This is a genomic window from Tenacibaculum todarodis (assembly GCF_001889045.1).
Classification (GTDB): Bacteria; Bacteroidota; Bacteroidia; order Flavobacteriales; family Flavobacteriaceae; genus Polaribacter; species Polaribacter todarodis.
The window spans coordinates 1,422,398-1,480,068 of the sequence record NZ_CP018155.1 but is presented as its reverse complement, the minus strand read 5'-3'; the positions used below and the strand labels follow the sequence as shown (position 1 = coordinate 1,480,068).

General features: G+C 29.1%; 45 protein-coding genes and 2 tRNA genes (1 of these 47 cut by a window edge). 35 read left to right on the top strand and 12 right to left on the bottom strand.

Annotated elements, in window-relative coordinates:
* The 31 genes from LPB136_RS06710 to LPB136_RS06560 form a co-directional block, all read left to right on the top strand.
* Positions 1 to 661, top strand: the 3' portion of a protein-coding gene (locus LPB136_RS06710) for an anhydro-N-acetylmuramic acid kinase (protein ID WP_072555385.1). Its footprint begins 407 nt before the window's first position; the window shows 661 of its 1,068 coding nt (coding positions 408-1,068); the start codon falls outside the window, past its left edge; the stop codon is at positions 659 to 661.
* A gap of 165 nt (positions 662 to 826) precedes the next feature.
* Positions 827 to 2,059: a Glu/Leu/Phe/Val dehydrogenase dimerization domain-containing protein gene (locus LPB136_RS06705; RefSeq protein WP_072555384.1), complete on the top strand. Its 1,233-nt coding sequence runs from the start codon at positions 827 to 829 to the stop codon at positions 2,057 to 2,059.
* A 10-nt stretch (positions 2,060 to 2,069) separates the two neighbouring features.
* Positions 2,070 to 3,473, top strand: coding sequence for a sodium:proton antiporter NhaD (gene nhaD, locus LPB136_RS06700; RefSeq protein ID WP_072555383.1), 1,404 nt, complete (start codon positions 2,070 to 2,072; stop codon positions 3,471 to 3,473).
* A gap of 214 nt (positions 3,474 to 3,687) precedes the next feature.
* Positions 3,688 to 4,377 carry a MotA/TolQ/ExbB proton channel family protein gene (locus tag LPB136_RS06695; RefSeq protein WP_072555382.1) on the top strand — a complete coding sequence of 230 codons (690 nt, stop codon included), beginning with the start codon at positions 3,688 to 3,690 and terminating at the stop codon, positions 4,375 to 4,377.
* Between the two features lie 90 nt (positions 4,378 to 4,467).
* On the top strand, positions 4,468 to 4,860 hold the full coding sequence (locus LPB136_RS06690; protein ID WP_072555381.1) for an ExbD/TolR family protein: 393 nt from the start codon (positions 4,468 to 4,470) through the stop codon (positions 4,858 to 4,860).
* Positions 4,861 to 4,902: 42 nt separating this feature from the next.
* Complete coding sequence (locus LPB136_RS06685) at positions 4,903 to 5,739, top strand: energy transducer TonB family protein (RefSeq protein ID WP_072555380.1); 837 nt, start codon at positions 4,903 to 4,905, stop codon at positions 5,737 to 5,739.
* Between the two features lie 80 nt (positions 5,740 to 5,819).
* On the top strand, positions 5,820 to 7,031 hold the full coding sequence (locus LPB136_RS06680; protein WP_072555379.1) for a bifunctional folylpolyglutamate synthase/dihydrofolate synthase: 1,212 nt from the start codon (positions 5,820 to 5,822) through the stop codon (positions 7,029 to 7,031).
* Positions 7,032 to 7,090: 59 nt separating this feature from the next.
* Positions 7,091 to 7,165: transfer RNA gene (locus LPB136_RS06675), tRNA-Val, on the top strand.
* Between the two features lie 38 nt (positions 7,166 to 7,203).
* Positions 7,204 to 7,278 (top strand) — tRNA-Val (locus LPB136_RS06670).
* A gap of 109 nt (positions 7,279 to 7,387) precedes the next feature.
* The gene (locus tag LPB136_RS06665) at positions 7,388 to 8,371 is read left to right on the top strand and encodes an SDR family oxidoreductase (protein WP_072555378.1); all 984 of its coding nucleotides are present in this window, start codon (positions 7,388 to 7,390) and stop codon (positions 8,369 to 8,371) included.
* 4 nt (positions 8,372 to 8,375) lie between these two features.
* Positions 8,376 to 9,659, top strand: a complete 1,284-nt coding sequence (locus LPB136_RS06660; protein WP_072555377.1) for a nucleotide sugar dehydrogenase — start codon at positions 8,376 to 8,378, stop codon at positions 9,657 to 9,659.
* Positions 9,660 to 9,690: 31 nt separating this feature from the next.
* Positions 9,691 to 11,007 carry a UDP-glucose dehydrogenase family protein gene (locus LPB136_RS06655; protein ID WP_072555376.1) on the top strand — a complete coding sequence of 439 codons (1,317 nt, stop codon included), beginning with the start codon at positions 9,691 to 9,693 and terminating at the stop codon, positions 11,005 to 11,007.
* A 46-nt stretch (positions 11,008 to 11,053) separates the two neighbouring features.
* Positions 11,054 to 12,025 carry a Gfo/Idh/MocA family protein gene (locus LPB136_RS06650; RefSeq protein ID WP_072555375.1) on the top strand — a complete coding sequence of 324 codons (972 nt, stop codon included), beginning with the start codon at positions 11,054 to 11,056 and terminating at the stop codon, positions 12,023 to 12,025.
* A gap of 44 nt (positions 12,026 to 12,069) precedes the next feature.
* The gene (locus LPB136_RS06645; protein WP_072555374.1) at positions 12,070 to 14,475 is read left to right on the top strand and encodes an SLBB domain-containing protein; all 2,406 of its coding nucleotides are present in this window, start codon (positions 12,070 to 12,072) and stop codon (positions 14,473 to 14,475) included.
* Positions 14,476 to 14,485: 10 nt separating this feature from the next.
* On the top strand, positions 14,486 to 15,574 hold the full coding sequence (locus tag LPB136_RS06640; protein ID WP_072555373.1) for a Wzz/FepE/Etk N-terminal domain-containing protein: 1,089 nt from the start codon (positions 14,486 to 14,488) through the stop codon (positions 15,572 to 15,574).
* Between the two features lie 68 nt (positions 15,575 to 15,642).
* A complete protein-coding gene (locus tag LPB136_RS06635) occupies positions 15,643 to 16,626 on the top strand; it encodes a type I phosphomannose isomerase catalytic subunit (RefSeq protein WP_072556938.1) in 984 nt (327 codons plus the stop codon).
* 135 nt (positions 16,627 to 16,761) lie between these two features.
* The gene (wecB, locus tag LPB136_RS06630) at positions 16,762 to 17,880 is read left to right on the top strand and encodes a non-hydrolyzing UDP-N-acetylglucosamine 2-epimerase (RefSeq protein WP_072555372.1); all 1,119 of its coding nucleotides are present in this window, start codon (positions 16,762 to 16,764) and stop codon (positions 17,878 to 17,880) included.
* A gap of 4 nt (positions 17,881 to 17,884) precedes the next feature.
* Positions 17,885 to 19,096 carry a UDP-N-acetyl-D-mannosamine dehydrogenase gene (gene wecC / locus LPB136_RS06625; protein ID WP_072555371.1) on the top strand — a complete coding sequence of 404 codons (1,212 nt, stop codon included), beginning with the start codon at positions 17,885 to 17,887 and terminating at the stop codon, positions 19,094 to 19,096.
* A gap of 21 nt (positions 19,097 to 19,117) precedes the next feature.
* Positions 19,118 to 20,350: a lipopolysaccharide biosynthesis protein gene (locus tag LPB136_RS06620; RefSeq protein ID WP_072555370.1), complete on the top strand. Its 1,233-nt coding sequence runs from the start codon at positions 19,118 to 19,120 to the stop codon at positions 20,348 to 20,350.
* Between the two features lies 1 nt (position 20,351).
* Positions 20,352 to 21,533, top strand: coding sequence for a polysaccharide pyruvyl transferase family protein (locus tag LPB136_RS06615; RefSeq protein ID WP_072555369.1), 1,182 nt, complete (start codon positions 20,352 to 20,354; stop codon positions 21,531 to 21,533).
* Positions 21,520 to 22,965 carry a hypothetical protein gene (locus LPB136_RS06610; RefSeq protein WP_072555368.1) on the top strand — a complete coding sequence of 482 codons (1,446 nt, stop codon included), beginning with the start codon at positions 21,520 to 21,522 and terminating at the stop codon, positions 22,963 to 22,965. Before LPB136_RS06615 ends, LPB136_RS06610 begins: the two co-directional genes overlap by 14 nt.
* The gene (locus tag LPB136_RS06605) at positions 22,958 to 24,016 is read left to right on the top strand and encodes a hypothetical protein (protein WP_072555367.1); all 1,059 of its coding nucleotides are present in this window, start codon (positions 22,958 to 22,960) and stop codon (positions 24,014 to 24,016) included. The genes LPB136_RS06610 and LPB136_RS06605 overlap by 8 nt, the downstream gene beginning before the upstream one ends.
* Positions 24,009 to 25,310, top strand: a complete 1,302-nt coding sequence (locus tag LPB136_RS06600; protein ID WP_072555366.1) for a chondroitinase-B domain-containing protein — start codon at positions 24,009 to 24,011, stop codon at positions 25,308 to 25,310. The genes LPB136_RS06605 and LPB136_RS06600 overlap by 8 nt, the downstream gene beginning before the upstream one ends.
* 57 nt (positions 25,311 to 25,367) lie before the next feature.
* On the top strand, positions 25,368 to 26,423 hold the full coding sequence (locus LPB136_RS06595; protein WP_072555365.1) for a glycosyltransferase family protein: 1,056 nt from the start codon (positions 25,368 to 25,370) through the stop codon (positions 26,421 to 26,423).
* The gene (locus LPB136_RS06590) at positions 26,424 to 28,538 is read left to right on the top strand and encodes a bi-domain-containing oxidoreductase (RefSeq protein ID WP_072555364.1); all 2,115 of its coding nucleotides are present in this window, start codon (positions 26,424 to 26,426) and stop codon (positions 28,536 to 28,538) included.
* A 22-nt stretch (positions 28,539 to 28,560) separates the two neighbouring features.
* Positions 28,561 to 30,441: an alginate lyase family protein gene (locus LPB136_RS06585; RefSeq protein WP_072555363.1), complete on the top strand. Its 1,881-nt coding sequence runs from the start codon at positions 28,561 to 28,563 to the stop codon at positions 30,439 to 30,441.
* The gene (locus LPB136_RS06580) at positions 30,438 to 31,682 is read left to right on the top strand and encodes a glycosyltransferase family 4 protein (RefSeq protein ID WP_072555362.1); all 1,245 of its coding nucleotides are present in this window, start codon (positions 30,438 to 30,440) and stop codon (positions 31,680 to 31,682) included. The genes LPB136_RS06585 and LPB136_RS06580 overlap by 4 nt, the downstream gene beginning before the upstream one ends.
* 1 nt (position 31,683) lies before the next feature.
* A complete protein-coding gene (locus tag LPB136_RS06575) occupies positions 31,684 to 32,895 on the top strand; it encodes an O-antigen ligase family protein (RefSeq protein WP_158009614.1) in 1,212 nt (403 codons plus the stop codon).
* Between the two features lie 2 nt (positions 32,896 to 32,897).
* Positions 32,898 to 33,503 (top strand): sugar transferase, encoded by a 606-nt coding sequence (locus tag LPB136_RS06570; protein ID WP_072555360.1) that lies wholly within the window; start codon positions 32,898 to 32,900, stop codon positions 33,501 to 33,503.
* The gene (locus LPB136_RS06565; RefSeq protein WP_072555359.1) at positions 33,496 to 34,113 is read left to right on the top strand and encodes an acetyltransferase; all 618 of its coding nucleotides are present in this window, start codon (positions 33,496 to 33,498) and stop codon (positions 34,111 to 34,113) included. Before LPB136_RS06570 ends, LPB136_RS06565 begins: the two co-directional genes overlap by 8 nt.
* The gene (locus LPB136_RS06560) at positions 34,106 to 35,239 is read left to right on the top strand and encodes a DegT/DnrJ/EryC1/StrS family aminotransferase (RefSeq protein WP_158009613.1); all 1,134 of its coding nucleotides are present in this window, start codon (positions 34,106 to 34,108) and stop codon (positions 35,237 to 35,239) included. Before LPB136_RS06565 ends, LPB136_RS06560 begins: the two co-directional genes overlap by 8 nt.
* A 72-nt stretch (positions 35,240 to 35,311) precedes the next feature.
* Here LPB136_RS06560 and LPB136_RS06555 read toward each other — a convergent pair whose 3' ends face one another.
* From LPB136_RS06555 to porU, 7 genes are all read right to left on the bottom strand, one after another.
* A complete protein-coding gene (locus LPB136_RS06555) occupies positions 35,312 to 36,943 on the bottom strand; it encodes a LysM peptidoglycan-binding domain-containing protein (protein ID WP_083426191.1) in 1,632 nt (543 codons plus the stop codon).
* A gap of 42 nt (positions 36,944 to 36,985) precedes the next feature.
* The gene (guaA, locus tag LPB136_RS06550) at positions 36,986 to 38,521 is read right to left on the bottom strand and encodes a glutamine-hydrolyzing GMP synthase (protein WP_072555357.1); all 1,536 of its coding nucleotides are present in this window, start codon (positions 38,519 to 38,521) and stop codon (positions 36,986 to 36,988) included.
* Between the two features lie 62 nt (positions 38,522 to 38,583).
* A complete protein-coding gene (locus tag LPB136_RS06545; RefSeq protein WP_072555356.1) occupies positions 38,584 to 39,651 on the bottom strand; it encodes a 3-oxoacyl-ACP synthase III family protein in 1,068 nt (355 codons plus the stop codon).
* A gap of 121 nt (positions 39,652 to 39,772) precedes the next feature.
* Positions 39,773 to 40,156 carry a group III truncated hemoglobin gene (locus LPB136_RS06540; protein ID WP_072555355.1) on the bottom strand — a complete coding sequence of 128 codons (384 nt, stop codon included), beginning with the start codon at positions 40,154 to 40,156 and terminating at the stop codon, positions 39,773 to 39,775.
* Positions 40,157 to 40,639 carry a cytidine deaminase gene (cdd, locus tag LPB136_RS06535; RefSeq protein ID WP_072555354.1) on the bottom strand — a complete coding sequence of 161 codons (483 nt, stop codon included), beginning with the start codon at positions 40,637 to 40,639 and terminating at the stop codon, positions 40,157 to 40,159.
* Positions 40,640 to 40,715: 76 nt separating this feature from the next.
* Entirely contained in the window at positions 40,716 to 41,765 is a 1,050-nt protein-coding gene (gene porV / locus LPB136_RS06530) for a type IX secretion system outer membrane channel protein PorV (RefSeq protein WP_072555353.1), read from the bottom strand.
* 43 nt (positions 41,766 to 41,808) lie between these two features.
* Positions 41,809 to 45,210, bottom strand: coding sequence for a type IX secretion system sortase PorU (gene porU, locus LPB136_RS06525; protein WP_072555352.1), 3,402 nt, complete (start codon positions 45,208 to 45,210; stop codon positions 41,809 to 41,811).
* Between the two features lie 191 nt (positions 45,211 to 45,401).
* On the opposite strand from porU, the gene gldJ reads away from it, so the two are divergent.
* Positions 45,402 to 47,105, top strand: a complete 1,704-nt coding sequence (gldJ, locus tag LPB136_RS06520) for a gliding motility lipoprotein GldJ (RefSeq protein WP_072555351.1) — start codon at positions 45,402 to 45,404, stop codon at positions 47,103 to 47,105.
* A 66-nt stretch (positions 47,106 to 47,171) separates the two neighbouring features.
* On the top strand, positions 47,172 to 48,428 hold the full coding sequence (locus LPB136_RS06515) for a UDP-N-acetylmuramoyl-tripeptide--D-alanyl-D-alanine ligase (RefSeq protein ID WP_072555350.1): 1,257 nt from the start codon (positions 47,172 to 47,174) through the stop codon (positions 48,426 to 48,428).
* On the opposite strand, the gene LPB136_RS06510 is transcribed toward LPB136_RS06515, so the two are convergent.
* Entirely contained in the window at positions 48,421 to 49,272 is an 852-nt protein-coding gene (locus tag LPB136_RS06510) for an N-acetylglucosamine kinase (protein WP_072555349.1), read from the bottom strand. The genes LPB136_RS06515 and LPB136_RS06510 overlap by 8 nt on opposite strands.
* A gap of 150 nt (positions 49,273 to 49,422) precedes the next feature.
* Here LPB136_RS06510 and LPB136_RS06505 point away from each other — a divergent pair, with 150 nt between their 5' ends.
* Positions 49,423 to 50,163 carry a tyrosine-protein phosphatase gene (locus LPB136_RS06505; RefSeq protein WP_072555348.1) on the top strand — a complete coding sequence of 247 codons (741 nt, stop codon included), beginning with the start codon at positions 49,423 to 49,425 and terminating at the stop codon, positions 50,161 to 50,163.
* Here the strand turns inward: LPB136_RS06505 and LPB136_RS06500 are convergent, their stop codons facing one another.
* The 4 genes from LPB136_RS06500 to LPB136_RS06485 form a co-directional block, all read right to left on the bottom strand.
* On the bottom strand, positions 50,164 to 52,062 hold the full coding sequence (locus LPB136_RS06500) for a nucleoside-diphosphate sugar epimerase/dehydratase (RefSeq protein ID WP_072555347.1): 1,899 nt from the start codon (positions 52,060 to 52,062) through the stop codon (positions 50,164 to 50,166).
* 82 nt (positions 52,063 to 52,144) lie between these two features.
* On the bottom strand, positions 52,145 to 52,660 hold the full coding sequence (locus tag LPB136_RS06495; protein WP_072555346.1) for a hypothetical protein: 516 nt from the start codon (positions 52,658 to 52,660) through the stop codon (positions 52,145 to 52,147).
* A 56-nt stretch (positions 52,661 to 52,716) separates the two neighbouring features.
* A complete protein-coding gene (locus LPB136_RS06490; RefSeq protein WP_072555345.1) occupies positions 52,717 to 55,932 on the bottom strand; it encodes a cytochrome c biogenesis protein CcsA in 3,216 nt (1,071 codons plus the stop codon).
* Positions 55,933 to 56,073: 141 nt separating this feature from the next.
* Complete coding sequence (locus LPB136_RS06485; RefSeq protein ID WP_072555344.1) at positions 56,074 to 56,490, bottom strand: hypothetical protein; 417 nt, start codon at positions 56,488 to 56,490, stop codon at positions 56,074 to 56,076.
* A 355-nt stretch (positions 56,491 to 56,845) separates the two neighbouring features.
* On the opposite strand from LPB136_RS06485, the gene yaaA reads away from it, so the two are divergent.
* On the top strand, positions 56,846 to 57,604 hold the full coding sequence (yaaA, locus tag LPB136_RS06480) for a peroxide stress protein YaaA (RefSeq protein WP_072555343.1): 759 nt from the start codon (positions 56,846 to 56,848) through the stop codon (positions 57,602 to 57,604).
* The last annotated feature ends 67 nt before the right edge of the window (positions 57,605 to 57,671 follow it).

The following is a 57,671-nucleotide window of genomic DNA, read 5'->3' as shown; positions in this document are numbered from 1 at the left end:
AGAACTTGGTGGTCAAGGTGCACCTTTAGTACCAATTGGAGATGAGTTATTGTTTGCTGAATATGATTATTGTTTAAATCTTGGAGGGTTTGCAAATGTTTCTTTTAAGCAAGACGATAAAAGAATTGCTTTTGATATTTGTCCTGTAAATATTGTTTTAAATAGATATGCTCAAAAATTAGGTTTAGAATATGATGATAAAGGAATAACTGCTTCAAGAGGAACATTTTTAATGCAACTAGAATCCAATTTAAGAATGTTAGATTATTATAAAGTAAAACCACCAAAATCTTTGGGTTTAGAGTGGGTTTTAAAAGAAATTATACCAAGATTAGAATCTTCAAGCAGAAAACCACAAGACATTTTAAGAACTTTTACAGATCATGCAGCTTGGGCAATTGCAAAAGTGTTTCCTAAAAATGCAACAGTTTTAGTTACAGGAGGTGGTGCTTTTAATGAGTATTTAATCAAAAAAATCAATCAAAATAAAAATATTGAAATGATTATTCCATCTAAAGAGCTAATTAATTTTAAAGAAGCATTGGTTTTTGCTTTTTTAGGTTTGTTACGTGTTGATAATCAGGTTAATTGTTTAATGAGTGTAACTGGAGCTGAAAAAAATCACTCTTCTGGTAAAATATTTACACCAAAAGAATTTTAAAGTAAATTATTTGAACCTTCATTTTTTTACAGTAAGTTTGTTAGGAACAAAGTAAATTAACCAAAATCATTTTATAGCATGAATCAACTTTAACTTTTTTAGGTAAGAAATAAATAATTGAAAGAGAAGAAAAACTAAAGTTGAAATAATCATCAAAATTTAAAAATGAAAGAATTACTTAAAAAATACGAAAACAAACAACCAGAAATAGTTTTTAATTGGAAAGATCCAGAAACAGAAGCAGAAGGTTGGACTGTAATAAATTCTCTACGTGGTGGAGCCGCAGGTGGTGGAACACGTATGAGAAAAGGCTTGGATATGAATGAAGTTTTATCTTTAGCCAAAACAATGGAGGTTAAATTTACCGTTTCTGGACCAGCAATTGGTGGAGCAAAATCAGGTATTAACTTTGATCCAAATGACCCAAGAAAAAGAGGTGTTTTAGAACGATGGTACAAAGCTGTAACTCCGTTACTTAAACATTATTACGGAACAGGAGGGGATTTAAATGTAGATGCCGATAAAGATGTAATTCCAATTACGGAAGATTGTGGTGTTTGGCATCCACAAGAAGGAATTTTTAACGGTCACTTTAAACCAACTGAAGCTGATAAAATTAATAGAATTGGACAGTTACGCCAAGGTGTAATTAAAATTATAGAGGATAAGAAATTCTCACCAGATTTAAGTAGAAAATATACAGTTGCAGATATGTTAACCGGTTACGGTGTTGCCGAAGCTGTTAAACATTATTATAACATTTACGGAGGAAATATTGTTGGTAAAAGAGCAATAGTACAAGGTTTTGGTAATGTTGGTTCTGCGGCAGCATATTACTTAACACAATTAGGTGCAAAAGTTGTTGGAATTATTGATCGCGATGGTGGTTTAATAAATGAAGAAGGCTTTACAATGCAAGAAATGACTGATTTGTTCTTAGGAAAAGACGGTAACAAATTAGTTGCAGATAACATGATTTCTTTTGAAGAAATAAATGAAAAAATTTGGTCTTTACCAGCAGAAATTTTTGTTCCAGCTGCAGCTTCAAGGTTAGTTTCTGAAAATCAAGTTCAACAAATGATTGACACTGGTTTAGAAGTAATTTCTCCAGGAGCAAATGTACCTTTTGCAGACAAAGAAATTTTCTTTGGACCAATTATGGAATATACCGACAAACATTTAAGTTTATTACCGGACTTTATATCTAACTGTGGTATAGCTCGTGTTTTTGCATATTTTATGGAATCAAGAGTAGCATTACCAATGATAGATCAAGAGATTTTTGATGATACATCAGAAACTATTAGAAAAGCTTTGGTTAAAACACATCAAAAAAACAATAGTAAACAAGAAATCTGTAAAACAGCTTTCGAAATAGCATTAAAACAACTAATCTAAACAAACACAAATGGAAGCATTTATTATTTTAATTTTTGTACTTGGTTATTTAGCCATTACATTAGAACACAATTTAAAACTAGACAAATTGATTCCAGCTTTAGCAATGATGGCTATTTGTTGGGCAATGGTAGCAGTTGGCGTAGATGGTTTTACTCAATGGTTCGATTCTAGCAGTCATAGTTTACTAACAGATGCATACACATCATTAAACCATGATGGTAAAATGCACTTAATGGAAGAAACATTATTGCATCATTTAGGAAAAACTGCAGAAATTTTAGTGTTCTTATTAGGAGCAATGACAATTGTAGAAATTATTGATTATTTCGATGGATTTTCTACAATTAAAAGTTATGTTAACTTTAAAAGTAAAAAGAAATTATTGTGGATGTTCTGTATTCTTGCTTTTGTTTTATCAGCAATTATAGACAACTTAACAGCAACAATTGTACTTATTTCTATTCTTCAAAAAATAGTTAAAAAGAGAGAAGACCGTATTTGGTTTGCAGGTTTAATAATTATTGCGGCTAATGCTGGTGGAGCGTGGTCTCCAATTGGAGATGTAACAACAACAATGTTGTGGATTGGTAAAAAAGTAAGTGCAGGAATGTTATTTATATACTTATTTATACCATCATTATTATGTATGATTGTTCCAACAGTAATTGCATCAAGATTATCTGCTTTTCAAGGAGATATAGAAGTAGATGAAAGTGATACTAGTAAACCAGGACCAAATAGCGCAAGAATGTTGTATTTAGGTCTAGGGATGATTGTTTTTGTGCCATTCTTTAAAACAGCAACTCACTTACCACCTTATGTTGGTATGATGTTGTCACTTGCCGTAGTAGCAACTTTTGCAGAAATTTATAGTAGATCTAAATTCTCAATTTCAAGTGTAGAAGGAGAAGAAGCAGTTGGGCATGAAGAGCACGCACACCATAGTCCAGTACACAGTTCGCTTTCTAAAATTGAAATGCCAAGTATTTTATTTTTCTTAGGAATTTTAATGGCAGTTGCAGCTTTAGAATCTTTAGGTATCCTTTTTGGTTTTGCACAAAACTTAAAAGAAACAATACCAATGATGGGAACAGAATTACACGGAGAAGGCGTGTCAGATTTAGTGGTAATGTTACTAGGAGTTGGTTCTGCAGTAATAGACAACGTACCATTAGTAGCAGCAAGTTTAGGTATGTTTACAGAATCTATCGATAATGAATTATGGCACTTTATTGCTTTTGCTGCTGGAACAGGAGGTTCTATGTTAATTATAGGTTCAGCTGCCGGAGTAGTTGCAATGGGAATGGAAAAAATAGATTTTTTCTGGTACCTTAAAAAAATATCTTGGTTAGCTTTAATCGGTTTTGTAGTAGGTTCAGTTGCCTTTATGGGGATTAGAACATTAATATAAAATAATAATTAGGGCGTTCGGGCGGGCTTTCATTACTCGCTTTTTTTACTAGAAAAAAGTAAAAAAGAGCTCAAACATGCCATTCAATCCCTAACGCAAAAGAAATAGCGCATTAAAATAAAACCTGATAAGCATAAAAAACTTATCAGGTTTCATTTTAAAACAATTTTAAAAAAAGAAAGTCGTTAACTATAAAGAACAAAAACACTAATTAATGATCTCATTTATTCAAGAAAATCAAGATTTGTTAGAAGAAGTAGTATCTGAAGAAAAAACACTGTCTATTTATAATTTAATTATGGATGGCGGAATTGGAGGTCAAATAATAATAACAATATTGTTTGTATTGTTGGCCGTTGCATTATATATCTATTTCGAACGATTTTTCGCCATAAAAGCAGCTTCAAAAGTTGATAAAAACTTTATGAATCAAATTAAAGATTACGTTTCTAATGGAAAATTAGAAGCCGCAAAAGCTTTATGTGATACTACAAAAACTCCAACAGCAAATTTAATAGGAAAAGGAATTTCTAGAATTGGTAAACCTTTAGAAGACATAAATACAGCAATTGGAAATGCAGGGAAATTAGAAGTATATCAATTAGAGAGAAACGTTTCTGTTTTAGCAACAATTGCAGGAGCTGCACCAATGATTGGTTTTTTAGGAACCGTAATTGGTATGATTGTCGCTATACATGAAATTGCAAATGCTGGCGGACAAATAGATATTAAATTACTTTCCGACGGATTATATACAGCAATGACAACAACAGTTGCAGGTTTAATTGTAGGTATTATTGCCTACATAACATACAATCACTTGGTGGTAAGAACCGACAAAGTTGTGTATCAGATGGAAGCAAAATCTGTAGAGTTTTTAGATTTACTAAACGAACCGGTTTAAAAAGTAAACAGTAAGCAGTATTCAGTAGCACAGTTAGTTTGTTTAACAAATAAACCTTTTAAACAGATAAACGAATAAACATTTAAACGAATGAATTTACGAGGAAGAAATAAAGTAAACCCTAATTTCAATATGTCGTCAATGACAGATATTGTTTTTTTGCTGTTAATCTTTTTTATGCTAACATCAACTTTGGTAACAGTAAGCGCAATTGACGTTTTATTGCCAAAAGCTGGCGGGAAAACCGAGAATCAAACTGCGGTTGCTGTAACAATTTCTAAGAATTCAACATTTTATATAGATAAAACTAAAGTTAGTTTAGCTAACTTGGAACAAAAATTGCTAAATTCAGTTGGAGCCGATAAAAAGAAAACAATTGTAATTCGTGGTGATAAAGATGTTCCATATAAAAACGTAATGAAAGTAATAGACATTGCTAACAAGAATAAACTAAAAATGATTTTAGCTGTAAAAGGTAAATAACTTTCTGTCATTCCTGTGAAGGCAGGAATCTTAAAAATAAATATGACAATTCTGAACACAAAACATAAACGTAAATCAGCAGTAATAACTTCAATTCTGTTGTTATTAATGTTATATGTTATTTTTTCTTTTGGAATGAAATATCTTGATCCACCAGAAGAATATGGTCTTGCAATTAATTTTGGAACTTCAGAAGTTGGAAGTGGAGAGCCAGTTGAAAAAACTAAAGCACAACCAACCGAACAAAAATTAGAAGAACAAGTTGTTGAGGAAGTAAAAGAAATTCCGAAGGAAATAATTAAAGAAGAAATAATTACTGACGATACAGCAGAAGATGTTCCTGTTGTTGAAAAAGTAAAAGAAATACCAAAGGAAACACCTAAAGAACCTGTAAAAGAAGAGCCTAAAAAAGAGGTTCCAAAAGAGAAGCCAAAACCAAAACCATCTAAAGAAGCACAAAATGCATTAGATAATTTGTTAAATGGTAATTCATCTGATGGAGCACCAAAAGGTGAAGGAGATGATGACAAACCTGGTGTAAAAGGAAATGAAAACGGAGATCCTAATTCTAATAAGTATTATGGAAATTCAGGAAGTGGTTCTGGAGGAAACTATAATTTATCAGGAAGAAAAGCATTATCTAAACCCATTCAAAAACCAGATTGTCAAGAAGAAGGAACTGTTGTTGTTAGTATAGAAGTTGATAATAATGGGCGTGTAATTAAAGCTGTCCCGGGAGTAAAAGGGTCAACAAATACAGCTCCGTGTTTATTGAAACCTGCACAAGAAGCTGCGTTAAAAACAAAATGGAATGCTGATGGAAATGCACCAATTAAGCAAAAAGGAACTATAATCTATAAGTTCTCATTATCTAAATAAACACTTACATTTGTGTATCTGTCATTCCTGCGAGAGCAGGAATCTGATTTTTAAAACTATCTTTTGAAAAGAAATAAAAAATGACTTACCAACAAACCTTAGATTGGATGTTTGCTCAATTACCAATGTATCAAAGACAGGGTAAAACAGCATTCAAAAAAGATTTAACCAATATAATAGCGTTTTCAGAAGAATTAGATTTTCCTGATAAAAAGTTTAAATCAATTCATGTTGGTGGTACAAACGGAAAGGGTTCTACAAGCCACATGTTGGCATCAATTTTACAAGAAGCAGGTTATAAAGTTGGTTTGTATACATCACCACATTTAAAGAATTTTACTGAGCGAATAAGAATTAACGGCAAGGAAATTCCGAAGCGTAAAGTTTCATCATTTATAACAAGAAATAAAGAATTTTTAGAAGAACAACAATTATCTTTCTTTGAAATGACAGTTGGAATGGCATTTAATTATTTCGCTCAAGAAAAAGTTGACATTGCCATTATTGAAGTCGGTTTAGGTGGGAGATTAGATTCAACAAATATTATTACACCAGAAATTTCAGTAATTACTAATATAGGATTAGATCACACACAGTTTTTAGGAGAAACCTTACCAGAAATAGCCTTTGAAAAAGCAGGGATTATAAAGCCAAATGTTCCTGTTGTTATCGGAGAATATCAAAAAGAAGTTAAAGATGTTTTTCTAGCTAAAGCGGAAGAATGCCAATCTGAAATTATTTTTGCTTCAGAAGAAATAAAAGAAAGCTACAAAACAGATTTACTTGGGAGTTACCAACAAAAAAACATAAAAACTGTAGTTGCAGCTATTCAGCAATTAAAGGAATTTAAAGTTTTACATATAAACATAAAAAAAGGACTTCTAAATGTAGTAAAAAACACAAATTTAAAAGGACGTTGGCAAATTTTACAAAGAAAGCCAACTGTAGTTTGTGATACTGCACACAATAAAGAAGGCTTAAAATATACTTTAGAACAATTACAGCAACAAGAAAAAAAAGAACTACATATTGTTTTAGGTGTTGTTTCAGATAAAGATTTAGAAGCGGTTTTACCATTATTTCCTAAAGAAGCAACCTATTATTTTTGCAAACCGAATATACCAAGAGGTTTGGATGAGGAAATATTAAAAACAAATGCGTTTAGGTTTTCTTTAAAAGGCAAAAGCTTTCTCTCTGTAAATGAAGCTTATAAGAGAGCATTGTTGTCAGCAAACAAGGAAGACCTTATTTATATTGGAGGTAGTACTTTTGTTGTGGCGGAAATTTTGTAAAAAAACAAGAAAAATATTGTCAATTTATAAAACTCTCTTATATTTGCATCCGCAATTGAGGGCAATTAGCTCAGTTGGTTCAGAGCACCTCGTTTACACCGAGGGGGTCGGGGGTTCGAATCCCTCATTGCCCACAAGATTCCTTTCCAGATTAGGAATTAAAATATAAATCGGGCAATTAGCTCAGTTGGTTCAGAGCACCTCGTTTACACCGAGGGGGTCGGGGGTTCGAATCCCTCATTGCCCACAACTAAGAGTCCTTGATATTGTATCAAGGACTTTTTTATTTTAAGTATAATTCTTCATTCTTTTTTGTATTTTTGATATCTTATCAAAAGAATTTTAAAAAAATATATATGAACATAAACCTTTCAGAAAAGATAATTCTTGTAACCGGTGGAGCTGGTTTTATAGGTTCTAATCTTTGTGAGGTTTTATTAGAAAAGAATAACAAAGTAATTTGCTTAGACAATTTCTCTACTGGTAAAGAAGTAAATATCATTGATTTGTTTAAGAATGATAGTTTTACCTTAATAAAAGGAGATATTAGAAATTTAGAAGATTGTAAAAAAGCGGTTAAAGGTGTTGACTTTGTTTTGCATCAAGCTGCTTTAGGATCTGTTCCTCGTTCAATTAATGACCCAATTACTTCAAATGATGTAAATGTTAGTGGTTTCTTAAATATGCTTGTTGCATCAAAAGAAGCAAGTGTAAAACGTTTTGTTTACGCCGCAAGTTCATCAACTTATGGAGATTCTAAAGATTTGCCAAAAGTAGAAGAAACAATAGGTAAGCCACTTTCTCCATATGCTATTACAAAATATGTAAACGAATTATATGCGGATGTTTTTGCAAAAAACTATGGTTTAGAAACTATAGGTTTACGGTATTTTAATGTTTTTGGTAGAAAACAAGACCCTGAAGGAGCATACGCAGCAGTAATTCCTAAATTTGTTAAGCAATTTATGAAAGGCGAATCTCCAACAATTAATGGTGATGGAAATTTTTCACGTGATTTTACCTATATTGATAATGTAATTCAAGCAAATATATTATCTTTAATTACTACAAATCCAGACGCTATTAATACTGTTTATAATGTAGCTTATGGAGAAAGAAATACATTAAATGATTTAGTTGGATATTTAAAAGAATATCTTTCAGAATTCGATGAAACTATATCGAATATTAATGTAAACCACGGCCCAAATCGCGTTGGAGATATCCCGCATTCTTTAGCAAGTGTAGATAAAGCAAAAAAAATATTAAATTACAATCCACAGTTTTCTTTGCAAGAAGGATTAAAAGAAGCTGTAAAATGGTATTGGAATAACTTATAATAGAATGAATAAACCAAAAATAGCTATTATTGGGCTAGGATATGTTGGATTACCATTAGCAAGATTGTTTGCTACAAAGTATTCAGTAATTGGATTTGATATTAATAAAGAACGAGTAACGTCTATAATGAAAGGTTCCGATACAACTTTAGAATTAGAAGACGATTTATTACAGTCAGTTTTAGTGAAAAGAATTTCAAATGAAAACGGGTTGTTTTGTACAACTTCTTCGGAAGATATTGCAGATTGTAATTATTTTATAATTACAGTTCCAACACCTGTAGATAGTAATAATAAACCAGTATTAACTTCATTAATAAAAGCAAGTGAAACTGTAGGTAGCGTTTTAAAAAAAGAAGATATTGTTATTTATGAATCTACTGTTTATCCTGGGGCAACAGAAGAAGAATGTGTGCCGGTTTTAGAGAAATCATCAGGATTAATTTTTAATAAAGATTTTTTTGCAGGTTATTCACCAGAACGTATAAATCCAGGAGATAAGGAGCATACGGTAGATAAAATATTAAAAGTAACTTCCGGATCTACTCCTGAAATTGGGGAAAAAGTAGATGCTTTGTATAAGTCGGTTATTACTGCTGGTACATATTTAGCACCTACAATTAAAGTTGCTGAAGCTGCCAAAGTAATAGAAAACTCGCAAAGAGATATAAACATAGCTTTTGTGAATGAGTTGGCTAAAATATTTGGGTTAATGGATATTAATACACACGATGTTTTGGAAGCTGCTGGTACAAAATGGAATTTTTTGCCGTTTAAGCCAGGTTTAGTTGGTGGTCATTGTATTGGTGTAGATCCTTATTATTTAGCACAAAAAGCACAGGAATATGGGTATAATCCAGAAATTATTTTGGCTGGTAGACGCCTAAATGATAGTATGGGAGAATATGTAGCATCTGAAGTTGTAAAACTAATGATTAAAAAAGACGTTCCAGTTAAAGATGCTGAGGTGTTGGTTTTAGGGATTACTTTTAAAGAAAACTGTCCAGATGTTAGAAATACAAAAGTGGTTGATGTAGTTGCTTCTCTTAAAGAGTTTGGTACAAATGTTGTTATTTATGATCCTTGGGCAAACAAAAAAGAAGTCTTTAAAGAATATGAGTTGGTTTCTACAAAAACGCTTCCAATAAAGAGGTTTGACGCGATAATATTAACAGTTGCGCATGATGAATTTAAAGAGTTAAATTTTCCTTCTTTACTAAAAGAGAAATCTGTAGTATACGATGTGAAAAATGCAGTTTCAAAAAAGACTAAAGATAAAAGTCTTTAGTGTAGATTGTAAAAAAAAATAGTTTAAAAACATGAAAATAACTGTTATAGGTACAGGTTATGTTGGATTAGTTACAGGTGTGTGTTTTTCTGAAACGGGAAGTAATGTTACATGTGTTGATTTAAATCAAGAAAAAATAGCTGATTTAAACAAAGGTATTTTGCCAATTTATGAACCTGGATTAAAAGAATTGGTTCATAATAATTTAAATAAAAGTCTTTTTTTTACAACTAAAGTTGAAGCAGCGATTCATAATTCTGATATAATTTTTATTGCGGTAGGTACTCCAATGAAAGTAGATGGAACGGCGGATTTATCGGCTGTTTATAAAGTAGCAAAAACATTAGGAGAAAATATAAATTCCCATAAAATAATTGTTTCAAAATCTACAGTGCCGGTAGGAACTACTTTTAAAATAAAAGAAATAATAACTAATGAAATTCAAAAAAGAAATTTAGATATTTCTTTTGATGTAGTTTCTAATCCAGAGTTTTTAAAAGAAGGAGCAGCTGTTAACGATTTTATGAAACCTGATAGAGTTGTAATAGGGGCAGAAGATGAAGATGTTTTTGATCGGATGAAACAATTATATAGTCCTTTTTTTAGAACACATGATCGCTTTATATCAATGGATATTGCTTCTGCGGAAATGACAAAGTATGCAGCCAACGCCATGTTAGCTACAAAAATTTCATTTATAAATGAAATAGCAAACATTTGTGAGAAAGTTGGAGCAGATGTTAACAAAGTAAGAGTTGGTATTGGTTCAGATTCTCGTATTGGTTATAATTTTATTTATCCAGGAATTGGTTATGGAGGTACTTGTTTTCCGAAAGATATTTCAGCTTTAATACAAATAGGTATAGAAAATGGGTATAATCCGTCGTTAATTTCATCAGTAAATGAAGTTAATATAAATCAGAAAAAACATTTTTTAAAAAAGATTACAAACAGATTTGGTGAAGATTTAACAGGTTTTACATTTGCAATTTGGGGGTTGTCATTTAAGCCTGAAACTAATGATATGAGAGAAGCGCCATCAATTTATATAATTTCTGAATTGATAAAAAAAGGAGCAAAAGTTAAAGCATACGACCCAAAAGCCATGATTGAGGCTAAAGAAATATACCTCAAAAACTTAGATGTTTTTTACGGTAAAGAAAAGTATGAAGTTGTAAAAAATTCTGATGCTTTAATTTTGTTAACAGAATGGAAAGAGTTTAGAGCACCAAATTTTAATCAGCTAAAAAAAGAGTTAAAAAGGAATATCATTTTTGATGCTAGAAATCAGTATAACTCTTTTAGATTAGAAGAGCAAGGATTCGAGTATTGTCAAATAGGAAAATAGAAATTAAAAACAGTATATTAGCATGCTAAAAATCAGTAAGATTTAAATGAAAAACTTTGCATTAATAGGAGCTTCTGGCTACATAGCGCCCAGGCATTTAAAAGCAATTAAAGAGACTAATAATACTTTAATAGCAGCTTTAGATAGGTTTGATAGTGTAGGTATTATGGATAGTTATTTTCCAAATGCAAATTTTTTTACCGAGCCAGAAAGGTTTGATAGGCATTTAGAAAAATTAAAATATGAAAAAGGTGTTTTATTAGATTATGTAAGTGTTTGTACGCCAAATTATTTACATGATTCTCATATAAGAATGGCGTTAAGAAGAGGTGCTGATGCTATTTGTGAAAAACCATTAGTATTAAATCCATGGAACATAGATGCACTTCAAAAAATGGAAAAAGAATCTGGTCAAAGAATTTGGAATATTTTACAATTAAGATTACATCCTAGTATTATTGCATTAAAAGCTAAAGTGGATGCTGCTCCTAAAGATAAAATCTTTGATATTGACCTAACGTACCTAACCTCAAGAGGTAATTGGTATTATACTTCGTGGAAAGGAGATAGCTCAAAATCTGGGGGTATAGCAACAAATATAGGTGTTCATTTTTTTGACATGTTAGCATGGATTTTTGGTGATGTGGAGAAAAGTGTTGTACACGTACAAACTCATGATAGAGCATCTGGTTATTTAGAATTTAAAAGAGCAAGAGTACTTTGGTTCTTGTCAATAAATTATGATGTTCTTCCCGAAAAAATAAAAGAAAGAGGGCAGAGAACTTATAGATCTATAACAATTGAAGGTGAGGAACTCGAGTTCAGTTCAGGATTTACTGATTTACATACAAAAGTTTATCAAGATATATTAAATGATAAAGGTTGTGGGTTAGAAGAGGCAAGGCAGGCAGTAGAGATCGTTCATGAAATAAGAAACGCACAACCTATTGGTTTAAAGGGAGAATATCATACATTTGCAAAAAAAGCACAAGCATCACACCCGTTTTATAAAATATAGTATGTTGTTATTAAAACAGCATATTTAAATTGAAATCTATAGAAATGAAAAGATCACAAATATTATTTTTTTTAACAATAATTTTATTTAGTATATCAGAAATATCAATTTCACAAAATATTAATGATATATCTAATGTAGATAAAATGTCTGACAGTCAGGTGTCTGCGTATTGGGAGAGTGCGCAAGAAAAAGGACTTACACTAAATCAGCTTGAACAGATAGCCTCTACAAAAGGAATATCAAGTGCGGATTTTTTAAAGTTTAAACAGAGGGTTAATAGTTTGCAAACAAAAACAGTTTCCACTCCTAACGGTACAAATAGTGAAGAAAAAAATAACCCGAAGCAAAATGAATTTGGCCATTCTGGCTCAAAATCTTTAGAAAATAAAGTTAAAAGTAAACATTTTGGGTTTGATTTTTTCTCTAATCCTAATATTTCTTTTACACCAAATTTAAATTTAGCAACTCCTGAAACCTACCAATTAGGCCCGGGAGATAAATTGTTAATTGATATTTGGGGAGCTGCGGAGAATAGTTATAGCGAAAAAGTTAGTGTAGATGGTTCTGTAAGAATAAAAAACATAGGTCCAGTTTATGTAAGTGGACTTTCTATTAAAGATGCAAAAGCAAAAATTATTTCGTCTTTAAAAAAGATATATGGAGGTATAATTTCTTCAAATTCTAGTTATAATAAAATTAATGTTGATGTTGCATTAACTAGTGTAAGAACGGTTCAAGTAAATATCATTGGAGAAGTAAAGGTTCCGGGAACTTATAGTCTAAGTGCGCTGTCTTCTGTATTAAATGCGCTATATGCATCTGGTGGGCCAACAACCAATGGTACTTTTAGAGACGTTAAAATATTTAGAGATGGTAAACAATTAGCGAATTTTGATATTTATAAATACTTAACAGAAGGAAAACAAGAAGGTAATGTTTTGGTTAGAGATCAAGATATAATTATTGTTAGCCCTTATGTTAATAGAATATTTGTAGAAGGACAAGTAAAAAGACCGGGAGCTTATGAGTTTAAAGAAGGTGAAGTTTTAAAGGATTTAATAACTTATTTTGGAGGGTTTAAGTCAGATGCTTATAAAGAAATTATAACTGTTAATAGGGTTAATGGTAGCCAAAGAGAAATAAGTGAAATAAATTTAAAAAATGTTAATAATTTTAAGTTAAAAGATGGAGATAGGTTTGAGGTTAAAGGGGTAATTGATAGATTTGAAAACAGAGTATCTATTGAAGGAGCCGTTTATAGGCCTGGTGATTTTGAGTTAACACCAAATTTAACAGTTGCAGATATTATTAAAAAAGCTGCAGGTGTTAAAGATAATGCGTTTTTAAATAGAGGGATTATTTATAGAAGTAAAGATGGTGTAAAGCAAGAAGTTAAATCTTTTTCAGTAAAAGAAGTATTAAACAATATAGGCAATATTAAATTACAAAGAGAAGATAGAGTTCATATTTTTAGTACAAATGAATTACAAGAGGAATATACTATTTCTATTGACGGAGCTGTAAATAAACCACAGACAATTAAATTTGTAGAGAATATGCAAATTGAAGATTTAATTGCAATATCTGGAGGATTTAAAGAAGGAGCAGATTCAAGTTCAATAGATATATCTAGAAGGTCTAATGATGGTACTTTTAAAACTATAAGTAAAAACATTAGACTTTCTACTTCAAGTAATTTAACAAGTGATAATAAAGAAGCTGTATTTTTAGAACCTTTTGACAGGGTTTCAGTTAGATTTATTAAAGGTTTTACAGTTCAAAAAAGTGTTTCGGTTGTAGGTGAAGCAAATTACCCAGGTAGATATGCTTTAGAAAATAAGGAAGAACGTATTTCAGATTTATTAGAAAAAGCCGGAGGAGTTTCTCCATATGCATATGTAAAAGGAGCTACATTAATTAGAAGTTCAGGTGGAGATGTTAGTAAAGACAGTCAAAATAGCGCTGTAAATAATTTAAATACAAAACAAGATTCTATTGTACTTACAAAAAGCGGTAATAATAGAATAGGAATAGATTTAGAGCAAATTATAAAAAAGAAGAAATCTAAATTTGATTTAATTTTAAAAGCTGGTGATAAGTTATTTATTCCTTCAGTAAAACAAACTGTAGAGGTACAAGGAGAGGTTTTGTCTCCAGCAGTAATAAGGTTTGATAAAGGAAACTCTTTAAAAGATTATATTAATAGTGCGGGTGGGTTTTCAGCAAATGCAAGAAAAGGAAACACTTATGTTGTTTATGCAAATGGAGAAATAAAATCTACAAAAAAGTTTTTATTCTTTAAATCATACCCTAAATTAGAGCCAGGTGCATTAATATTAGTTCCTCATAAAACTTCTGGAAAGAATTCGCTTTCAACACAAGAAATAATTGGTATAACAACAAGTTTAGCCACTTTAGGTGTTTTAATTAATACTTTAGTAAAATAATATTTATTATATGAATCAAGAAGAAACAGAAGAAATAGATTTATTATCAATATTTAAAACACTAATTGATAATAAAAAAACTATTATAAAGTTTGTGTTTGTATTTTTTCTTTTAGGATTATTTTTTGCAATTTTTACACCAAAAAAATTCTCCACATCTACGGTTTTTATTCCTCAGGGGTCATCTAATAAAGGAGGCGGTAATCTTGGAGGTTTAGCTGCGTTGGCAGGAGTTAGTTTTGGAAGTAGTGGAAATGATGAAGGTATTCCTTTAAGTTTGTATTCAGAGATAATAAACAGCGTGCCTTTTCAAAGAAAATTAGTTAAACTACCCCTTTTAAAGGAAGAAGGTAAGAAAGCAATAACTTTTGAAGAGTATTATACTAATATACATTCTCCAGGGTTAATATCAAATTTAAAAAAATATACAATTGGTTTACCAGGTGTTATAATTAATAGTTTAAAAGGAGAAGGTAAAGATAAAGAAACTAAAAAACTTAGTGTTTCTGATAGTATTTTATACATTTCAAATAAAGACGAACAATTATTTCAAATTTTAAAAGGTAGTATATCACTTACAATTAGTGATGAAGACAATTCTGTAAGAGTCTCAGGAGTAATGCCACAACCTATTTTAGCCGCTGGTTTAACTTATAATACCCAAAAGTTATTAGAATCATATATAATAGATTTTAAGATAGAAAAATCATCTAGTAAGCTTGGTTTTATAAAAGAGAGGTATATTGAAGCAGAAAAAGTATATAAAAAGAAACAATTTCAATTAGCAAATTATCAAGATAGAAATAAGTTTTTAACTTCTGCTAAGTCTCAAACTCGTTTAGCAAATCTACAATCTGAATACAATTTAGCATACAGTGTATATAGCGAACTAGCAAAACAAATTGAAACACAACAAATTCAAGTTAAAGAAGATACCCCAGTTTTTACAATTATAAAACCAGTTTCAGTGCCTAATGTTAAGACAGAGCCAAAAGGAACTATTATAATTTCTGCATGGCTTTTTCTAGGTGTATTTTTAAGTTTATTGGTAATTTTTGGTAAGAAATATTATTTTGATCTTAAATCAAGATTGAGTTAAATTATTTTAATACCAAAAATAGCTTAAGTTGTTTTTATATAATGAAAGAGATAATAAATAAAGATATAGTGTATCCAATTAAGTTTACCCCTATTTTGAAAGAAAAAATTTGGGGAGGAAATAAATTGGTGCATTTATTTAATAAGAAAAGTACAAAAGATAAAATTGGTGAAAGTTGGGAGGTTTCAGGACTAGAATCTAATGTTTCTGTAGTAGAGAATGGAGTATTAAAAGGAACGGGTTTAAAATCACTAATTAAGAAATATAAACACAAAATTGTAGGAAAGCAAGTATATGATAATTTTGGTGCAGAATTTCCTTTATTATTTAAGTTTATAGACGCTTCAGAAAATTTATCTATACAGTTACACCCTAATGATAATTTAGCTAAAGAAAGACATAATTCTTTTGGGAAAACAGAGATGTGGTATGTTTTAGATGCCGAGGAAAACGCTAAGTTATATGTAGGTTTTAAAAAAGGTGTTAATAAAAGTTTTTACTTGGAAGCAATTAAAAATAATAATGTCTTAGATTTAATTAATAAAGAGAATATAAAAAAAGGAGATTCTTTTTTTATAGAATCAGGAACAATTCATGCAATAGGTAAAGGTAGTTTAATAGCAGAAATTCAACAAACTTCAGATATAACCTATAGAGTTTTTGATTGGAATAGGGTAGATTTAGAAGGAAATGAAAGAGAACTTCATACAAGTTTAGCTATAGACGCTCTAGACTTTTCAAAAGACAATACTTGTAATTTAAAATATTTAAATACTATAAATAGTACAGAAAATATACTTTCTTGTAAATATTTTAAAACAAATAAACTTAATGTTAAAGGTGTTTTTTTAAGAAGCCTAAAAGAAATAGATTCTTTTGTAGTATATATGTGTGTTGAAGGAGAAGGTGAAATTAGTTTAGAAGGAAATAAAGAGAGTATAAAGAAAGGAGAAACTATTTTAATTCCAGCTAAAGCTATGGATCTGGAAGTTGTATCAAATAACTTACTTTCTTTATTAGAAGTATATATACCGAAAAATAACGAGGTATAAATGTTTAATTAAGTGTATAAGTTTGGAAATATATAGATTTTATTCACCAAATTGAATAGTTTTAATTATAAGAAGTATTTTGTACACTAATTATAAAACGAAATTTATATAGTTATAAATTAATTTATTAATATTATGAAAAAAAGAAATTTAATTATTTTTGGTACTAGACCAGAAGCTATTAAGATGGCACCTTTAGTAAATCAGTTTTTAGCTGATGATAGATTTGAAACAAAGGTGTGTGTAACAGGTCAACATAGAGAAATGTTAGATCAAGTTTTAAATTTTTTTGATATCACACCAGATTATGATTTAAGCTTAATGAAGCCAAATCAGAACTTATATAACTTAACCGGCGAGGTTATTTCTGGTTTAAAACCTATTCTAGAATCTTTTAAACCGGATTTTGTATACGTTCATGGAGACACAACAACAACCATGGCAGCAAGTATAGCAGGTTTTTATTCCGGAGCTAAAGTTTGTCATGTAGAAGCAGGTTTAAGAACCAATAACATGTTGTCTCCGTTTCCAGAAGAAATGAATAGACAAGTTGCAGGTAGAGTAGCAACGTATCATTTTGCTCCAACTGTAAAATCTGAAGAAAATTTATTAAAAGAAAATACCTCTAAAGAAAGTATTGTAGTTACTGGAAATACTGTTATAGATGCTTTGTTAGAAAGCTCAAACAGAGTAGAAGATTTAGATAATGAAGAGGTTGTAGCTTTAAAAGAGGAAATTAATTTTAATAATAGAATTCTTCTAGTAACTGGGCATAGAAGAGAAAATCATGGACAAGGATTTATTAATATTTGTGCAGCATTAAAAGAGATAGCTTTAAAAAATCCTACTGTAGAAATTATTTATCCAGTACATTTAAATCCAAATGTATTAAAACCTGTAAATGAGCTTTTAGGAGATGTTAATAATATTCATTTAGTAAAACCACTTTCTTACCCATCTTTTGTTTGGTTAATGAACAAATCTTATTTAATTATAACAGATAGTGGAGGTGTACAAGAAGAAGCGCCAAGTTTAGGTAAACCTGTTCTTGTAATGAGAGATACCACTGAACGCCCAGAAGCTGTAGATGCAGGAACTGTTATTTTAGTTGGTACTAATACAGATAAAATTATAAAAGAAACACAAGAATTATTAGATAATTCAACAAAATATAACTCAATGAGTTCTTTACATAACCCTTATGGTGATGGAAAAGCATGTCAAAGAATAATCGATTTTATTTCAAAAATATAAAAAAATGAGTACAGTAAAAGTAGTAACAATAGGATTAGGATATATAGGTTTACCAACCTCGGCATTAATTGCCCAAAACAAAATTCAAGTTCATGGTGTAGATGTTAACCAACATGTAGTAGACACTATTAATAAAGGTAAAATACATATTGTAGAACCAAGTTTAGATATTGCTGTAGAACAAGCTGTTAAAAACGGTTTTTTAAAAGCAGATATAAAACCAGTTGTAGCAGATACTTACTTAATTGTTGTTCCAACACCTTTTAAAGGAAACCACGAACCAGATATTTCTTATGTGGAAACGGCAACAAAAAATATTGTTCCACTTTTAAAAGAAGACGATTTATATATTATAGAATCTACTTCGCCAATTGGAACTACCGAGAAAATGATGAATTTAATATATGGAGAAAGACCAGAATTAAAAGGAAAACTAAATATTGCATATTGCCCTGAAAGAGTTTTACCAGGAAACGTAATGCACGAGTTAGTGCATAACGATAGAGTAATTGGAGGTGTAGATGACAAGTCTACCCAAAAAGCACTAAATTTTTATAAGCAATTTGTAAAAGGAGAGTTACACGCAACAAATGCCAGAACAGCAGAAATGTGTAAATTAACAGAGAATTCTTCTAGAGATGTTCAGATAGCTTTTGCAAATGAACTTTCTTTAATTTGTGACAAGGCAGATATTAATGTTTGGGAATTAATTAATTTAGCAAATAAACACCCTAGAGTTAATATACTACAACCAGGTTGTGGTGTTGGAGGACATTGTATTGCTGTAGATCCATACTTTATTGTTTCTGATTATCCAATGGAATCTAAAATTATTGGTACTGCAAGAGAAGTAAATAATTATAAATCTTTTTGGTGTGCAGAGAAAATTCAAAACGAAAAATTAAAATTTGAATTAGAACACGGAAGAAAACCTAAAGTTGCATTAATGGGGTTAGCTTTTAAACCAAACATTGATGACTTAAGAGAATCTCCAGCAAAATATATTGCACAAAAAGTATTGCAAAATGATAGCAATGGAGAATACTTTATAGTAGAACCAAATATTGAAGAACACAACGTATTTAAGTTAACTAATTATAAAGAAGCAGTACAAGAAGCAGATATTATAGCTTTATTAGTAGCTCATGATGAGTTTAAAAGTATAGTTTTTGATTCTAGTAAAGTAGTGTTAGATTTTTGTGGAACAAAAAAATAAGCAACAAACATATATTGCTAAATGAAAAAAGCACTTATATCAGTAACATTTTTTAATTTTTTTGCTGCAGGAATTACATTTCTTATAAATATAATTCTAGCAAGATTATTTCCTATTGCTGTTTTTGGTCGAATTAATTTATTACTATCTTTAAGTGCTATCTTTATTATATTTTTCCAATTTGGATTTAATAATTCAATGGTTGTTTTTTATAATAAAAATAAACAAGATGAAGCAGATTTCGATTTGCTAAATTATATAACAAAAAGGTATAGAAATTTTTTATGTTTTTCTATACCTATTTTAGTTTTACTATTTATAGTAATAGATAAATATTACCAATTTAGTTTTTGGGAAATATTATTTTTATTATCATCTACACTTTTTATTGCTATTTATCGTTTTTTTTCTACCTATTACCAAGCCCTGGGTAAATGGAATAAGTATAACTTTTTAAATGTTGCAATTAATGTATTAAAAGGAGCAGTACTTGTATTGGGAGCCATAATTATGATTTATTTATTTAAAAATGAATTAAATTATGAAATGTATTTAAAACTATACGTACTTTATGGTATACTATTATTATTTATTGGAATTATAGCATCCCATAAAATAATAGGGTTTAAGAATAAAAAGACATATAATAACAAAGAGTTTAATGGTGTTTTAATGTCTTTAGGCTTTACCAATATTGTTATAGCTTTAACAATGCGTTTAGATAATGTTATAATAGAAAACTTTGTTGGTGTAGAAGCTGTTGCAATATATTCTGCAGCAAATACATTGGCTTTAATTTTTCCATTAATAACCGGTTCTATAATGAGAGTTTTAATGAAAGAAATATCTAGAGACTCTAATTACTATTTAACTAAAATTTTAAAATTTCAGAAAAAATATTTTTTACACCTGATAGTATTAATTGGTTTAATAATATTAGTGAGCCCTTATTTAATAGAATTGTTTTTTGGAGAAAGATTTAGAGACTCTATAAGAATTTTTCAAATTTTAATAACTGTTTATGTAGGAGGTATATTTTTTACACCTTTAGAAGCATATTTTTATAACGAACAACCTAAAAGAATATTTACAGTAAAGCTAATACAATTCCTTTTGTTTTTTGTTATGGCAATTATTATGGTACAATACTATTCAATTATTGGAGTAGCATTAGCTGTAGTTTTTTGTAGGCTAATTATTTGGTCTTATTTATATTTCTTATCACGTAAAAGATTAAAAAAAGTAAAAATATAGAATGAATAAAAAAAAGGTTTTTATATCAGGTTATTATGGGTTTAATAATGTTGGAGATGATTTATTATTATTATCACTAACAAATTACTTGTTATCTCAAAATAATATTTCCAAAATATCTATAGTTGTAAAAGAAATAGCAGCAAAACCATTACAATTAGATAAAAGTATAAAGGTTATAGAAGCTCCTGTTTTTAAAGGAAATAAAATTACACGAATTTTAAAAACAATTTTAGCAGAAATTAAACATCTAAGAGAAAATGATATTTATATTTTTGGAGGAGGTACAAGATTGTTTGAAACAAAAAACAGAAAATATCAATCTTTACTTATAAAGTATTTGTTTTTACAATATAATGCGTTATTTCTTCATAAAAAGGTATATCATTTAGGTATTGGTATTGGAGATGTAAAAAGTAAGTTTGGTAAATATCTATTAAAAAGAATATTGAATTTATCTAGTTTTATTTACCTAAGAGACAAAAAATCTTACAGTATAGCAGAAAGCTATGTTAAAAAGCAACAAAAAATTTCGTTAGGTTCAGATTTGTTTTTTTTAAGCAAAAAACCTCAAGTTAAAAAGATAGATAAGGTTGAGAAAATTGGGTTATCAATATTTAATTATTTTGGGTATATTTCTGATGATGTTAACAAGAAAGATATATTTATAGAAAAATGGATTGCTATAATTAAAGACATATTAAACAAAAATCCTAACATAGAAATTTCGTTATTTTCATTTCAAAAAAAATATGGAGGTAATGATGAGGTTTTCAACCAAAAAATTATGGAGTCTATAAACTCACCTAGACTTTATCATGTAAAATATACAACCAACACTAATAATGTGTTAAATAAAATACATGAATTAGATTTATGTATAGGTATGAGATATCATTTTTGTTTGGTAGCATTATATTATAATATACCCGTTTTAGGTATTAATTATCAGCCAAAAATTCTTAATGAATTTAAGGATCTTGGTATAGATCAATTTTGTTTTGAAATTAATGAGTTTTTAAATTCTTCAAGTTTATTAGAAAACAAAATAGATGGCATTATAAAAGATGTAAATAAAACAAAACAAAATTTCTCAGAAGCTTTCCTTAAAATTAACAAAAGGCATCTAACATTAAAAGAGCAATTAGACACTATTTTATTCCAATTTAATGAAAGAAAATAGTAACACTTATTATTTATATGCAATTATTATAACAATAGTTGCATATATTATTAATGATAGCAATATAAAGGCAGCCTCTATAGCGCTGTTTTTATTTGGAGCAGTATTGTCTATTGTTAATGTAAAAAAAGGACTGTTATTTTTTTTCTTTATCTCTTTAGCATTTAGTGATTTTACTTTTGAAGGCGTTTTTGGTGCTGGTTCTGGTGAGGAAGGAGCTAAATTAGGAGGTGTTTATATGGCAAGTTTTGGAGGACTTACCATTATGGTATTATGGTCTTTAATATTATTTATTGTTTTGTTTTCCAAAAAAATAGCCTTTTCAATAAAAAAAATAAACAGTAATTTCTTCTTCAAAATATTTATTATTGTTTTTGTTTTTAGTTTTTTAGGCATGGTGTTTAATGTAACTTCTTCTGCTAACTATGCTGTACAAACAGCTTTTTCTGATGTTAGAATTTTTGTTAATACTATTGTTGGTTTTTTAACAATACATGTTTTAGTAAACTCTAAAAAAGAATTGATTGTTTTTTTTAATTGTTTTGTAATTATTTTGGTAACACAACTAGCAATAACAATAGTTAGTTCTTATATAATTTCTAGTACAAGAACAATTTCTAATTTCTTTTCAGGAACAGAATCTTATTTGGCAGGTGTAATATTCTTATATGTTTTAATGAACCTTATAAACAATAAAGGAGTAGGAATATTTAAAAGAAAATTATTTTTAATATCAGTAATGCTTATTATTATATTATTCTCTTTAATAGTAGCATCTAGAGGTAGATTGTTAGGTTTAGTTGTGGCTATTTTAATATATATGGTTTTTAGCAAAAAAATTGGTTATGTATTATTATTACCCGTACTAATGTTAGCATCTATTAATATTGTTGAATTAATAAACCCAAATTTCTATAATTATTTTATGTGGAAAATAAACACTTTTAACCCAGGAGAAGGAGATTCTTCTAGAGTTAGGTATATTTCTCTAATAAATATTATGTATGAGTTATTAGAAAATCCGTATTACTTGGTGTTTGGTAAAGGTTTAGGAGGCTATTTTGAAGCTATTCATATGCCATTTGATATTGCTTTGGGTAAAGGATCATTTAACTTAAAATGGATTGCAGAAGGGAAATTTTATAAACCTCATGGGATAATTATGTATTCTCTTTTAAAATATGGGTTGGTAATGAGTTCAATACTCTTTTTTAGTGTTGGACAATATGTGTCTAAAAATTTATTTAAATCCTTTAGACAAGCAGATAATATATTAAAGTACATAAGTATAGCTTTACTAATTAATATTCCGTTTATTTTTATAACCATGTTTAGTTCTAAGTTACAAATTATGTTTGGCATGGTTGTGGCATTTGCACAAATAAGTATTACTTTAATGAAAATAGAAAAAAAAGACAGATTAAATGCCTAAAAAGTTATCTGATATCGACCTAGTTTTAGACCCTATAAATACCACAGGTCATGTATATTTTAATACACTTATTTTAAAAAGCATTACAACTAGCAATACTAAGAATATACCATTTATTTGTAAAGCAGCTCAAAAGCAACAAATAGAAGAAATATATAAACACAACAATTTTAAAACCACAGAAAAACAAACGTTTTTACTAGGAAGTTTTTCTATATTCTTTAAAATGCTTTTTAAAAGTATATTTAAAAAGAAAAATATATTATTACTAACAATAGATAATACAATATTTCCAATATTACTTATTTTATTTTATCCTTTTCTTTTTAGAAATAACTTCTCAATTATTTTACATAATAACTTACAAACAATTACAAAGGTAAAATCTAAAAGAGTACTACATAAAATAGTAAATAGGTTATACAAACCAAACATTATAGTACTTACCAAGTACATGTTTACTGCTTATAAAGATGTATTTAGCTTAAGTAAAGTACAGTTGTTGCCACATCCAAACTATAAGGAACTAATTAGGTTTAATTTAAAACCACAAGTTTTAAAAGGAGAAAAGGTTAAAATTGTTGTTTTAGGTAGGCAAGCAAAACTATTAGAGAAGTTATTATTAACTCCAGGTTTTTCTAAATGGAATAATATAGAATTTGTTATTTCTTTACCAGGATCTAATCACAAAAATTATAGTGATACTATAACTATTATAAATAAAAAATTAAGTTTTGATGAATACTATTCTATTTTATCATTAGCAAATTTTTGTTTATTTGCTAATGATAGTTCAGTTATAGAAAGAGCAAGTGGAATTTTAATTGATTGCGTTAGTCTTGAATGCCCTGTTCTATCTCCAATAGACGGTCATTTTAAAGAATATAAAGACTTTAATATTGGTTTTCAATATAAAGACTATAAAGAGTTAGTATCTTTGTTTAACCTAATTTCTGAAAAGAAAACGAGCAGGTTAAATTTTAAAAATGGTTTTATTAAAGCACAGCAATATTCAAATCCAGTTAATAACTCAATTATAACAGATGTATAATAATTTTAGTTATCTTATTGGTTTGCTTCTTATATTTAGCTTTTGTTCTGTACCAGTTAAAAAAGAAAAATGTATTTCGTTTTATGATTTAGATAAAGTAGCGTTAAATGAAGGAGCTGTAATTTATATAGAGGCCGGAACTTATAAAGACTTATCGTGTAAATTAAAAAACAAAAATTTTACCAAGCAAGTTGTTATAAAGCCTAAAAAGAAAGGTAAAGTTATAATACAAGGAAATTCTTTACTTAAATTAGAAAACTGTTCTAATATAAAGCTTGAAGGGTTTCAATTTAAAAATGTAGCTGAATCTACCATTGTATTAAGTAATTCTAATAATATTAGTATCCATAATAATTTTTTTAATGAGTGTGGTAGTTACCCAACACATGCAATTATAAGAATGGTAAATAAAGTGTACAATAACACAATATCTAATAATACTTTTAATAAAAGTAAAGCAATGTGTATTGCTATGTTTACCAAAAATATATCTCCAATAGATAGTTTAAATAAGAATAATTTAATTTATAGAAATATTTTTAGCAATATAGCGTCCGTAAAAGATGCATATCCTAACGCAAAAACCACTAATGGTATGGAAGCTATTATGTTAGGTACAGGAGTTGGAGCAACATTAAATTATAATTTAGATAATAAGGTAATAGAAAATCTTTTTATAAACATAATAGGAGATAGACAAGAAATTATTAGTAATAAAACTTCAGGCAATAAGATACTTAGAAATAGCTTTGTAAACAACCTTTCAGGTTTAACTTTAAGGTCTGGTAATAACGTACTTGTAAAAGATAATTATTTTAAAAAAACAAAAAGAGGTATTAGAGTCTTTGGAGAAAACCATATTATAGAAAACAATTTTATTGAAGGAGCAGATTATGCTTTTAGGTTACCAAGAACCAATTCGTCTAAAAAAGTTAAATATTTAGAAAAAGGGTACCAGCAACAACAAAAGGTAGCTATAATAAATAATAAAGTTTTAGGAATTAACAAAGCCGTTATTAATTTTAATGAAGGAAATTCTGATTTTTATGCAGAAGATATTAACTTTAACCAAAATACACTTTATTTAAAATCAAAAATCAAGCCAGTTGTTTATCCAAGTAGTCGAAACAAAATTGATGAGTATAATAATATTATTTACAACACTGTAGAAGAAGACTTTGTATTTAATAAATGGATAAGTAGTTTTAAAAGTTATAAATCTTACTTATCTATAGAAGATAAAGGTTGCTTATGGCAAAAAGTAGAATTAAAATTAGAAACCTATAAAAATTAGAATTTTTATAAAAAAAAAGAATAATCGATTTATTTGAGATTATAAATAGAAAGTAAAATGAAAGAACTTGTTTTTTTGACACCAACTTCTACCCAACCTAGATATAGAAAAAGGATTGATAGTTATAAAAGTAAAAATATTAATGTAAAAGTGTTTTCGTTTAAAAGAAAACATCAATTAATTAATGATTTTGGAATTACTCATAACGTCCACTATTTAGGTTTTTTAGAAGATGGAAAATATTTTAAGAGGTTTTTTATTTTGGTGAAAACTTTTTTTGGGTTAAAAAAGACTTTAAAAAGCAACAACAACCTATATGTTTTTGGTTTGGACTTAGCATTTTTTAGCCTATTTTTTTTAAAAAATAAAAAAGTAATTTTGGAAATAGGTGATTTAAGAGTATCTAGTAATTTTCTGCTAAATTTTTTAGTAAATTCTTTTGAGAAATATGTTTTTAATAGAATTGAAAAATTAGTTGTTACATCATCAGGGTTTAAAAATTATTATTTAGAGAGATATCCTAGAATCACAATTGAAGTTAAAGAAAATAAAATCAAAAAAGAAGATCTTAAAAAATATGATTATAAGTCCAAAATACAGTTAAAAGCGAAAAACAAAAATAAAATTACAATTGGTGTAATAGGATTGTTAAGGTATGACTCTGTAATTCATTTGCTAAATTCTTATAAAGATTCGCTTCAGTTTGATATTGTTTTAATAGGTGATGGCAGGTTAGTAAAAAGAATAAAAGAAATAGAAAATGAATCAAATAATATTTATTACTACGGAGCTTTTAAAAACCCAGACGATTTAAATGTAATTTATAGTTTAATTGATTTTAATTATGTAGTTTACGATTCTAAAGACATAAATGTACAATTGGCTTTACCTAATAAACTATATGAATCAATTTATTTTAATGTTCCAATAATAGTTTCAAAGAACACTTTTTTATGGAAACAGGTTAAATCTTTAGGAATTGGCTTATGTGTTGATGATTCTCAAAATGAAATTGAATTTAATTTTGAAGAAAAACTAAAATTAGAGAATTTAGAAAAGTATAAAGAAAATATTTCAAAAATTGAAGAAAATTATTTAATTGATAAAGAGTAAATGAAACAAATACTACAATCCTTTAAAACAGGAATTACAGAATTAGCAGAATTACCATCTCCAAAGGTAAAGTCTGGTCAAGTACTTATAAAAACTACACGTAGTTTAGTATCATTAGGTACTGAACGTATGTTAGTAGAGTTTGGTAAGGCGTCTTTGATACAAAAAGCACGTCAGCAACCAGATAAAGTAAAAATGGTTTTAGATAAAATTAAAACTGAAGGTTTAATGCCGACAATTGAAACTGTCTTTAACAAGTTAGAACAACCTTTACCTTTAGGTTATTGTAATGTAGGAGAGGTGTTTGCTGTAGGAAATGGTGTTACAGATTTTAAAGTTGGAGATCGAGTGGCTTCAAATGGACAACACGCAGAATTTGTTTCTGTACCACAAAACTTAGTTGCCCACATTCCAGATAATATTTCTGATGAAGAAGCTGCATTTACAGTAATTGGTTCTATTGGTTTACAAGGAATTCGTCTAGTAAATCCAACAATGGGAGAAACTGTTGTTGTAATTGGTTTGGGCTTAATTGGTTTGTTAACAGCAGAAATGTTAGTTGCAAACGGTTGTAAAGTTATTGGTTACGATTTAGACGATACAAAAGTAGAAATTGCAAAAAGTAAAGGAGTAATTGCTTTTAATCCTTTAAAAGGAAACGATCCAGTAAAGTTTGTAAATAGTCATACAAATAATGTTGGTGCAGACGCAGTTTTAATTACCGCTTCAGCAAAAACAAATGATATTATCTCTCAAGCTGCTCACATGAGTAGAAAAAGAGGAAGAATTGTTTTAGTAGGTGTAATAGGTTTAGATATTTCTAGAGCAGATTTTTACGAAAAAGAATTAAGTTTTCAAGTTTCTTGTTCTTATGGTCCTGGTCGTTATGATGATGATTATGAGTTTAAAGGGATGGATTATCCGTTACCATTTGTTCGTTGGACAGAAAAAAGAAATTTTGAAACTATTTTACAATTAATTTCTACTGGAAAATTAGACGTTAAAGGATTAATTTCTGAAGTTATTCCGTTAGAAGAATACGATAAAATTTATGGAGATATTGGTAATTCAAAATCAATAGCTTCAATCATAAAATATAACGAAAACAATACTCCAGAACATACAATTATAGTCAATAAAAAAGAGAACGCACCAACAAAAGGTGGTATCGGAATTATTGGTGCAGGTAACTTTACAAAGATGACAATGTTACCAGCTTTAAAAGGAACGAATGCTAATATTAAGCATATTGTTTCTTCAGGAGGTGTAAACGGAACAGCGTTAGCGCAAAAACATAATATTGCACAAAGTACTACAGATTACGATTTAGTTTTAGATGATAAAGATGTAGATTTAGTTATGATTACTACGCGTCATAATTTGCACGCAGATATGGTAATTAATGCTTTAGAAAAAGGGAAACATGTTTTTGTTGAAAAGCCTTTGGCTTTAAATAACGAAGAATTAGTTGCTATTGAAGAATCTTACAGTAAGAATAACGGAACATTAATGATTGGTTTTAACCGTCGTTTTTCTCCACATACACAAAAGATAAAATCGTTAGTAGGTAATGCGCCAATGAATATTGTTGCAACTATGAATGCGGGAGCAATACCGCCAGAAGTTTGGGTGCACGATATGGCAATTGGTGGTGGGAGAATTATAGGTGAAGCTTGTCATTATTTAGATTTGATGGTTTTCTTATCTGGAAGTAAAATAAAAGCAGTTTGTATGAATGCTTTAGGAGAAAATCCAGCAGAAAATACTGACAATGCTTCAATTTTAGTAAAGATGGAAAATGGCTCTACTGGAGTTGTAAATTATTTTGCAAACGGAGCAAAATCTTACGCGAAAGAACATTTAGAGGTTTTTTCTCAAGAAAAAGTTTTAATTATGGATAACTTTATTAAGACTTCAGGTTACGGAGTTAAAGGTTTTTCAAAATTAAAAACGAAGTTAGATAAAGGACATAAAGCGCAATTTGGTCAGATTGTAGAAAAGATAAAACAAGGCTCTGTAGAGTTAATTCCATATGAAGAATTAATAAACGTAACCAAAGCAAGTTTTGCTGCAATACAAAGTTTAAAAGAAGGTTCTTGGGTAACTATAGATTAGTTTTTCAACTTTAAAATAAACGATGAAACAAAAAATAAAAAGAATATTTAACCTCATCTCCAACATGGGAATGAGGTATGTTTTTTTTAGAATTTCGTATCTAATCAAAACCAAATTAGGTTGGCAAAAGAAAGCTTTTCCTACTAATCCTGAATATAAGAAACACATAACTTTACAAGATTGGAAAAACAATTTACCACCTTTCTTTTTCTTCGGAAAAGAAATTAATGGTTTAGAGAAAAATCCAACAGAAGACTTAAAATCTAATTTCGAAGATTTAAAAAAAGGGGTTTATACGTTCTTCAATAAAACTAAAATTGATTTAGGAGAAGATTATGATTGGATTACAAATCCATCTACAAATCATAAATATGATATTACAAAACATTGGTCTGATATTCAAGATTTATCAGCAGAAGCAGGAGACATAAAGTACGTTTGGGAAAAAGCAAGGTTTTCTTTTTTGTATGATATTATTAGATATGATTATCATTTTCAAGAAGATCAATCTCAATTTATCTTTCAACAAATTGAGGATTTTATAGACAAAAACCCAATAAATCAAGGCCCAAACTATAAATGTAGTCAAGAAATAAGTTTACGTACTTTAAATTGGACTTTTGCTTTGTATTATTACAAAGATTCTAAGTATTTAACTCAAGAGTTATTTACAAAGATTATGCATACAATTTATTGGCAAATACACCATGTGTATCATAATATTCATTTCTCAAGAATATCGGTCAGAAATAATCATGCAATTACAGAAACATTAATGTTGTATTTGTCCGACAAGTTATTCCCGTTTTTACCAAACGTTAAAGAATGGAGTAAAAAAGGAAAAGCTTGGTTTGAGCAAGAAATTGAATATCAGATTTATCCAGACGGTACATTTTTACAATTCTCGATGAATTATCATAGAGTTGTAATACAATTATTAACTTGGGCAGTGCAACTCTCAAAGTTAAATAAAGATACATTTAATAATGTTGTTTATGAAAGAGCAGAGAAATCACTACATTTTTTAGATGTTTGTTCAGATACAGTAACTGGTAAATTACCAAATTATGGTTCTAATGATGGGGCATTATTTTTTAAACTAACTAATGATGATTATAGGAATTACCGTTCTCAATTAGATGATTTACGAGCGGTATTAAAAAACAATACATATTATAATTCAAAAAGTTCCTTTTGGTATGGTGTTAAACCAAACAATATAAAACCTAAACCAATTGCCCAATTAAATGAATTTAAAAATAGTGGCTATTATGTTTTGCAAGAAGGAAATACTAAAACATTTATTCGTTGTGGAGGTTATAAAGACAGGCCTTACCAATCAGATAACTTACATTTAGATATTTGGGTTGGTGGAGAAAATATCTTAAGAGATAATGGCTCTTATAAATATAATACGGATAAAAATTTTGTAGCTTACTTTAATGGTTCAGAAGGGCATAATACAGTAAGTGTTGGGCAAGAGAATCAAATGCAAAAAGGAGGGAGATTTATATGGTATTATTGGGTTAAAAAGGCAGAAGCTGTTTTAAAAAAAGAAACCAATAATTTTCTATTCTTCGGAAAAATAAAAGCCTATAAACAACTAGGTAATAATATTTATCATCAAAGAAAAGTAACAAAACCAATAGCTAAAAACAATTGGTTTGTAGAAGATATTATTGACATGCCAGGAAATAAGACCTGTTACCAATATTGGCATTTTTCTAAAAAGAATAAGGAAAAAATTATAATCACCTCAGTAGATGGAAATAATAACGTTTTAGAGCCAAAGATTGAAGAGAAGTGGTATTCTGGTTATTATGGGGTTAAAGAGTTATCTTTAAGACTTACTTTTACATCACAAACAAAATCATTTAAAACAAAAATTAGCTTAAAAGAATGAGAATATTATTAATTCATCAATATTTTTTAGAAAAAGGAGACGGTGGAGGTTCTCGTTTTAATGAAATGACAAAAACCTGGTCAGAGCAAGGGCATACAGTTACTGTTTTAGCAGGTATGGTACATTATAATACAGGTAAGAAACCAGAAAAGTATAAAGGAAAATATACATTTAAAGATTTACAATTTTATAAAGGTGTAGATATAATTAGATGTCATGTATCAGAAAGTTACAATGTTAATTTTTTAGGTCGTTTATGGGCATACTTCTCATTTGTTTTTGCAAGTATATATGCAGGTTTATATAAAACTAGTGGTAAATATGATGTTATTTTAGTTACCTCACCACCTTTATTTGTAGGTATTACAGCTTATGTTTTGTCATTAATAAAAAGAGTTCCTTTTGTTTTTGAAATTAGAGATTTATGGCCGGAATCTGCTATAGACACAGGAGTTTTAAAAAATAAATTAATTATAAAATTTGCTTATTGGTTTGAGGGGTTTATTTATAAACGAGCAAAACTAATAAATGTATTAACTCCTGCTTTTAGAGATAAATTAATAAACGATAAGAATGTTCCAAAAGAGAAAGTAATTTTTATACCTAATGCGGCAGATTTTTCTTTAGCAGAAGAGATTCAAGATGATATTTCCTTTAATGCAATAGAATTTAAAAAACTATTAGGCTTAGAAAATAAGTTTGTTATTACTTATGTTGGAGCACATGGAGTTGCAAATCATTTAATTCAGTTAATAGATTCTGCTGAGCAATTAAAGCACACTAATGTTATTTTTCAGTTGATAGGAGCAGGAATGCGAAAAGAAGAATTACAAAAAGAAGTTAAAAAAAGAAATTTAAATAATGTTATTTTTAGAGAGCCTGTAGCTAAAGCAGAGGTTTTTAAGTATATTTTAGCTTCAGATGTTGGGGCATCTGTTTTGAAAAAAGTAGATACTTTTAAAACTATCTACTCAAACAAAACTTTTGATTATATGTCTTGTAAGAAACCTGTTTTATTAGCAATTGATGGTGTTTCTAGGGAGTTGATTAATAATGCAAATTGCGGCGAATATGTGGAGCCAGAAAATCCAAAAGATATTGTAAGAGGAGTTTTAAAATTATTATCATTAGATAAGAAAGAACTTGAAAAACTTGGAGAGTCTGGATACAAGTATGCAAAAAAACACTTTGATAGGAATGTGCTAGCCAAAGAGTATGTAGTAAATTTAAAGGAGATATAGATTGTTTACTATAAATAAAGCACAACTTTCTTATTTATATCATTTAAACCTAATTAATTTAATACTGGGATTTAAATTAGTTGTGTTTTTCCATTCAGTTACTAACTTTGAATTGAATAACATAAGCTTATATTATAGAGCTATTTCTTTGTTTCTAGTATTGTTAGTTATTTTTTTTAATGGGAAAAAAATATTTCATATAAAAAGTAAATTATTTATTGCTATAGTTTTTTTCTGGATCATTATGTTCGTTAAAATTATTTATAGCTTTTATTATTCTTCTATTAATTATCCTGAATCTATATTAAAATATGTTTTTACTTTTTTTGGAGTCCTAGTTTTACCTAGCTTAAGTATTTTAGCAACTCCATTAGAAAAAATTAATTTTAAATTTATAATAAAAATTTTATTTATAACATTAATTATTACAGCGCTACTAAGTGTTTTTTCATATGATTTTAATAACCTAGAATCTAGACTTTCTAAATACCTAAAAATAAATCCAATAGCACTAGGTTATATAGGTGCAAATTTAGGCTTGATTTCAGGTTTTTTGTTTTTTAAGAATAAAAGATTAATTTTTATACTAACTTTTTTACTTGCCATTCTTTTAATTGCTTTATCTGCAAGTAGAGGAGCATTAATAAGCTTATTTATAAGTCTATTATTATCAATTATTTTCAATTATAATATAAAGTTGAAGAATAAATGGGGCTATTTTATTGGCTTTAACGTGTTTTTAATAGTTGTATTATTTTTATCATTAAATTATAATTTAGCATTTAGCGAAAGAATTTTAAAACTTTTTTACAATAGCGATGAGTCTTTAAGACAAAGAACAGTTTTGTGGCTTGCATCTATAAAAGGATTTCTAAATAATCCATTTTTGGGGAATACATTTCTTATTTCATTAAAGCTAAAAAAAAGTATTGTTACATACCCTCATAACTTTATATTTGAGTCTTTTTACACTGGAGGAATAATAGGAGGAATGTTATATTTATACATACTTTTAGATTCTTTTAAAAAGGCATTAAAGATTTTAGTCAATTCAGAGTTAGGGTGGATATCACTTATTTTCATCCAATTTATTATCTTTGGGCTTTTATCATCATCAATATATTTTTTTTACCAATTTTGGTTGTTTCTTTTTTTAATATTAAGTGTATCTTTATTTTTAAAGGAAAACAAGAATAATAATAAATTTAATTAGGTTTGTATATACATTTTTTTAAACGAGTTATAGATTTTTTAATTTCACTAGTGGGTTTATTTGTTTTAAGCCCTCTTTTTTTTATTGTTTTAATCTTATTAATGATTAATAATAATGGAAGACCTTTTTTCTTTCAGAATAGACCTGGGAAAAATGAAAAAATATTTAAAGTAATTAAGTTTAAAACCATGAATGATAAGAAAGATTTTCAAGGTAACTTATTGTCAGATTCCGAAAGATTAACTAAGGTAGGAAACTTTGTAAGGAAAACATCATTAGATGAAATTCCACAATTAATTAATGTTATCAAAGGAGATATGAGTATAATTGGTCCAAGACCTTTATTACCAGAATATTTAACGTTGTATAATAATATTCAAAAGAAAAGACATAATGTTCGTCCAGGAATTACGGGTTGGGCGCAAGTAAATGGTAGGAACGCAATTAGTTGGGAGAAAAAATTTGATTTTGATGTTTGGTACGTTGAAAATATTAGTTTTTTAATTGATTTAAAGATTTTTTTTAAAACATTTTCTAAAGTTTTTAAAAGTGAAGGGATAAATACTAAAGGAGAAGCTACAACTACAAAATTCTTAGGAAATGAATAAGGTTTGTTTGTTTGGAGCAAGTGGTCATGGAAAAGTAATTAAAGATATTGTAGAAAGTAACGGTATAAGTGTTGCTGCTTTTATCGATGATAATCCAAATGCTAAAGAGTTATTAAACATCCCCGTTTTTAATTCTAATCAAATAAAAGAATTTTTAGAACAAAAGTTTATTCTAAGTGTTGGAAATAACTCAATTAGAAAAAAAATTAGTCAAAAATTTAGTTTAGAATATACAAGTTCTATTCATTTATCAGCAATAGTTTCTTCTACTTCATCGATAGATGTAGGGACGGTAGTAATGGCTGGTGCAGTTATAAATTCAGAAACAAAAATAGGTAAGCATTGTATTGTTAATTCAAATTCAGTGGTAGAACATGATTGTGTTTTAGAAGATTTTGTTCATATTTCACCAAATGTAACAATAACAGGAAATATAAAAATAGGAGAAGGAACACATGTTGGTGCAGGCGCAACCATTATTCCTAATTTAAAAATAGGTAAATGGGTTACAATTGGTGCAGGTGCAGTTATTATAAGAGATATTCCAGATTATGCTATTGTAGTAGGTAGCCCTGGTAAAATAATTAAATATAAAAAAGAAGATGAGTAAAATATGGCTATCCTCACCACACATGGGAGGAACTGAACAAAAATACGTGCAAGAAGCATTTGATACAAATTGGGTAGCACCTTTAGGTCCAAATGTAAATGGATTTGAACAAGATCTAGCAAGCTACGTAGAAGAAGACTCAAAGGTAGCTTGTCTTGCATCAGGAACATCTGCATTACACTTAGCATTAATTTTAGCAGGTGTAAAATTAAACGATACTGTTATTTGCCAAAGCATGACGTTTTCAGCTTCAGCAAATCCAATTACCTATCAAGGTGCTGAACCAATTTTTGTAGATAGTGAAAAGGAAACTTGGAACTTGTGTCCAAATCACTTAGAAAAAGCAATAAAAGCAGGTATAGCTAATAACAAAAAGCCAAAAGCAATTATTATTGTTCATTTATATGGAATGCCTGCTAAAATGGATGAAATAGTAGCGATTGCTAATAAATATGAAATTGCATTAATTGAAGATGCTGCAGAAGCTTTAGGTTCAACATATAAAGGTCAAAAGTGTGGAACTTTTTGTGACTATGGTGTTTTATCATTCAACGGAAATAAAATTATTACAACTTCAGGTGGTGGAGCTTTAGTGTGTAAAACTGAAGAAACAAAGCAAAAAACTATTTTTTTAGCAACACAAGCAAGAGATAACGCACCACATTACCAACATTCTGAAATTGGTTATAATTATAGAATGAGCAATATAGTTGCAGGTATCGGTAGAGGACAAATGGAAGTTCTAGATAAACATATTGGCTTAAGAAGAGCAAATAATCAGTTTTATAAAGAGTTATTTAAAGATGTTGATGGTATTGAGGTCTTTGTAGAACCAACAAAAGATTATTTTTCTAACCATTGGTTGAGTTGTATTACTGTTGATGAGAAAAAAACAGGGTTTTCTAGAGAAAATATCCGTTTAAAATTATTAGAAGACAATATAGAAACAAGACCACTTTGGAAACCAATGCATTTACAACCAGTTTTTAAGGATTGTGCTTATTTTGGAGATTCTGTAGCTGAAGATTTATTTAAAAATGGTTTATGTTTACCTTCTGGTTCTAATTTAACTGATGAAGATCGAGATAGAATAAAAACTTCATTTTTAAAAATGATTACTAAGTAAACAACTATTATAATTAGATAAAAAAAAAGAGGCTGAAATTTAATTTCAGCCTCTTTTTTAATTGTAAGTTTTTTACTTCAACCTAGTTAAACTTAAATCTTCATTGTACTTTAATATAAATAAACCTTCATTATTTGTAACACCAAATAAGCGTTTTTTATAATCAAACTTACTTACTAATCTATAGGAACTACCTTCGTTTAGTGTTTCTTTTAGGTCGTTGTTAGAGCTAGCTAAACGAGCTAAAACATCATAAGTAATATCAAAACCTTTAGTTGAATGAATAGAAGGTAAAGAATTATTTAGTTTTCTATATTTAGAATTAAAAGCTTTAGTAGCATAGTTACTTTCATCTATAAACTCATTGGTTACATAACTAAAATTAATTTTTGCTAATTTAAAGTTATCAATTCTATTAAATGCTTTGTTCTTATCAATAGCAAAAACCTGAGCAGTAACTTCTTCTGGTAAAGAAATCATACTATTTAATGCATCTGCTACAGCAACATCATTGTCAGAAACTACTATAACCCAAGTATGCGTTTTTGGCTTCATTAAATCTGTAAATTTCTCTTTTTTAATGTAACCATTTTTAGGTTTTAAAATAGAGATAGTATTAATAGAATCGTTCTTTTTTAATTTACTAACTATTTTAAGAATATTAGAGTTTGATTTAGCTTTACCGTCTCCAACAACAATAATGTTTTCATTAGTATAACTTTCAGATAAGTAGTTTGTTAATGCTTCTAAATAACTACTTTTATCTGGAGCCGTTTTTATTAATTTTGAAGATGAAAATGTTTTTTGATCTTTAGAGAAATGTGGAAAAACAACAGGAGAGCTAACGCTACCAGCTAATTTTTTAGCTTCATCTGAATAAAATGGGCCAATTATTACATCAGCATTTTTTAATTGACCACTAGAAGCTATAGAATTAATCCTAGAGCTCCTTTTTTCTGTATCAAAAACTTGAACATTAACTTTTACACCTTTTTTTCTAATTGAATCGATTGCAATTTCTGCTCCCATATAAAAATCAGTAACAATATTTGCTAAAGTATTATTGCTAAACACATCTTTAGCGTCAGTGTCTTTGTATTCGTTTGCTCTAAAAGGTAATAATAATGCTATGTTAACTTCAGAATTGGATTTTATGTTGTCTTCAAAAACATCATTTGCTTCTGCATCTTCTTCAGTTAAAATGGGTTTAATTTTTATTACTTGATTAATTTTTAAACCTTCCTTTTCTACTGTAGGATTTAATGTAAATAATTCTTCTTTAGAAATATTATAAAAACGAGTTAAACCGTAAACAGTCTCTTTAGCTTTAACTTTATGAACTACAAAGTTTTTTTTCAATTCTTCTAATTCTGAATCTACTGTGTTAGCTTCTTCAGCAGTAACATCAATAGGAGTTTTTACTTCATCAATTTTAGTTTCTACTTTATCAACTTTAATGTTTTCTGCAATTTGCGTGTTATTCTTCTTTGAATTTGGAATAATAATTACGGTATTTGCATCTGGTTTTCTGCCAACATCAGGGTTTAAACGTAATAAATCTTTAGTTTTAAGATTGTAGTTTTTGGCAATACTACGCATAGTTTCACCATCTTTTACTTTGTATTCGATGTACTTTTTTTGCTGACCACATGATACAGCAAAGGTCATAATACATAGTAAAATCAAAAATTTTAATCTTTTCATCTTTAAATTTATTTTATATTTTTTCAAAAAGAAATAATAGTTTTATTCCCATTCTATAGTTGCAGGTGGTTTAGAACTAATGTCATAAACTACTCTGTTAACACCTTTTACTTTATTAATTATATTGTTTGATGTTTTTTGTAAAAACTCATATGGTAAATTTACCCAATCTGCCGTCATTCCATCAGTACTTTCTACAGCTCTAAGAGCAACTACTTTTTCATAAGTACGTTCATCTCCCATAACACCTACAGAATTTACTGGTAATAAAATAGCTCCGGCTTGCCAAACTTTGTTATATAAACCACTTTCTTTTAATCCGTTGATGAAAATAGCATCTACTTCTTGCAAAATACGAACTTTTTCTGACGTTATATCTCCTAAAATTCTAATTGCTAAACCTGGTCCAGGAAATGGATGACGACCTAATAACTCAGCATCAATTCCCATCGATTTTCCAACCCGGCGAACTTCATCTTTAAAAATCATTCTTAGCGGTTCTACAATTTTCAATTTCATGAAATCTGGTAAACCACCAACATTATGATGACTCTTAATAGTTGCTGAAGGACCTCCGTTTACGGAAACCGATTCTATTACATCAGGATAAATTGTGCCTTGTGCTAACCATTTTGCATCTTCAATTTGATTTGCTTCATCATCAAAAACATCAATAAATACTTTACCAATTGCTTTTCTTTTTGCTTCTGGATCGCTTAATCCTGCAAGTTCATTCAAAAAACGTGCCGAAGCATCTACACCTTTTACGTTTAAGCCCATACCTTCGTATTGCTTTAAAACGTCTGTATATTCGTTTTTACGTAACAAACCGTTGTTTACAAAAATACAATGTAAATTACTTCCAATTGCTTTGTGTAAAAGTACTGCTGCTACCGTAGAATCTACTCCTCCAGATAATCCTAAAACTACTTTGTCGTTACCAACTTTAGCTTTTAAATCGGCAACCGTTTCATCTACAAAAGAATCTGGTGTCCAAGTTTGTGCTACTCCTGCTATACTAACTAAAAAATTTTGTAATAATTGTTTACCATCGGTAGAATGATACACTTCTGGATGAAATTGAATTGCATACGTCTTTTCTCCTTCAATCTTATAAGCTGCATTCTCTACATCGTTTGTGCTTGCTAAAAGTTTTCCGTTTGTAGGTAGTTCTTTTATGGTGTCTGAATGACTCATCCAAACTTGACTTCCTTTAGAGATGTTTGCTAAAAATTCTTCTCCTTCTTTAACGTAAGATAAATTTGCTCTTCCGTATTCTCTTGTGTTTGAAGGAGCAACTAATCCACCAGAAAAATGAGCTAAATATTGTGCGCCATAACAAACAGCTAACAATGGTTTTTTACCTCTAATTTCTGATAAATCTGGATGAGGAGCTTCTTCTGAACGAACTGAAGATGGGCTTCCTGATAGAATTACCGCTTTAAAATCGTTTAAGTTTTGTGGTATTTTATTGTAAGGGTGAATTTCACAATAGATGTTTAATTCTCTTACGCGGCGTGCAATTAGTTGTGTGTATTGCGAGCCAAAATCTAATATAAGTACGTTGTGTTGTTGCATGCGCAAAAATAATACTTAGATATTAGATTTACGATATATGATTAACGATTTTTTAAAGTTTTTTAAAATCGATACGTTATTGCATTTATATTCATACCTGCACCAACAGAAGCTAGTAAAATAACATCTCCTTTTTTAACTTCTTGGTTTTCTATATTTCCTTTTAAAACCATATCTAATAATGTTGGTACTGTTGCAACCGAACTGTTACCTAGTTTATGAATGCTCATTGGCATAACGCCTTCTGGCACAGGTTTTTTATATAATCGAAAGAATCTATTAATAATAGCTTCATCCATTTTTTCGTTTGCTTGATGAATAAATATTTTCTTTACTTCATCTATAGAAACACCACTTTTATCTAAAGCAATTTTCATTGCTTTCGGAACATTTGTTAATGCGAATTCGTAAATTTTACGACCATGCATTTTAATATATCGAACATCTTTATCTTTGTTTTCATTGAAAGATTTTCCGAAGAATAAATAAAAAGCTTCATCTTTTGCAAAGGTTTGTGATGCGTGACTTAAAATTCCACTTTCAGAAGTTTCATCTGTAGCTTCAACAATACAAGCACCAGCTCCGTCACTATAAATCATAGAATCTCTATCGTGTAGGTCTACAACTCTAGAAAGTGTTTCGGCTCCAATAACTAAACATTTTTTAGCAATACCAGCTTTTATAAATGCTTGTGCTTGTATTACACCTTCAACCCAACCAGGACAGCCAAAAAGAATGTCATAAGCAACACAATTAGGGTTGTTTATGCGAAGTAAATGTTTAACCCGTGTTGCTAAACTTGGTAAAATATCACTTTGTATAGTGTCTTTTTTAACGTCTCCAAAGTTATGAGCTAAAATAATGTAGTCTAAGTCTTCAGGATTTATTTTAGCATCTTCAATGGCTTTTTCAGCAGCAAAATAGGCTAAATCAGACGCGGTAAAATGATTTTCAGCATAACGTCTTTCTTCAATTCCTGTAATAGTTTTAAACTTATCAATTATTACAGTATTTTCAGCATTAAAACTAGAGCCATCTGCGTTTAGAAATTCACTTTTTGCAAATTTTACGTTTTCTTTTTTTATTGTTGGTATGTAGGCTCCTGTACCTGTTATTTTTGCTGAAATCATTTATTACTTATTTACAACATGCAATTTAGAAAATGATAAGATTTTAGATTTGCTATGCATGCATAATAATGGGAGGTTCAAATGAAAATTATTTAGTATTTATATTAAAAAGTAAATGAGTCTAATTTTTATATAGATTCATCTTAAGCTTCATTACCATTGATATAGAAGTTGCTCTTTCTTTCATTTTAGAAGTGTTTAAACCGATGAAATCAGTGTCAATTGTTTCAAATAAATACGACATCCAAATGGTAAAGTGCTTTTCCCTAAACGCAATAAAAGAGTTTATATCTAAATGTTTTTTTAATACATTATTAGAATATGTTATAGTATCAAAAAGAATATCATTCCAGAAATCTGTAATAATATCTATATGTTTTTCGAGGGTTTTGTTTTGTACAAAATTTTCAAAAAAAGGAAGCATTTCTTCATCATTTAATAGTTTTTCATAAAACTTACAAATAATATGTTTAATGTCTTTCCTAGAAGTAATATCTTTTTTCATTTATAGGTATGAACTATCAAAAGAGAAGGGTAGAAGTGAGAGCAACGATTCTGTTTTTACAATTTGACCTATTTCTCCCATAAAAATAATTTCTATAGGTTCTTTTTGGTTGATTTCGTATTCAGACAACGTTTGTCTGCATGCTCCGCAAGGTCCAACAGGTTTATTTACTAAGTTTTCAGTAGATGCTGCGGTTATGGCTATTTTTTTGACTTTCATGTTTGGGTAATCAGAGCCAGCTTTCCAAATTGCTACTCTTTCTGCACACATTCCAGAAGGATAGGCAGCACTTTCTTGATTATTTCCTAAAATGATTTCTCCATTATCTAATAATAAGGCAGCTCCAACTTTAAATTTTGAATAAGGAGCATATGCTTTTTTTCTTGCTTCAATGGCGTTGGTCATTAAGTTTTGTTCTTCTGATGAAAGCTCCGAAACTGAATCAAAAATAGTTGCAGAAGTTCGTATGTCAATTTTCTTCATAAAAGTATTTTAGTCAAAAAAAGCAGTCAATTTATCGACTGCTTATATATTATAGGTACTAACTTACTAATTTTTTTTAATAATCGTCATAAATTTCACCAAAATCAAATGCTAAAGAGAAACGTAAAGTATTTTCTAAAGGATTGTTAATGTCTGATGCATTTATTAAGTATGATAAATCTACTGTAAAAGCTCTGGCTTCAAAACCTGCTCCTAGAGTAAAGAATTGTCTATTTCCGTTTTCTTCACTTTCATTAAAGTAACCTGCTCTAAGAGCAAAAGCTTTATTGTACATGTATTCTGCTCCTAATGCCCAAGTTGGCGTAGGATTTTCAAAAGAACTAAACATTCCTTCAAACCAACCTTTATCAGAATTTGAATCTTCAGGAACTAATAGTTTTGTGAATTCTAAATTTAAGCCTAGAGTGTTGTAATCATCAAAAATAAAATCAAAACCACCACCTAATTTTAAGTTCGTTGGAATAAAATTTTCTTCTCCTGGAGTATAAGCAACTTTAGGACCAATGTTTGCAATGTTAAAACCTAAACGATAGCGACCATTAAATGTTCCGTAGTTTTCTTCTGTAGAACGATAGTAACCAGAAATATCTACAGCAAAGGAGTTTATTGCTTCAAAATCTTGATCAATATCATAATTAGAATTTATATATTTTAAACCAACTCCCATAGAGAATCCTTCACTTAACTTTAAAGAATAATACCCTGAAATTGCAAGTTCACTTGGATTTAAATATCCTTCAGGTAAGCCTTGGTCTGATGTTTTATTAATTTGTCCTAAAGAGAAATATTTTAAATCTACTCCCCAGGCTTGGTTTTCACTAAATCTATTAACTACAGATACATTTCCAGCAAAAATATCATCGGTTAAATTACGTAACCAAGGTACATAACTTGCTCCAATGCTTAATTGGTTTTCATTAAATGCTATTTTAGATGCATTATGAAATAAAGAAAATGCATCAGAAGATGTAGCTACACCAATATCTCCCATACCACCAGCTCTAGCGTCGGCAGGAATTAATAAAAAAGGTGTTGCAGTTGTTGTTTGTGCTTTAACATTAAAGGCTAAACATGATACAAAAAATAAAAGTGTAAATTTTTTCATTATTTTAGTTGTAGTAATTTAATAGTTTGACAAATATAAGGTTTTATTGAAGTATAACTAATTTTTCATACTTTTCTGATACTAGATTACTTATGGTTGCTTTTACTTTTAATTTATATACGTAAACTCCTTTACCAATTTTGTTGCCAAAATCATCTAAACCATTCCAAGTAATACTTCGAGATAAACCACCTGTTGTTTGAACATTTTGATTTATAGTTTTGATTAATTTACCCGAAACTGTAAAAATTTGTACTTGTACATCTAAGGGTTCATTAGGTTTATTATGATTAAACCAAAACTCGGTATAATTAACAAATGGGTTTGGGTAATTTAAGACATTTTCTAAAAGTAGACTAGTATCACTAACGACCACAAAGTTTAACGTTGCTTCTGAAGAATTATTGTAAGTATCCCAAGCTTTTAATGTAATTGTGTGTGGGCCAACTGCTAAGTCTCTTAATTTATAGTTTACGACACCGTTTGTAAAGTCATTTAATTCGGTTTGATAAAAATCGTTAAGAATAAAAGGATTTGCTTGATCTCCATCTAAAATTGCAACAATATCATGGTCTATAGCAGTAATAGAAGTGTTTATACCACTAGGATCTGCTAATTTGGCAATAAAATTTGGAGAAGAATTTGTGTTTCCTCCATCAATAAAAGATTCATCATTCATAAAAAGTTGAATTTCAGGTCCAACAGTATCCTCTGGTGCATCAGGGTTTATTCCACCAACAACTACATCAAAATTTGCACCTGTTTTATCAATTTCTTGATTTTCAGCATAAAAAGATAATTTTCCTTTTCCGTATGCAATTTTAACATCTCTAGGAACAATAAATTCGAACTGAAAAGCACCGTTTTCTACAGTTGCTTTTCCTCTAAATAATTTACTTTCTTGAGAATCAAATGGCATAATAACACCAAAGTTGTCATTATCTAGAGTTTCTTTAATTACTGGTTTATCATAAACTGTAGCGCTTAAAGTTCCATTAAAATCGGTTAAAGTTATATCATTATTATCTGTAACTACACCTTCAAATGTAACACGAGATAGTGCTTTTAATGTGTCTAAAGATTGTGTTACGTCTATACCATTCATTTTTGTGATTTTAATGTTTGGTTTTGGAACGGCTAGTTTCATTGCGGGGTCTCCGATGTTATAAACGAAGAATTTTTGACGACTACTTGTATTGTTTTTAGTTTTAAGTAGTGCTTGTGAAATAGTTAATTCTTCCTGATTAAATGCTAATAGAACTTTAACGAGTTCTTGGTTAAATGTTTGCCCAACATTTATGAAAATTTCTCTAGTAGTAGTAATTAAATTTGCTACACCTCCGTTTTTTTTCCAAAAAATACGTTCGCCTGCCGTAAGCCTTAGTGGGTTGTCAAATCTTGTAAAATCACAAGTAACAGTTACAAATAGAGGTGAAAAATTATTGTTTAAAGCTTCAATTTCTGCAATGGTTAAAATTCTTTCAGCTGCAAGACCGTCTTCACCTCCATGTCCAAAATAATTATAAACTAAAGTTCCTTTTTCAAAGGAGTTTAAAAGATTTGTATTTACATCAGGGTAACGTTCTCCACCCGAACTATTTTGTTGTACAAATGCATCTGCATAAATTTTTGTTACATTTAAGTCGGGTCTATTGACTTTTATAGAATCTGCAATTTCTTCCATTCCTTGTTCAATAGTTTCTTCACCTCTAGTGTCAATATCATCTGCCATAAGAGTAATGCTGTTTCTCCAGTCACCTAGTTTGTCCGTTTGGTAGTAACTTAAAATTTTATCTACAACATTAGTGGCTTGTTCTGTTGTATTTACAGGAATTCTAGATGTTGCAATATCTAAAGAGTGAAATGATTGCATGTTTCCTTCTGTGTTTTCAAGCATGGCATAATAATCATCAGTAACGTAGGAGGTTGCTAAGTTAAATCCATTTCCTTGATTTCGATTTGCTAAATATACTGGAACAATATTGGTGTTGTTTACGATTCGATCTTTATAGTCATAAGAGGCATCTCCAAAGAAACAGACAAACTGTAGTTTTTTATCTAAGGCTGTATTGTTATCATATTGATGTTTTAAGAAGTCTCTTATTGCCGTAATATCTGGTGAACCTGAACCAAACTCGTTGTATATTTGACCTAACAAAACAACTTTTGTTGTTAAGTTAGAGTTTTCTTGATGATAGGTTGTTAAACGAGAAGCTTGATTTTCAAACTCTTTAGTTGTAATTACAATATAATTAATGTCTTGTAAACTATGTAGGTTTTGATTTTCTACAATTGAGTTTTCTAGAACTTCAGGAGTATAATAATCATTTTCATTAAGAACTATATACTCATTTAAATTACCGCCATTTGCTTTAAAATTGAATGTATTTCCTGTTGTAGTTTGGTTTTGTATGTTTTTTGGGTTGATAAAATCGGTAACATCCCAAATTTGATGAATTGAAGAACTTTTTTGTAATTGAAACTCTACAATGTCAGTGCTATCTTCTTGTTCAAAACTTCTAAAAGAAAATTGAAAGTCATTAGAAATCAACTGTTTTTTTCCAATAATTTCTATATAATCTAAATAACCACTTGCAGATGGATTTCCGCTATTATTATATAAGATATTTACATCAATTATATCTGCTTGGTTTGTAAAGTTATTTGTTCTTTCAATTGCATGTCCTTGTGTTAGAGAACCTGGATTTACTTGTGGATAGTTTAATGTAAAACTATTATTGGCATTTATTGAAATAGTAAAAGAACTTGGAGAATTAGAAACTGTAGCTCCTCGAAACCTAATTGTAGCTTGAGCGTTAGGTACAGCGTTAGGAAAAGGAACTTTAAAGTTTTGATTGTTTTCACTACTGAAATCTTCTCCATACCAATCTTGCCCAATAGCTAACATGTTAACGAGGTCTTTTTCGTAAAATATAAAATCTGTAAACTCTGTAATTTGTAAAGTGGAATTTGTAGCTATTTCACTTGAATTTGTTATTCTTTTACCGGAGCCATTTTCAACAGTAATAAAATAATAGGCTTTATCAGAATATATGTTTTGTCTATGATTAGCCGTGTTATTTGTGCTGTCTATAATCCAATCATGAGGTCCTTTTGCATAAAATAAGATATAATCATTAGAGTCAAAAACTCCATCATCTTCCCCAGAAACAAAAATAGCGTTCTCTTGTAAATCATTATACCTAAAACTACTGTTTAAGTTAGGTAATAAACTACCACCATTTCCATAAATTTTAATATTTTTTGGATTGATATTATTAGGGTTTATACCAATTTTTTGCAATAGGTTTCTATCAATTTTAAAAACCCCTGTAGTGTCAATTGCAAATTTATACCAAGTTCCATTTGATAAGTTTGAGTCAGAAACTTGAGAAAAGCAAGCAAAAGAGAATAATGCAAAAAAAAGAAGTAGTAGTCTTTTCATATATCTAGTTTAAATAACGCTTTTTTATGTGAGTTATTTTAGCTTTTGCAAGAATAAATATAATAAAGCAAAAAAACAATCGTTTAAGTTAAGGTTGTTGCAATTATAAAATAAATAAATTTCTTGTTTGCAATAAGAATTATTGTAAATTGCGAAACTCAAAATTAAGATTTTTTAGATTAAAAAGATACATGAAAAACGTATTAAAATTATTCAGTTTACTAGTCATAGTTAGTTTTATAACTAGTTGTAGAAGTAGTAGAGATTCAAATAAGTCTTCTTTAACAGGTTGGAGTTTTAACGACCCAAGTTATGGAGGTTATATAAAAGGAAAGCATAAAGAAGGTAATAAGGTTCCGGGAGGAATGGTACACATTGAAGGCGGTACTTTTACAATGGGTATGGTTCAAGATGATGTTATGTTTGATTGGAATACAACACCAAGACAAATGCATGTGAGGTCGTTTTATTTAGATGAAACAGAAGTTACCAATGCTGAGTACGGGTTGTTCGTCCAATATATAAAAGACATTTATCCGCCAGAAGAAGATAATTTTAAGCATATTTATAATTCAGTTTTACCAGATACGCTTGTTTGGAGACAAGGTTTAGGTAACACAGAGTTACTTTCAGAAAGTTATTTCCGTCATCCAGCATATTCAGATTATCCAGTAGTAGGTATTAGTTGGACCCAAGCTAACCAATATTGTAAATGGAGAACTAATGCTGTAAACTTAAAAGTTTTAATGGATAAAGGTGTAATGAAAAATATTTTTAGAGAAGATCCAGATTCTATTAAATTTAAAGGTAAAAATAGTTTTGATACAGATGCGTATCTAGCTGATCCATATGCTTTATTTGATGGTGATACAGCAAAAGTATATGACAGAGGTTTACCTGTAGCAAGAAGAAGAGGAGAGGCAAGACCATCAAGAGATAAGTTTAGTGGTCGTCAGGTTTCATCTTCAGATGGTATTTTAGCTCAAAAATTTAGATTGCCAACTGAAGCAGAATGGGAGTTTGCTGCAAAAGCAACTTTTGAAAACCGAGAGTATAATAATGTTCGTGGGCGTAAAAAATATGCCTGGGATGGTAAATATACTAGAGATAAAAGTAGAAGATATAGAGGTGACCAATTAGCTAACTTTAAACAAGGACAAGGAAATTATAGTGGTATTGCTGGTTGGAGTAGTGATGGATCTGATATTCCAATTAAAGTAAAGTCTTACCCGCCAAATGCTTTTGGTTTGTACGATATGTCTGGTAATGTTGCCGAATGGGTTGCGGATGTTTATCGTCCAATTGTAGATTCTGAAGCAAATGATTTTAATTATTTTAGAGGTAATATTTTTACTAAAAAGATGATTGATGAAGATGGTAAAGTTGTTATAGTTGGAGATGGAGAAGTAGAATATGACACGTTAGCAAATGGTAGAATTGTTCCTAAAAATTTACCTGGAAGTGTTAAGTTTATTCCTGTAACTAAGGATCAGACTTTTATGAGAAGAAATTATAAAAATGCAGATAATGTAAGTCTTAGAGATGGAGATAAAGGTTCTTCAAAGTTTTATGAACAAGATGAAGATCAAGTCTCTGGAAATTCTAGAATGTATAACTCACCAGTTAGACCTCAGGCTGAAAGAGATTCCTTAGGTAATGTAACCGAAGGCGATTTGTATAAATATGACTCTAAAAGAAGAACAACTTTAATTAGTGATAAATCTCGAGTATTTAAAGGAGGTTCTTGGGCTGATAGAGAGTACTGGTTAGATCCTGCTCAGCGTAGATATTACCCAGAATATATGGCTACAAATTATATTGGTTTTAGATGTGCTACAGATAAAGTAGGTCCAATGACATTTAAAAAACGTAAGAAAAGAACTCCGCAATACTAATAATATTGATTAAAAATATTACAAACCTCGTTGGATTTTTCAACGAGGTTTTTTTATCTTTCAAAAATGAAAATTGAAGAATTATACAAGCTATATAGTCAACACTTTTTAGTTGAAACCGATACTCGAAAAATTAGAAAAAACACATTATTTTTTGCCTTAAAAGGAGATAATTTTAATGGTAATAAATTTGCAGCAGAAGCGTTGAAAAAAGGAGCTTTATATAGTGTTATTGATGAAATAGAATATCAAACTTCAAAAAATATTATTTTAGTTGACAATGTTTTAAAAACACTACAAGAACTTGCAAATTATCATAGAAGGCAATTAAGTATTCCAATACTTGCATTGACAGGAAGCAATGGAAAAACAACAACTAAAGAACTTATAAATGCTGTTTTAAGTAAACAATATAAAACTACAGCAACTCTTGGCAATCTAAATAACCATATTGGAGTTCCCTTAACCTTACTTTCTATGGATAATAATACTGAAATTGGTATTGTTGAAATGGGAGCTAATCATCCTAAAGAAATTGAATTTTTAAGTAAAATTGTGGAACCGGATTTTGGTTATATAACCAATTTTGGAAAAGCACATTTAGAAGGTTTTGGGAGTTTGGAAGGTGTAATTGAGGCGAAATCTGAATTATATAATTTTTTAAATGAAAATAATAAAACAGTTTTTGTAAATCCTAAAGATACAATTCAACTAGAAAAAACAAATAAAATGATTCGTATTTTGTTTGATGAAAGTATTGGATTTATAGAAGTGAATCCTTTTGTTAAATTATCATTTCAAAATGTAGATGTTCAAAGTAATTTAATTGGAGCTTATAACTTTAGTAACATTGCAGCAGCTATAACTATTGGGCAATACTTTAATGTTTCGTCTAAAGAAATTAAAAATGCTATTGAAAACTATATTTCTACAAACAATAGATCTCAAATTATAGAAAAATTTTCAAACAAAATTATTTTAGACGCTTATAATGCTAACCCTACAAGTATGAAAGCTGCGTTAGAGAATTTTAATATACTTAATGCTGCCAAAAAAACCATAATACTTGGCGATATGTTTGAACTAGGTGAAACTAGCTTAGAAGAGCACCAAAATATAGCGGATTTAGCCTCTTCCTTTTATTTTGATAATGTGTTTTTAATTGGTGAAAATTTTTGTAAAACTGAAACTGATAGTTATCAATTTAAATCATTTGAAGACTTAAAGAAGTACCTTTCTAATAACACTATAGATAATAGCGCTATCCTTATAAAGGGTTCTCGTGGTATGGCTTTAGAAAGAATAGTAGATTGTATTAGTTAATTAAGTTTTTGTGGTATTCTAATAAATTATCTATAGGTCTTCGTATTACACCATTAATTTTTAAATTATGTTTTTTTGCTACTTTTTCTAGAGTATCTCTAAAATAATAAGCAATAGAGCCAATAAAATAAATTGGTGTACTGTTATCTTTTTTAAATGGTAAGACTCTATATTTAAAAAACTCTTGATATCCTTTTTTAATAAGTTTTCTAATATATTTTTCATCTTTAAATTCGAACATGAATTTAGCAAAACTTGCCAAATACATATTTGGATTTGGTTGTCTATATATATTCAATTTTATTGTATCAGCATCTAAAACAAACTGTTTTTCGAATTCTTTCCTTATTTGTTTAGGCATTTTTTTGTAATAATAATCACGAATTAATATTTTGCCAAAATAATTTCCACTTGCTTCATCCATTAAAATATATCCAAGTGAGGGAACTAACATTTGTGTGTTTTCACCGTCAAAGTAACAGCTATTAGATCCTGTTCCTAAAATACAAACAATAGCAGGTTTGTTTCCAGTGGCAGCGTAAACAGCTGCTAACATGTCTTCTGCAATGTATGTTTCTGCATTCACAAATATTTCTTGCATAACTTTACGCAAAATCGCTATTGGTTTTGGTGTTCCGCAGCCAGCACCATAGAAATGAATTTGTGTTACTTTATCTTTAATATCAATAAGTTGAAACATATTAATAATTCTATTTTTCAACTCATCTTCAGCTACAACAGCAGGGTTTAGGCCTAGTGTTCTTACTCTAAATACTTCTTTCTTGTTATTGTCTAAAGCAATCCAATCCGCCTTAGTAGAGCCGCCATCTGCAATTAAAACCATTTTGTAGTATATTATATTATTCAAATATAACTTTTCAAAACTGCATATACAATAACTATTAAAAACTCATACGCTTTCGTTTTAAAATAATTTCTTAATGAAATATTTTAGTATCGACTTAAAGCCTTAATTTTACATAAAAATTTTAAAATGTTTTTTTTTAAGAAAAAAGAGATTCCACTTACTGAGTTTTTTCCTGAAGGGTTTGTTGATATTCATTCACATTTACTTCCAGGAATTGATGATGGCGCTAAAAATTTAGAAGATTCAATTGAATTAATTTCTAAAATGTCTTCCTACGGAATAAATAATTTTATAACAACTCCTCATGTTTTAGGTGATATTTATCCGAATTCTACAAATACTATTTTACAAAAATTAGAAGAGGTTAGAGCTGAATTAAAAAAGAGAAATATGAATACTATTTCTATAAGTGTTGCGGCTGAATACATGTTAGATAATGAGTTTTTTACGCGTTTAAAAAACAATGATATTTTAACATTAAAGGATAATTATATCTTAGTCGAAATGTCTTTTTTTAATGAACCTTTTAATTTATCCGATATACTTTTTCAAATTCAATTAAAAGGATATAGACCTGTTTTAGCGCACCCAGAACGTTATGGTTTTTATCACAATAATTTTGAGGTTTTTTATAAGTTAAAAAAAGCAGGTTTTTTATTTCAGTTAAATTTACTTTCCTTAACTCAGCATTATGGTAAAAGTGTACAGAAAATAGCAAATAAATTAATTGCTGAAAATTTCTACGATTTTGTTGGCACAGATACGCACCATGAAAATCATTTAAAATTACTAGAAAAAATAGGAGCTAAAAAGGTGAAAGAAAAAATCTTTCACCTTTTAGAAAATAACAAAAAAGTTTTTTTATAATTATTTTTTAGTTTCGTCTAAAGTTTCAAATTGCGAATTGTTAGAAATGTACTCAGGTACTATTCCTTTTAATGCGCTAACAGTTAACTCATCATTATGTTCCTTGTTAACATCACAAAGGTGTTCTATTTTTTTTGTAATTACAGGAATGTTTACATTTTGGGTTTTTGCAATCATTATTTTATCATGATATGTTGGTTTAGTATTTTCTCCATTGGCTAATAATTCTTCATATAATTTTTCTCCTGGACGTAACCCCGTAATTTTAATATCTATATCATCTGGATATACTAATCCAGAAAGATGAATCATTCTTTTTGCAATGTTAAAAATCTTTACAGATTTTCCCATGTCAAAAATGTAAATTTCGCCACCATCTCCCATTGTCCCAGCCTCTAAAACTAGTCTACAGGCTTCTGGAATTGTCATAAAATAGCGAGTAATATCTTTATGGGTTACAGTTAATGGACCACCGTTTTCAATTTGTTTTTTGAATAATGGAATAACTGAGCCATTTGACCCAAGTACATTTCCAAAACGTGTAGTAGTAAATTTAGTTTTAATATTCTGATTACTAAGGCAGCTAATATACATTTCGGCAACCCTTTTAGTTGCTCCCATAACATTTGTTGGGTTTACAGCTTTGTCGGTAGAAACCATAACAAAACGATCTACTCCATGTTTTACAGATAAGTCTGCAACCATTTTAGTTCCTCCAACATTAATTTTTACCGCTTCATATGGGCTTCTCTCCATTAAAGGCACATGTTTATATGCTGCTGCATGAAAGACTTTTTGAGGTTTAAAATGAGCGAAAATTTCTTCCATTCTTTTTCCATCTCTAACATCTGCAACAATTGGTGTAAAGTTTTCAATGTCTTTTTGAATTAACTCCTGTTGTAATTCATATAATGGAGATTCTGCTTGATCAACAAGAATTAAGTGCTTATGATTGTATAAACATAATTGTCTAGAAATTTCTGATCCAATTGAACCAGCTGCACCTGTAACTAAAATTACTTTATCATTTACTTCCCTTTGTAGTATTGGGTTGTCTATGGAAATTGGTTTTCTGTCTAGTAAATCTTCAATTTTAATTTGTTTGATTTGATTTGCTTCTAAGTCTCCGCCAATCCATTTAGATAAAGGTGGAACGATTTTAATTTCTAGTCCTAATTTTAAAAGATCGTCTGTTATTTCTAAAATACGTTCTGGCTTTATATTTTGAATAGAAATTACAACCTCATCTATTCTTTTTTTCTCGATAAATTCTTTTGTTATTTGATGTTGACCATAAACTAAAACACGATTTATTTTTTTGCCAATTTTGTTTTTATCGTCATCTATAAAACCAGCAACATCATAACTGTTTTTAGTGTCTCTATTTAATGCACCATATGTAATTAAACCAGAATCTCCCGCACCATAAATCAATACATTGGTTATAGAATCTAGTTCAATTGTAATTATTTCATAAAAAGTTTTAAATATAAACCGACTAAATATCAGTAAAAATGTACTTACCAAATAGTGGATAGCAATTATAGTAAAGGGTATAGTAAAATCTGGTAAAAAATTAAATACCCTATTTATTGATACAGTAATTAGGGTTGTAAAAGACATAATTGTGATTCCAACAAACACATTAAAAGCATCCCTTGTACCGGTATGTCTTATAATTCCTTTGTATGAGCCAACTAATAAAAAACTAATAAGTGCAATTGCAGCTATTATTGGTAGTTGAAAAAATAATTTTTCAGTATCAAAATTTAAACTTGCATTAAAACGAATTATATATGCTATAAAAAATGAGATACAAACTAGTGCTATATCTATGAAAAGTACTAGCCACTTTGAGGCGTACTTATCTAAAATTTTTAATAAAAACTGTCTAACCATTTAGAGTGATGTGATTGTATGTAAAAATACAATTAAAAATTGAATAGTTGTTTTCAGTAGTTGTTTGTTGCAAATGAGGTTGTTAGATCTTTTTCATTTGATTCTTCATCATGGTCATTTGTTCTTTTAACATGCCATGCTTGTCTAGTTTTTTAGCTTCTGCCATTAAGTTAGTAGCTTCTCTTTTCCTTCTTTTAGTCATAGCAATACCAGCTAATTGTAATTTAGCCATTGCTAAATCATGATCCATAGAAAGACCTATTTTTACAGCTTTACGTAAAAACTTTTCAGCTTGTGTAATGTTAGTTTGAGATAACATTATACCGTGAAGGTAATTGTAATAACCTTCTTGTTTTTGAGTTAATGCAGTTGAAGGATTTTTAATATAACCCAACCATTTTTGAGCTCCAGGAAAATTTTGCTTACGTAATTGTAAGAAAGCAAGTAAAATAAACTCATTTTTGAAGTAAAATAAAACAAAGATTCCCGCTAAAAGTAATAATGAAATTCCGTTCATTATATTTCCTTGCGTAAATTGATAAATTGCCCAACCGCCAATTAAAGCTGCAATAGCTAATTTTATATTTTTATGAAACATAGTTTTTTTTTAATTTTTTATTAATAACAAATGTACTTTTTTTATACTGAAAATACTTATCTTTTTTTGTAGTGCTTTTTATATTTTATCCATGCAAATGTTCCTAAAATGGCTACGAAGCCAATAGAATAAAATACAGAACTTGGTGTAATAACTCTATCTCCACTTGCATAAGAATGTAATCCTGATAAGTAAAAATTTACACCAAAATAAGTCATCATTATAGATGCGTAAGCCATTATTGACCATAAGTTAAATGTAAATTTACCGCGTAAACCAGGAATTAAACGCATGTGTAATACAAAAGCATAAATCATTATAGAAACTAGTGCCCAAGTTTCTTTTGGATCCCAACCCCAATAACGTCCCCAACTTTCGTTAGCCCACATTCCACCTAAGAAGTTTCCAATTGTTAGCATTACCAAACCAACCGTTATAGACATTTCATTAATTATAGTCAATTCTTTAATGTTAATATCCATTTTCTTTTTGTTATTCTTAGTAGTAAAAACCATTAAGAATAACGAAACAATTCCTAAAATCATTGCCAAAGAAAAAGGACCGTAACTAGCTACAATAATAGAAACGTGCACTAACAACCACCATGAGTTTAATACAGGCTGTAAATTTGCAATTTCTGGGTCTAACCAGTTTTGATGTGCAAAAGCCAGTGTTATTGACACTAAAAATGCCGTTGCAGCAATTGTTAAAGCAGATTTTCTTCCTAACAACAAACCAAATAACATTGTGGCAAATGCAACAAAAATAATTGATTCATAGGCGTTACTCCAAGGTGCGTTTCCGCTAATGTACCAACGCATTCCAAGACCAATGATATGTGTAATAAATAAAATAATCACTACACCAATAAGTCCTTTTATTATATAGTTTAAGGTTTTGTTATTAGTAAATATCTGTGTAATAACTAATATTATTAATAGAACACCAACAATACCATAACCTATAGCAAGGTTGCTGAAAATGTCAATTTCATTATAAGTTATTTCTAGATCAATTTTTTCCTCTGAAGGACGAACATTTGATCCAAACTTTTTCTGAAATTTTTTAATTCCATCTAAAACACTATTTGCTTCGGTGTAATCTCCAGTTTGTTTAGCATTTTGTAATAGTTGAATATAAACAGGTAAAGATTGGCGAACAAATACGGAATCAATTCCTTTAAAACCAGCATTTAATGTTTCTGGTTGAGAAACCCATTTGTTGTTTTCTTCATTAGGAATAGGGAATATACGCATTACATTACCGCCTAAAGCACTTGTGTAAAGCCAAACTCTTCTTCCAATTTTTATAACATCTTTCTCAAATTTATCTTGAATATTTTTCTTTTGAGCTTCAATTATATAGTTGTCAATTTTTGAAACACCATTTTCGCCATAAAAATCATACAAACGAGCATGAGTAGCTGTTTGAGGTAAATTTAAAATTTCACGAATTTTTGTATTTCCTTCTTCTAAATAAATGAATGGAATTCTTTCTGCCCAAAAACTTGGATTTTCTCTTATTGATAATAAAACCTGACTAGGGTTCATGTCTCTAAAAGTATCAGCATGACTTACTTTTCTCACCAATTCCGATGCAAAAGTATGTGCTGGTTTCATACGTCCTCCAGCATCTTGAATTACTAATTTGCTAAAAGATTTTGCATGTTCCGCATCAACAATGTTTGCTTTTAAAACAGAATCAATTTGAGCTTCAGTAACTTGTATTAATTGATGTTGTTGGTGTTTTTTAACAGTTTGCTGAGGAGCATGATTATGTCCGTCGTTTTCTGTGTGAACATGTTCTTGCCCAAAACTAAGTCCAAAGAAAAACAAGAAACCAATTACAGACATTGTTAATTTTTTCTTTCTAATTTTTCTCAAACTTTTCTTTAAACTATGAAAATGAGTATTCTTAACAAATAACATTGCTAATAAACCTCCGTATAATAAAAAGTAACCAATGTATGTTATTAAAGTTCCCCAATAGTCATGATTTACTGAAAGGTGCGTTTGTTCTATTTTTTCACCAGCATTTTTATAACTAGACTGAAAAAACTTGAATCCTTTATGGTCTAAAATATGATTCATGAAAATTCTATAATCAAATGTATTGTCTTTGTCAATAACGGTAACCTCACTTGCGTAAGAAGCAGCACTTTCTGAACCTGGATATTTTTCTAATTGAAAATCATTCAGTTTAATATTAAATGGAATTAATAATTCTTTTGCGCCATACCAAGCTCTAAAATTTAAACCACCAACAGAAAACTGTTTTTGTCCATCTGTATTATACTGTCCTCCAGTAAATTCTATTCTTTCTGTTTGGTTATTTGCAGTTACATCAAAAATTACAGCATCGTATTTTGTTTTATCTTTTTTACCGCTAATAGTTTGTATTTCTCCTTTTTCTGCAGGTCTTGGAATTACAAATTGTAAACCAGCTACATTGTGTAAGGTTAAATATTGGAAGTGTTGTGCAGAATCTTTTACAATTGCTCCTTTTTTCTGGTCTGCCATTCTAAGCCAATCTCCATCAGCTTTCGTCTTCATTTGTAAACTTCCATTCTCATTATAAAAATTGATTGACGCATTGTTTTCAGGCGCTTCAAAACCAACTAATATATTATGAATATTCTGTATAGTTCCTTTTTTAATATAATGCTCGTGTCTGCTTCCTTCTGAACTTTCTACTAAAAATAAATGTTCAACGCCGTTTTCATCCAAAACCATTTTCTTTTCAGCCCAAGGAATATAATCAACTAATTTAAAATCGATTTTATTTGCTGCTGCACTTTTTTTAGGTTGAAAGGTAGCGCTAAATTCTTTGCTGTTTTTCCCCCAAGCAGTTAGCAAAAGCTTTTCGTTTATTTCCTTTTGAAACTCGCTATTATCTACAATTACGTTTAAGTATGTTGTTTCTGATAACAATTTATTAGTAGTTTCTCCTTCATCAATAATCATCATTCCTTCATAACCAATATAACGCGTAATACCTGCGCCAATTAAGATTAATAAAAATGAAACATGAAATAATAAAACCGACCATTTTTCTTTTTTGTACAAACGATATCTGAAAATATTTCCAAAGAAATTTATAACAAACAAGAGCATAATTAGCTCAAACCACCAAGTATTGTAAACAAGGGCTTTAGAGGTTTGTGTTCCGTAATCGTTTTCTATAAATGTGGCAATACCCATTGCGGCAGCAAAGAGTATAAATAATATTGCCATTAAACGTGTTGAGTAGAGTAAATTGAATATTTTTTTCATCCGAATTCGGTACTTTTTAAGTCGCACAAATTTACGGATAAAAGCAGAAAAAACAGTGTATATTTCACTGTTTTTTTAATGAATATTTACAATGAAATGAAAAGTGAGTTTTAGGTATTTTGTGTATTTTTCTTATTTATATTACAAGTTCTTATTCTTTAAAGTTAAATAGTTGTTTTTTCCTAATGTTATATAATATAACGGATATAGAAAACCGATTAAAGCAAATCCAATTAAAAAGTTCAAGTCAATTTTTAGTGCGTATTTTCCAAGAAAATAAAATGACATTATTCCTGTACAAATTGGTAAAATCCAAGCTCCATATTTAAATCCAGTTAATTTTAAAACTGTTGGTTTGCCTTCAATAGTATTTAACTCAATTTTTTGACTACGACACCAATCTATTTTTGCGAAAATCTCGTGCTTTCCGTTTTCAACTTCATATTCTTGAGTTTCTCCGTCATTTATTGTTCCGGCTTTTTCTCTATCAATATAAATTCCGATTTCTCTAGCTTTATTGTTCCATTCAGAACTTCTTTCAATTATAATTTTTGTCATTTTTTTCTTTTTCTAAAAATAGTAGCAATCACAAATGCAAATTTACATTCAAGCTGATGAAATTACTTGATTTTTCCTTTAAAAACCAGCTAAATTTGCAATGATTAAGTTCTTTAAAACTTTCCGAAGGATCATAATCATTTTTTGTAATTACAGAATGGAATTCGCTAATGTAAAAGAATATCCATTGTTTTAATTGTGGATATTCAACGTTAGCGAAGTTACTTAAAAAGGAATTTAGAAACAAACTAAATATTAGTCATCAGTTTTTTCTATTTTGATATAAAATTTATTTTCCAAATCATTTTGAAAAACATCAACTAGAATTGTATTTTTACACATAAGAAATTACAATATGAAAATAATTATATCTCCAGCAAAGTCTTTAGATTTTGAAAGTAAAGTGCCTACAAGTTTACATACAGAACCACAGTTTTTAGAGCAATCTGAAAAACTGAATAAGAAACTGAAAACATTATCTAGAAAGAAGCTTTCTGAATTAATGAAGATTTCAGATGATTTAGCTGCTTTAAATTATGAAAGAAATCAAACTTGGGAAACGCCATTTACTCCAGACAATGCAAAACAAGCAATTTATGCTTTTACAGGAGCGGTTTTTCAAGGGATTGACGTAAATTCTTTATCTGAAGAAAAATTACCAGTATTACAAGATAATTTACGAATACTATCGGGTTTATATGGTTTATTAAAACCGCTAGATTTAATACAGCCTTACCGATTAGAAATGGGAACACGTTTAAAAGTTGGAAGAACTGAAAACTTGTACAAGTTTTGGGGAGATGAAATTGCAAATGCACTAAACGAAGAAATTAGTGATGATGAATTGTTTATAAACCTTGCAAGTTCAGAGTATTTTAAAGCGGTAAATAAAAAGGTCTTAAAAGTACCAATGATAACGCCTGTTTTTAAAGATTTAAAAAACGGAGAGTATAAAATTGTAATGACTTATGCTAAAAAGGCAAGAGGTTTAATGGTTCGTTATATTATTGAGAACAACGTTAAAACTATTGAAGAATTAAAAGGTTTTAATGTTGATAAGTATCGTTTTTCTGAAGGAATGTCTAATGAAACGGAATTGGTTTTTACAAGATAGTGCTCAGTTTTCAGTTCACAGTCTTCAGTAGGCAGTCTTAGGTGTTTATTGCGTACAGTTGAATACT

Coding starts and splice junctions, on each gene's coding strand:
- LPB136_RS06705 (WP_072555384.1), top strand. CDS start 827: ATGAAAGAATTACTTAAAAAATACGAAAACAAACAACCAGAAATAGTT.
- nhaD (WP_072555383.1), top strand. CDS start 2,070: ATGGAAGCATTTATTATTTTAATTTTTGTACTTGGTTATTTAGCCATT.
- LPB136_RS06695 (WP_072555382.1), top strand. CDS start 3,688: ATGATCTCATTTATTCAAGAAAATCAAGATTTGTTAGAAGAAGTAGTA.
- LPB136_RS06690 (WP_072555381.1), top strand. CDS start 4,468: ATGAATTTACGAGGAAGAAATAAAGTAAACCCTAATTTCAATATGTCG.
- LPB136_RS06685 (WP_072555380.1), top strand. CDS start 4,903: ATGACAATTCTGAACACAAAACATAAACGTAAATCAGCAGTAATAACT.
- LPB136_RS06680 (WP_072555379.1), top strand. CDS start 5,820: ATGACTTACCAACAAACCTTAGATTGGATGTTTGCTCAATTACCAATG.
- LPB136_RS06665 (WP_072555378.1), top strand. CDS start 7,388: ATGAACATAAACCTTTCAGAAAAGATAATTCTTGTAACCGGTGGAGCT.
- LPB136_RS06660 (WP_072555377.1), top strand. CDS start 8,376: ATGAATAAACCAAAAATAGCTATTATTGGGCTAGGATATGTTGGATTA.
- LPB136_RS06655 (WP_072555376.1), top strand. CDS start 9,691: ATGAAAATAACTGTTATAGGTACAGGTTATGTTGGATTAGTTACAGGT.
- LPB136_RS06650 (WP_072555375.1), top strand. CDS start 11,054: ATGAAAAACTTTGCATTAATAGGAGCTTCTGGCTACATAGCGCCCAGG.
- LPB136_RS06645 (WP_072555374.1), top strand. CDS start 12,070: ATGAAAAGATCACAAATATTATTTTTTTTAACAATAATTTTATTTAGT.
- LPB136_RS06640 (WP_072555373.1), top strand. CDS start 14,486: ATGAATCAAGAAGAAACAGAAGAAATAGATTTATTATCAATATTTAAA.
- wecB (WP_072555372.1), top strand. CDS start 16,762: ATGAAAAAAAGAAATTTAATTATTTTTGGTACTAGACCAGAAGCTATT.
- wecC (WP_072555371.1), top strand. CDS start 17,885: ATGAGTACAGTAAAAGTAGTAACAATAGGATTAGGATATATAGGTTTA.
- LPB136_RS06620 (WP_072555370.1), top strand. CDS start 19,118: ATGAAAAAAGCACTTATATCAGTAACATTTTTTAATTTTTTTGCTGCA.
- LPB136_RS06615 (WP_072555369.1), top strand. CDS start 20,352: ATGAATAAAAAAAAGGTTTTTATATCAGGTTATTATGGGTTTAATAAT.
- LPB136_RS06610 (WP_072555368.1), top strand. CDS start 21,520: ATGAAAGAAAATAGTAACACTTATTATTTATATGCAATTATTATAACA.
- LPB136_RS06605 (WP_072555367.1), top strand. CDS start 22,958: ATGCCTAAAAAGTTATCTGATATCGACCTAGTTTTAGACCCTATAAAT.
- LPB136_RS06600 (WP_072555366.1), top strand. CDS start 24,009: ATGTATAATAATTTTAGTTATCTTATTGGTTTGCTTCTTATATTTAGC.
- LPB136_RS06595 (WP_072555365.1), top strand. CDS start 25,368: ATGAAAGAACTTGTTTTTTTGACACCAACTTCTACCCAACCTAGATAT.
- LPB136_RS06590 (WP_072555364.1), top strand. CDS start 26,424: ATGAAACAAATACTACAATCCTTTAAAACAGGAATTACAGAATTAGCA.
- LPB136_RS06585 (WP_072555363.1), top strand. CDS start 28,561: ATGAAACAAAAAATAAAAAGAATATTTAACCTCATCTCCAACATGGGA.
- LPB136_RS06580 (WP_072555362.1), top strand. CDS start 30,438: ATGAGAATATTATTAATTCATCAATATTTTTTAGAAAAAGGAGACGGT.
- LPB136_RS06565 (WP_072555359.1), top strand. CDS start 33,496: ATGAATAAGGTTTGTTTGTTTGGAGCAAGTGGTCATGGAAAAGTAATT.
- LPB136_RS06560 (WP_158009613.1), top strand. CDS start 34,106: ATGAGTAAAATATGGCTATCCTCACCACACATGGGAGGAACTGAACAA.
- LPB136_RS06555 (WP_083426191.1), bottom strand. CDS start 36,943: ATGAAAAGATTAAAATTTTTGATTTTACTATGTATTATGACCTTTGCT.
- guaA (WP_072555357.1), bottom strand. CDS start 38,521: ATGCAACAACACAACGTACTTATATTAGATTTTGGCTCGCAATACACA.
- LPB136_RS06545 (WP_072555356.1), bottom strand. CDS start 39,651: ATGATTTCAGCAAAAATAACAGGTACAGGAGCCTACATACCAACAATA.
- LPB136_RS06540 (WP_072555355.1), bottom strand. CDS start 40,156: ATGAAAAAAGATATTACTTCTAGGAAAGACATTAAACATATTATTTGT.
- cdd (WP_072555354.1), bottom strand. CDS start 40,639: ATGAAGAAAATTGACATACGAACTTCTGCAACTATTTTTGATTCAGTT.
- porV (WP_072555353.1), bottom strand. CDS start 41,765: ATGAAAAAATTTACACTTTTATTTTTTGTATCATGTTTAGCCTTTAAT.
- porU (WP_072555352.1), bottom strand. CDS start 45,210: ATGAAAAGACTACTACTTCTTTTTTTTGCATTATTCTCTTTTGCTTGC.
- gldJ (WP_072555351.1), top strand. CDS start 45,402: ATGAAAAACGTATTAAAATTATTCAGTTTACTAGTCATAGTTAGTTTT.
- LPB136_RS06515 (WP_072555350.1), top strand. CDS start 47,172: ATGAAAATTGAAGAATTATACAAGCTATATAGTCAACACTTTTTAGTT.
- LPB136_RS06510 (WP_072555349.1), bottom strand. CDS start 49,272: ATGGTTTTAATTGCAGATGGCGGCTCTACTAAGGCGGATTGGATTGCT.
- LPB136_RS06505 (WP_072555348.1), top strand. CDS start 49,423: ATGTTTTTTTTTAAGAAAAAAGAGATTCCACTTACTGAGTTTTTTCCT.
- LPB136_RS06500 (WP_072555347.1), bottom strand. CDS start 52,062: ATGGTTAGACAGTTTTTATTAAAAATTTTAGATAAGTACGCCTCAAAG.
- LPB136_RS06495 (WP_072555346.1), bottom strand. CDS start 52,660: ATGTTTCATAAAAATATAAAATTAGCTATTGCAGCTTTAATTGGCGGT.
- LPB136_RS06490 (WP_072555345.1), bottom strand. CDS start 55,932: ATGAAAAAAATATTCAATTTACTCTACTCAACACGTTTAATGGCAATA.
- LPB136_RS06485 (WP_072555344.1), bottom strand. CDS start 56,490: ATGACAAAAATTATAATTGAAAGAAGTTCTGAATGGAACAATAAAGCT.
- yaaA (WP_072555343.1), top strand. CDS start 56,846: ATGAAAATAATTATATCTCCAGCAAAGTCTTTAGATTTTGAAAGTAAA.